At 41.4% G+C, this 57,671-nt stretch carries 53 protein-coding genes and 1 pseudogene (1 of these 54 running past the window's edge); 34 read left to right on the forward strand and 20 right to left on the reverse strand.

Features of this window, described 5'->3' with window-relative positions; all coding sequences use genetic code 11:
* Positions 1–59: 59 nt before the first annotated feature.
* Entirely contained in the window at positions 60–1,088 is a 1,029-nt protein-coding gene (trpS, locus tag DY200_RS09865; RefSeq protein WP_115587845.1) for a tryptophan--tRNA ligase, read from the forward strand.
* Positions 1,089–1,159: 71 nt separating this feature from the next.
* On the opposite strand, the gene matP is transcribed toward trpS, so the two are convergent.
* Positions 1,160–1,606, reverse strand: a complete 447-nt coding sequence (matP, locus tag DY200_RS09870) for a macrodomain Ter protein MatP (protein ID WP_005599586.1) — start codon at positions 1,604–1,606, stop codon at positions 1,160–1,162.
* Between the two features lie 84 nt (positions 1,607–1,690).
* Here matP and DY200_RS09875 point away from each other — a divergent pair, with 84 nt between their 5' ends.
* The 8 genes from DY200_RS09875 (at position 1,691) to ptrA (ending at position 12,604) form a co-directional block, all read left to right on the forward strand.
* Positions 1,691–3,328, forward strand: a complete 1,638-nt coding sequence (locus DY200_RS09875) for an AAA family ATPase (protein ID WP_115587846.1) — start codon at positions 1,691–1,693, stop codon at positions 3,326–3,328.
* Positions 3,329–3,438: 110 nt separating this feature from the next.
* On the forward strand, positions 3,439–3,969 hold the full coding sequence (fabA, locus tag DY200_RS09880; protein WP_115587847.1) for a bifunctional 3-hydroxydecanoyl-ACP dehydratase/trans-2-decenoyl-ACP isomerase: 531 nt from the start codon (positions 3,439–3,441) through the stop codon (positions 3,967–3,969).
* Positions 3,970–4,056: 87 nt separating this feature from the next.
* Positions 4,057–4,587 (forward strand): pilus assembly FimT family protein, encoded by a 531-nt coding sequence (locus DY200_RS09885; protein WP_115587848.1) that lies wholly within the window; start codon positions 4,057–4,059, stop codon positions 4,585–4,587.
* Positions 4,588–4,612: 25 nt separating this feature from the next.
* Entirely contained in the window at positions 4,613–5,245 is a 633-nt protein-coding gene (locus DY200_RS09890) for a hypothetical protein (protein WP_115587849.1), read from the forward strand.
* 9 nt (positions 5,246–5,254) lie between these two features.
* The gene (locus DY200_RS09895; RefSeq protein ID WP_115587850.1) at positions 5,255–5,911 is read left to right on the forward strand and encodes a DUF2572 family protein; all 657 of its coding nucleotides are present in this window, start codon (positions 5,255–5,257) and stop codon (positions 5,909–5,911) included.
* Positions 5,901–6,197 (forward strand): DUF5374 domain-containing protein, encoded by a 297-nt coding sequence (locus DY200_RS09900; protein WP_115587851.1) that lies wholly within the window; start codon positions 5,901–5,903, stop codon positions 6,195–6,197. The genes DY200_RS09895 and DY200_RS09900 overlap by 11 nt, the downstream gene beginning before the upstream one ends.
* 105 nt (positions 6,198–6,302) lie before the next feature.
* Entirely contained in the window at positions 6,303–9,647 is a 3,345-nt protein-coding gene (gene recC / locus DY200_RS09905; RefSeq protein ID WP_115587852.1) for an exodeoxyribonuclease V subunit gamma, read from the forward strand.
* 8 nt (positions 9,648–9,655) lie between these two features.
* Positions 9,656–12,604, forward strand: coding sequence for a pitrilysin (gene ptrA, locus DY200_RS09910; RefSeq protein WP_172539930.1), 2,949 nt, complete (start codon positions 9,656–9,658; stop codon positions 12,602–12,604).
* 90 nt (positions 12,605–12,694) lie between these two features.
* On the opposite strand, the gene dnaJ is transcribed toward ptrA, so the two are convergent.
* The 4 genes from dnaJ to xylA form a co-directional block, all read right to left on the reverse strand.
* Complete coding sequence (dnaJ, locus tag DY200_RS09915; protein WP_115587854.1) at positions 12,695–13,837, reverse strand: molecular chaperone DnaJ; 1,143 nt, start codon at positions 13,835–13,837, stop codon at positions 12,695–12,697.
* 289 nt (positions 13,838–14,126) lie between these two features.
* Positions 14,127–16,028, reverse strand: a complete 1,902-nt coding sequence (dnaK, locus tag DY200_RS09925; RefSeq protein WP_115587855.1) for a molecular chaperone DnaK — start codon at positions 16,026–16,028, stop codon at positions 14,127–14,129.
* A gap of 274 nt (positions 16,029–16,302) precedes the next feature.
* Positions 16,303–17,748: a xylulokinase gene (gene xylB / locus DY200_RS09930; RefSeq protein ID WP_115587856.1), complete on the reverse strand. Its 1,446-nt coding sequence runs from the start codon at positions 17,746–17,748 to the stop codon at positions 16,303–16,305.
* A gap of 173 nt (positions 17,749–17,921) precedes the next feature.
* The gene (gene xylA / locus DY200_RS09935; protein ID WP_115587857.1) at positions 17,922–19,241 is read right to left on the reverse strand and encodes a xylose isomerase; all 1,320 of its coding nucleotides are present in this window, start codon (positions 19,239–19,241) and stop codon (positions 17,922–17,924) included.
* 253 nt (positions 19,242–19,494) lie between these two features.
* On the opposite strand from xylA, the gene xylF reads away from it, so the two are divergent.
* The 6 genes and pseudogenes from xylF (at position 19,495) to DY200_RS09965 (ending at position 26,852) form a co-directional block, all read left to right on the forward strand.
* Positions 19,495–20,493, forward strand: coding sequence for a D-xylose ABC transporter substrate-binding protein (xylF, locus tag DY200_RS09940; protein ID WP_005602797.1), 999 nt, complete (start codon positions 19,495–19,497; stop codon positions 20,491–20,493).
* A gap of 63 nt (positions 20,494–20,556) precedes the next feature.
* Positions 20,557–22,071, forward strand: a complete 1,515-nt coding sequence (gene xylG, locus DY200_RS09945) for a D-xylose ABC transporter ATP-binding protein (RefSeq protein WP_115587858.1) — start codon at positions 20,557–20,559, stop codon at positions 22,069–22,071.
* 3 nt (positions 22,072–22,074) lie between these two features.
* Positions 22,075–23,202: a sugar ABC transporter permease gene (locus DY200_RS09950; RefSeq protein ID WP_005606005.1), complete on the forward strand. Its 1,128-nt coding sequence runs from the start codon at positions 22,075–22,077 to the stop codon at positions 23,200–23,202.
* 124 nt (positions 23,203–23,326) lie between these two features.
* Complete coding sequence (locus DY200_RS09955) at positions 23,327–24,508, forward strand: XylR family transcriptional regulator (protein WP_115587859.1); 1,182 nt, start codon at positions 23,327–23,329, stop codon at positions 24,506–24,508.
* Between the two features lie 4 nt (positions 24,509–24,512).
* Positions 24,513–26,550: pseudogene (locus DY200_RS09960) on the forward strand (M13 family metallopeptidase).
* Positions 26,551–26,624: 74 nt separating this feature from the next.
* Positions 26,625–26,852: a zinc ribbon domain-containing protein gene (locus tag DY200_RS09965; protein WP_005606013.1), complete on the forward strand. Its 228-nt coding sequence runs from the start codon at positions 26,625–26,627 to the stop codon at positions 26,850–26,852.
* A gap of 68 nt (positions 26,853–26,920) precedes the next feature.
* Here DY200_RS09965 and panF read toward each other — a convergent pair whose 3' ends face one another.
* The 3 genes from panF to metJ are packed head-to-tail and all read right to left on the reverse strand — an operon-like array spanning position 26,921 to position 28,948.
* Entirely contained in the window at positions 26,921–28,345 is a 1,425-nt protein-coding gene (gene panF / locus DY200_RS09970; protein WP_115587860.1) for a sodium/pantothenate symporter, read from the reverse strand.
* Entirely contained in the window at positions 28,338–28,577 is a 240-nt protein-coding gene (locus tag DY200_RS09975) for a YhdT family protein (RefSeq protein WP_115587861.1), read from the reverse strand. The genes panF and DY200_RS09975 overlap by 8 nt, the downstream gene beginning before the upstream one ends.
* A gap of 53 nt (positions 28,578–28,630) precedes the next feature.
* Complete coding sequence (metJ, locus tag DY200_RS09980) at positions 28,631–28,948, reverse strand: met regulon transcriptional regulator MetJ (protein ID WP_005599655.1); 318 nt, start codon at positions 28,946–28,948, stop codon at positions 28,631–28,633.
* A gap of 169 nt (positions 28,949–29,117) precedes the next feature.
* Between metJ and DY200_RS09985 the strand changes: the two genes are divergently transcribed.
* The 7 genes from DY200_RS09985 (at position 29,118) to DY200_RS10015 (ending at position 39,416) form a co-directional block, all read left to right on the forward strand.
* Positions 29,118–29,867: an MlaA family lipoprotein gene (locus tag DY200_RS09985; RefSeq protein ID WP_115587862.1), complete on the forward strand. Its 750-nt coding sequence runs from the start codon at positions 29,118–29,120 to the stop codon at positions 29,865–29,867.
* A gap of 74 nt (positions 29,868–29,941) precedes the next feature.
* Positions 29,942–30,751, forward strand: a complete 810-nt coding sequence (locus DY200_RS09990; RefSeq protein WP_115587863.1) for a D-hexose-6-phosphate mutarotase — start codon at positions 29,942–29,944, stop codon at positions 30,749–30,751.
* A 124-nt stretch (positions 30,752–30,875) separates the two neighbouring features.
* Complete coding sequence (locus tag DY200_RS09995) at positions 30,876–32,843, forward strand: site-specific recombinase (RefSeq protein WP_115587864.1); 1,968 nt, start codon at positions 30,876–30,878, stop codon at positions 32,841–32,843.
* 745 nt (positions 32,844–33,588) lie between these two features.
* Entirely contained in the window at positions 33,589–36,099 is a 2,511-nt protein-coding gene (pgaA, locus tag DY200_RS10000; RefSeq protein WP_218565495.1) for a poly-beta-1,6 N-acetyl-D-glucosamine export porin PgaA, read from the forward strand.
* Positions 36,100–36,113: 14 nt separating this feature from the next.
* Positions 36,114–37,886, forward strand: coding sequence for a poly-beta-1,6-N-acetyl-D-glucosamine N-deacetylase PgaB (gene pgaB, locus DY200_RS10005; RefSeq protein WP_115587866.1), 1,773 nt, complete (start codon positions 36,114–36,116; stop codon positions 37,884–37,886).
* An 8-nt stretch (positions 37,887–37,894) separates the two neighbouring features.
* A complete protein-coding gene (gene pgaC, locus DY200_RS10010) occupies positions 37,895–39,130 on the forward strand; it encodes a poly-beta-1,6-N-acetyl-D-glucosamine synthase (RefSeq protein WP_005606020.1) in 1,236 nt (411 codons plus the stop codon).
* Position 39,131: 1 nt separating this feature from the next.
* The gene (locus DY200_RS10015) at positions 39,132–39,416 is read left to right on the forward strand and encodes a peptidylprolyl isomerase (RefSeq protein ID WP_115587867.1); all 285 of its coding nucleotides are present in this window, start codon (positions 39,132–39,134) and stop codon (positions 39,414–39,416) included.
* A 103-nt stretch (positions 39,417–39,519) separates the two neighbouring features.
* On the opposite strand, the gene tpiA is transcribed toward DY200_RS10015, so the two are convergent.
* Entirely contained in the window at positions 39,520–40,290 is a 771-nt protein-coding gene (gene tpiA / locus DY200_RS10020; RefSeq protein ID WP_005599672.1) for a triose-phosphate isomerase, read from the reverse strand.
* Positions 40,291–40,563: 273 nt separating this feature from the next.
* On the opposite strand from tpiA, the gene truD reads away from it, so the two are divergent.
* From truD to DY200_RS10055, 7 genes are all read left to right on the forward strand, one after another.
* A complete protein-coding gene (truD, locus tag DY200_RS10025; protein WP_115587868.1) occupies positions 40,564–41,577 on the forward strand; it encodes a tRNA pseudouridine(13) synthase TruD in 1,014 nt (337 codons plus the stop codon).
* Positions 41,577–42,341, forward strand: coding sequence for a 5'/3'-nucleotidase SurE (gene surE, locus DY200_RS10030; RefSeq protein ID WP_115587869.1), 765 nt, complete (start codon positions 41,577–41,579; stop codon positions 42,339–42,341). The genes truD and surE overlap by 1 nt, the downstream gene beginning before the upstream one ends.
* Positions 42,341–42,925 carry a YqaA family protein gene (locus DY200_RS10035; protein ID WP_115587870.1) on the forward strand — a complete coding sequence of 195 codons (585 nt, stop codon included), beginning with the start codon at positions 42,341–42,343 and terminating at the stop codon, positions 42,923–42,925. Before surE ends, DY200_RS10035 begins: the two co-directional genes overlap by 1 nt.
* A 5-nt stretch (positions 42,926–42,930) precedes the next feature.
* The gene (locus DY200_RS10040; RefSeq protein ID WP_115587871.1) at positions 42,931–43,503 is read left to right on the forward strand and encodes a LysM peptidoglycan-binding domain-containing protein; all 573 of its coding nucleotides are present in this window, start codon (positions 42,931–42,933) and stop codon (positions 43,501–43,503) included.
* Between the two features lie 85 nt (positions 43,504–43,588).
* Positions 43,589–43,786: a hypothetical protein gene (locus tag DY200_RS10045; RefSeq protein ID WP_005602818.1), complete on the forward strand. Its 198-nt coding sequence runs from the start codon at positions 43,589–43,591 to the stop codon at positions 43,784–43,786.
* Between the two features lie 33 nt (positions 43,787–43,819).
* Entirely contained in the window at positions 43,820–45,058 is a 1,239-nt protein-coding gene (gene nlpD, locus DY200_RS10050; protein ID WP_009874873.1) for a murein hydrolase activator NlpD, read from the forward strand.
* An 88-nt stretch (positions 45,059–45,146) separates the two neighbouring features.
* Positions 45,147–45,710, forward strand: a complete 564-nt coding sequence (locus DY200_RS10055; RefSeq protein ID WP_115588000.1) for a DNA-3-methyladenine glycosylase I — start codon at positions 45,147–45,149, stop codon at positions 45,708–45,710.
* Positions 45,711–45,761: 51 nt separating this feature from the next.
* Here the strand turns inward: DY200_RS10055 and DY200_RS10060 are convergent, their stop codons facing one another.
* The 4 genes from DY200_RS10060 to hemH form a co-directional block, all read right to left on the reverse strand.
* Positions 45,762–46,889: a M20/M25/M40 family metallo-hydrolase gene (locus DY200_RS10060; protein ID WP_115587872.1), complete on the reverse strand. Its 1,128-nt coding sequence runs from the start codon at positions 46,887–46,889 to the stop codon at positions 45,762–45,764.
* Positions 46,890–46,902: 13 nt separating this feature from the next.
* On the reverse strand, positions 46,903–47,367 hold the full coding sequence (locus DY200_RS10065; RefSeq protein ID WP_005599688.1) for a YjiG family protein: 465 nt from the start codon (positions 47,365–47,367) through the stop codon (positions 46,903–46,905).
* Entirely contained in the window at positions 47,364–48,002 is a 639-nt protein-coding gene (locus DY200_RS10070; protein WP_005599691.1) for a nucleoside recognition domain-containing protein, read from the reverse strand. The genes DY200_RS10065 and DY200_RS10070 overlap by 4 nt, the downstream gene beginning before the upstream one ends.
* A 177-nt stretch (positions 48,003–48,179) precedes the next feature.
* On the reverse strand, positions 48,180–49,139 hold the full coding sequence (hemH, locus tag DY200_RS10075) for a ferrochelatase (protein WP_115587873.1): 960 nt from the start codon (positions 49,137–49,139) through the stop codon (positions 48,180–48,182).
* Between the two features lie 275 nt (positions 49,140–49,414).
* Between hemH and rpmH the strand changes: the two genes are divergently transcribed.
* From rpmH to yidD, 3 genes are read left to right on the forward strand one after another with little or no spacing between them, the layout of a single operon-like run.
* Complete coding sequence (rpmH, locus tag DY200_RS10080; protein ID WP_005599701.1) at positions 49,415–49,549, forward strand: 50S ribosomal protein L34; 135 nt, start codon at positions 49,415–49,417, stop codon at positions 49,547–49,549.
* Positions 49,550–49,581: 32 nt separating this feature from the next.
* Positions 49,582–49,947: a ribonuclease P protein component gene (gene rnpA / locus DY200_RS10085; RefSeq protein ID WP_080517101.1), complete on the forward strand. Its 366-nt coding sequence runs from the start codon at positions 49,582–49,584 to the stop codon at positions 49,945–49,947.
* A complete protein-coding gene (gene yidD / locus DY200_RS10090; protein WP_115587874.1) occupies positions 49,905–50,210 on the forward strand; it encodes a membrane protein insertion efficiency factor YidD in 306 nt (101 codons plus the stop codon). The genes rnpA and yidD overlap by 43 nt, the downstream gene beginning before the upstream one ends.
* Positions 50,211–50,260: 50 nt before the next feature.
* Here yidD and glnA read toward each other — a convergent pair whose 3' ends face one another.
* From glnA to DY200_RS10120, 6 genes are all read right to left on the reverse strand, one after another.
* The gene (gene glnA / locus DY200_RS10095; RefSeq protein WP_005618393.1) at positions 50,261–51,676 is read right to left on the reverse strand and encodes a type I glutamate--ammonia ligase; all 1,416 of its coding nucleotides are present in this window, start codon (positions 51,674–51,676) and stop codon (positions 50,261–50,263) included.
* 357 nt (positions 51,677–52,033) lie between these two features.
* Positions 52,034–52,861, reverse strand: a complete 828-nt coding sequence (gene cpdA / locus DY200_RS10100; RefSeq protein WP_005616325.1) for a 3',5'-cyclic-AMP phosphodiesterase — start codon at positions 52,859–52,861, stop codon at positions 52,034–52,036.
* Between the two features lie 206 nt (positions 52,862–53,067).
* The gene (gene nudF / locus DY200_RS10105) at positions 53,068–53,691 is read right to left on the reverse strand and encodes an ADP-ribose diphosphatase (protein ID WP_005599710.1); all 624 of its coding nucleotides are present in this window, start codon (positions 53,689–53,691) and stop codon (positions 53,068–53,070) included.
* Between the two features lie 9 nt (positions 53,692–53,700).
* Positions 53,701–54,120, reverse strand: a complete 420-nt coding sequence (gene psiE, locus DY200_RS10110; protein ID WP_005599712.1) for a phosphate-starvation-inducible protein PsiE — start codon at positions 54,118–54,120, stop codon at positions 53,701–53,703.
* On the reverse strand, positions 54,113–54,841 hold the full coding sequence (locus tag DY200_RS10115; RefSeq protein WP_115587875.1) for a 4'-phosphopantetheinyl transferase family protein: 729 nt from the start codon (positions 54,839–54,841) through the stop codon (positions 54,113–54,115). The genes psiE and DY200_RS10115 overlap by 8 nt, the downstream gene beginning before the upstream one ends.
* 59 nt (positions 54,842–54,900) lie before the next feature.
* Positions 54,901–55,329 carry an EamA family transporter gene (locus tag DY200_RS10120; RefSeq protein ID WP_005599716.1) on the reverse strand — a complete coding sequence of 143 codons (429 nt, stop codon included), beginning with the start codon at positions 55,327–55,329 and terminating at the stop codon, positions 54,901–54,903.
* 174 nt (positions 55,330–55,503) lie between these two features.
* On the opposite strand from DY200_RS10120, the gene nhaA reads away from it, so the two are divergent.
* The gene (gene nhaA / locus DY200_RS10125; RefSeq protein WP_115587876.1) at positions 55,504–56,688 is read left to right on the forward strand and encodes a Na+/H+ antiporter NhaA; all 1,185 of its coding nucleotides are present in this window, start codon (positions 55,504–55,506) and stop codon (positions 56,686–56,688) included.
* Between the two features lie 142 nt (positions 56,689–56,830).
* Entirely contained in the window at positions 56,831–57,319 is a 489-nt protein-coding gene (locus DY200_RS10130; RefSeq protein ID WP_115587877.1) for a ricin-type beta-trefoil lectin domain protein, read from the forward strand.
* Positions 57,320–57,354: 35 nt separating this feature from the next.
* Here the strand turns inward: DY200_RS10130 and dtd are convergent, their stop codons facing one another.
* Positions 57,355–57,671, reverse strand: partial view of a D-aminoacyl-tRNA deacylase gene (gene dtd, locus DY200_RS10135; RefSeq protein WP_115587878.1) — the 3' portion only. Its footprint extends 118 nt past the window's final position; only the last 317 of its 435 coding nucleotides appear in the window; its start codon lies off the right edge, out of view; the stop codon is at positions 57,355–57,357.

The following is a 57,671-nucleotide window of genomic DNA, read 5'->3' on the forward strand; positions in this document are numbered from 1 at the left end:
ATGGCAATAAAGGCTAAGATAAGTCCATTCGTTTCTAATTTAACAAGAGATTATAAAAAATGACCAAACCTATTGTATTTAGTGGTGTGCAACCATCGGGCGAATTAACGATCGGGAATTATTTAGGCGCACTGCGTAATTGGGTGAAAATGCAAGACGATTACGATTGCCTTTTCTGTATCGTTGATTTACACGCGATTACCGTGCGTCAAGATCCGGTAGCGTTACGTAAAGCCTCTTTGGATGTGTTAGCACTTTATTTAGCTTGCGGTATCGATCCGAACAAAAGTACTATCTTTATCCAATCACACGTACCTGAACATACTCAATTAGCGTGGGTATTAAATTGCTATACTTACTTCGGCGAAATGAGCCGTATGACCCAATTTAAAGATAAATCTGCACGTTATGAAGAAAACGTGAACGTCGGTTTATTTACTTATCCGGTATTAATGGCGGCGGATATTTTACTTTATCAGGCAAATCATGTGCCGGTAGGCGATGACCAAAAACAACACTTAGAAATCACTCGTGATATTGCCAACCGTTTTAATGCGTTATACGGTAAAAAAGATGCGGAAGGTAATGTACTTGAGCCGGTTTTCCAAGTGCCGGAAGTTTTTATCGGTAAAGCCGGTGCGCGAGTGATGTCCTTACTTGAACCGACCAAAAAAATGTCGAAATCGGATGAGAATCGTAATAACGTCATCGGTTTATTAGAAGACCCGAAAGCGGTTGCGAAGAAAATCAAACGTGCGATGACTGACGGTGACGAGCCGCCTGTAGTACGTTACGACCGTGAAAATAAAGCCGGCGTATCAAACTTATTAGATATTCTTTCTGCAGTCAGCGGTAAAACCATTGCCGAATTAGAAGCCGAATTTGAAGGCAAAATGTACGGTCACTTGAAAACCGAAGTGGCGGAACAAATTTCTTCATTATTAACCGATCTTCAAGAACGTTATAACCACTTCCGTCAAGATGAAGCGTTACTCGAAAGAATCTTCCGCGAAGGTGCGGAAAAAGCGAGAGTTCGAGCAAGAAAAACACTTGATGAAGTGTATAAATTAGTTGGTTTCGTACAATAATTCTTAAAAGAAAATGCCCTTGTAAGTGAGATACAAGGGCATTTTTGTAGATTTTCGCGAAATTTGACCGCTTATTTTAATAAATCTTTCAGACTGGATTTCATTTTTGCCATTTGTTCTTGATAGATTTGCTGATTTTCCAATTCGTCCATTAAGTAATTGACCGCTTCCGACAGCGTCATTTCTTTTTCTTTGGCATATTTGGATAAGCGCAACCAGCTGGCGTATTCCAAATCGATCGACTTTTTCTTGGTGGTAATTTTTTCCGCATTGAAATAACGTTTACGTCTTGCTCGTACCGACTGACGCATTTTCTTACGTTGTTCGGCGGTCATTTCTTGTTTAATCCACTGTTCGATTTCTTCCGGAGAATGTTGAAGCGTGGTTAAAAGCTGAACTTTTAACTCAATTAAACTGGTTTCTTCATATTTGGTAATATTCTCGCCTTCACGATGTTTTTTCAGCAGATATTTCCATTTCCAATTCGCTTCTTGAATCTCTAATTTTTGATATCGCATTTTTATTTCATTCCCCTAGATTAACGCTTATCAGTATAGCGGAATTCTGTATAATAAACCAAATTTCTATTATGAGGCATTTTCGTGAATTTAACCCCATTAGCGTGGCAATCTTTAACGATTCGGCATCAATTTTCCGAAGCGTTTGATGCGGTACGTTTCTTTGATTTTCAACCCAATGCAAAGCAAGCGATTGATCTGTTTAAACGAGGGCGGTTCGGTTCGCTACTTGTGTTAAAAACAGAAACATTCCCCGAATTTATTAATGAAATCGAGCAGTATTTAACCCAAGACGTTCACACTAAAGTGATTACCAAAACCGAATTTAATAAAAATAATTTATTCGGTTACAGTATTTATTTGGAAAAAGAAAATAAAGTCGAAACGATTCAAGGGGCGATTCAAGATGCCGATCAGCATATTTTAATGCTGAATATCAACGCATTATTATTGGATATTACCCAATGGGATAAATTAAAGCAGGCATTATTATTCGGTTATTATGATCAACATTCGCTGAATCACATTCCTTATTTACTACCGAAGATTCAAACGAAATTTAAATTAGTATTAATCGGTAGCCGAGAAGATATTTCTATGTTAGCGGAATATGACGACGGTTTATATCAATTCGGACAATATGCCGAAATTGAATCTTATTTAAGTTTAGACGAAGAAAGTATCGAACTGTGGGGCGATTATGTGCAAAGTACGGCGCAAAGTTTAATCGGCAGAACTTTTTCCGATACGGCGTTAAGTCAGTTTTTACAAGCCTATGTGCGTGAAAGCGAAAGTCAGGAATTGGTTTCCATTTCGCCGACCTTATTAAAAAAACATTTATTAGGGCTGGCAAATTTTTATCCGAATACGACCGCTTTTAATCAAATTCAGCCGTATTTCAATTATTTGGAACAGCAATCTTCCGTGTTAAATAAATATACTACGCAAGATATTTTGACCAATCAGTTATATATTGAAACCGATGATGAAGAAATCGGACAAATAAACGGTTTATCGGTGATTGAATTTGAAGGTGTGCCGCATTCTTTTGGCGAGCCGTTGCGGATTAGCTGCAATGTGCAATACGGTGACGGCGAAATTACCGATATTGAGCGTAAAGTGGAATTAGGCGGTAACATTCATTCCAAAGGAATTATTATTGCGCAATCTTGCTTGGCGAATTTATTGGAATTTCCGACCCAATTACCGTTTTCCGCCTCACTGGCGTTCGAGCAATCTTACGGCGAGGTGGACGGCGACAGCTCTTCGTTGGCGATTTTCTGTGTGTTAATCAGTGCGTTGGCAAAATTACCGCTGCCGCAGTCGATTGCCGTTACCGGTTCTATCGATCAATTCGGCAACGTGTTGAGTGTCGGCGGTGTGAATCAGAAAATTGAAGGCTTCTTCAATATTTGCGAGGCGAGAGAATTAAACGGTAAGCAAGGGGTAATTATTCCGGCGACTTGTCTTTCGCATTTAAGTTTAAAAGCGGAAGTAATCGAAGCGGTTAAAGAAAAACGGTTCAATATTTGGGCGGTTAATAATGTTTTTGAAGCGATTCAAATTTTATTAAAGCAACATTTTTATGATGAAGATAAGCCTGAAAATAGCGATAAGCAATCGATCTTTAGCCTTATTCATCAATTAATCGAACAAGAGCAAAGCCGTGAGGAAAGCGGTTCGTTTTTCAGTAAAATTTTCCAAATTTTGCGTCGTCACTGATCCGACAAGTTCAGCGAACAGTTGTTCGCTAATTTAAAAGCCTGTACTATCGCTTCAAATCGGAAGCCCTGATAGTACGGGCTTTTTTGTTTGTCTATAGGAATAAAAAAATGAACACGTGTACACCTAATATTAAATCCAGCTATACCTATGAAGATTTATTAGCTTCAGGTCGCGGCGAGCTTTTCGGTAAAGAAGGCCCTCAATTACCGGCACCGACCATGCTGATGATGGATCGTATCAACCTAATGACCGAAAAAGGCGGTTTGTTTGATAAAGGTTACATTGAGGCGGAATTGGATATTCATCCGGACTTACCGTTTTTCGGTTGCCACTTTATCGGTGACCCGGTAATGCCGGGTTGTTTAGGTTTGGATGCGATGTGGCAATTAGTCGGTTTCTTCCTCGGCTGGATCGGCAGTAAAGGTAAAGGACGTGCGTTAGGTGTTGGCGAAGTGAAATTTACCGGACAAATTTTGCCGAATGCGAAAAAAGTGACTTACCGTATTCATATGAAACGTGTGATTAATCGTAAATTGGTTATGGGTATGGCGGACGGCGAAGTGGAAGTGGACGGTCGAGTGATTTATACCGCAACGGATTTAAAAGTCGGCTTATTTCAAGACACTTCCGCATTCTAATTTTGCGATCAAGATCGAATAACGAGCGGTAGTCGATTTTATTTATACCGCTTATCCAATAGTATTCTTCTTCGGGAGAATACTATTATGTTTTTTAAAGCCTTTACGCTTATCGAAAGTCTAATCACTTTATCTATTCTCATCATTTCGTTTTATCTTATTTCGCCGGTTATTTTTCAATTGCAAGACAGTCTTGCATTAGAGAATGAAATTGAAAACCTCCAATCTTTTATTTATCAAATTCAGGCTAAAGCCCGTTATCAAAAACAAAGTTATACGCTGACCGCTTCTCAAAACTTACAAACAAATAAGTGGTGCTTGATTGCGGTACGGAAGCAGCAGGATTCAACTCGAGAAATCATTTGTGATTGTTTGCATATCGAACAATGCCGTTTAAATCGGCATTTCTTTCTTTATCGCAATACTTATCCGAATATCATCTTAAAAAATCACAGCTTATATCCGAAATCATTACTGAATATTGACGGAACGGCAGGGCGTTTGGAATCGAAATGTTTAGCGTTAAGCTTAAACCGAGCGAGCAAAATTCTACAATTTGATCAATGGGGGCGAGTGTATGTCGTACAAAAAGACAAGCGCAGTCATTGTAAAGATTAAGTGGAGAGCAATCACGGCGGTTGAAATGTTGGTCGCTTTGTTTCTAGCGGTCGGATTATTAACGGCAATTTCCAATTTATACGCTCAATTCTATCAAACCAAACTAAAACAAAATGAGTTGCTGATGTTACAGAAAGAAAGCCATCAGCTACTGACTTACTTACAACAGCATATTCAGCATTTGGGCTATCAGGGAGCTTCACGGCAGCAAACTAATTTTCACCTGTTTGAGCAAGACAATAAACGTTATGCAATTGATCTTAACGGACAGTGTTTTATCTTTTTCTATGATTTGAATCACGACGGCTGCTTAGGAAAACGGGCGACCAAACATTCTTCGTGTATTAACCGACAGACGAATCAAACGAAAGATCTGGCGAAAGAAGTATTCGGTATTAAGCTGGAACGTAAATCACTCTATATTTACGATAAAAATAACCTTGAGCATTGTTCTCGGCAAGAGTGTCGGCAATTATTAAACGCTTGTCGAGAGAAGTGGCGAAGATTCACTTCCGAAGACGATTATTGGGTTGAGCGGTTACATTTTACTTGGCTGGAAGAACCGAAATTATTACGTATCGCTTTAAAACTCACTTCTAAAAAGCAAAAGCTAGTCAGTTATGAAGCGAGCGGTTTGGTTTATATTTTAAATCATTGAGAAGATAAAATGCGCTACCGTAATTTTAAAGCAACCGTTTTATTGGTCGGTTTAATGTCTCTTTCCGGCGTTTTAACGCTTATCTTTTTGGCGAGAGAGAAGTTTATCGGCTACGAACGGCATTCCAATCATTATTATCAACAATATTTAAGCGACAAAATGGCATTATTCAAGCGTTCCGCAGTTTATGAAGATAATGAATGTCGGCAGACAAAGCGTAATGAAATTAATATCGAATTAACGTATTCCGTTTATCAATTTCATTGCGAGAAATCGTCATTTTTTATCGGCAATCTTCCGAGTAAAAAAACGGTGGTTTTCGAGCAAATTTCCGATTATTTAAGGCTGAATGAAACGATACCGATTACACAAATAAACACTTTAGCCGAGCTTCCCCCGACCAGTCCGACCGAACCGAAAATTGTGGTTGTAACACAAGATATTGATGAAAAATTAACTCGGGATTTTTACGGTATCTTGATTACGCAGCATCATTTTAATTTGAAAAACGGCGCGAAAATGTACGGTGTGCTTTATACCACGCAGGAGAGTGATAAAAGTAACCGATACGTTACTTATAGCCGTGAAGTGGTGAAGTATTTTGACGAACATTATTCAATTTGGCATTTTTTGCCGTATTCAAGGAATTTGTTACATGCAAAATAGGTTATATACGGCGGAAACCTTGCTCGGTGTATTAATCGGGATAACATTGTTTACACTCATTTGGTTTACTTTTTCTCATTGGCAACAACGACAGATCGCGCGCATTAACGCTAATTATCAGCGCCAGCAAGCTCTTCAAATTATCGAGAACCAGATCGCATTACAATTAGCCGGCAAACCTTGTGAAACGCAGACAAGACAAAATGGCATCACTTTTCGGATTGAATGCACAAAAGGTAAGATTCAAGTCAATTTCCCGCTTGGGCAAGCGGTTATTTTTGAGTGAAATTTTGCAAAAAATACGGAAAAAACGACCGCTTATCGGCAAAGGAAAGAGATTGAATCCGTTAGGTTTTTAGTGGACAATCATTCCGTTATACAAGGAGCTACTATGTTCACGGTCTTTTTCTCGCAAAAACTTTCATCTTTAGCCGCATTACTTATCCGTTTACAACAAAACAACCCGAATCCCAATCCGTTCGAGCCGGAAACCGTCTTAGTACAAAGTGTCGGAATGGCGCAATGGCTGCAAATGCAAATTGCCGATCAAACCGGTGTCGCTGCTCATTATCAATTCCCGTTTCCGACCAGTTTTTTATGGCAACAATATCGTGTGCTGTTTCCGGAATTGCCGAAAGAGAATATTTTTGAAAGAGAAAGCGTAACTTGGCGCTTAATGCGTTTAATTCCGAAGTATTTAGAGAAAGCGGAATTTGAATCGCTTAATCTCTATTTAAATAAAGATGCTCGCCAGTACCCGTTAAAGCTATATCAATTAGCCGGCAAAATTGCCGATTTATTCGACCAATATTTAGTTTACCGTCCGCATTGGCTGGTCCATTGGGAAAGCAATCGGATTGAAGCGGTATTAAACGAGATTTTAGCCGCAATTGCGTTTAGAGAAAAAAATGAACGGGATATTTTAGCGAATTTACGCTGGCAATCGATGTTATGGAATGCATTAATTGAAGACATTAAAGCCGATAGCGACGAAGAAGTCTTTATGACCTCTCATCGTGCTTATTTACAACAACAATATTTTGAGAAATTGGATAATTTAACCGAGTCCGAGAAATTGAAATTACCTAAGCGTATCTTTGTCTTCGGTATTTCTTCACTGCCGGCGACACAGCTTGCGGTATTGAAAAAACTAAGTGAACATTGCGAAGTTTATCTGTTCTTTTTAGATCCGAGCCAAGAATATTGGGCGGAGAGTGTGGAAGATAAAACGTTAGAGAAACTGGCGTTAAAACGGCAACTTTCGCAACAGGATCTCGATGCGTTATTGGCGGAACAAGGCAATCAATTGCTGACGATGTGGGGTAAGCAAGGACGTGAATTTCTTGTGCAATTAGTCGAACAAGAACCGGATAACACGATAGAAGTGTTTGATGAATACGAAGGCGATTCCAATCTGATTAAACTAAAAAATGCCATTTTAAATTTTAATAACGAACAGCGATTCGAGCTTGCCGAACAGGATCGGTCGATACAAATTCACGCTTGCCATAGTGTGATGCGAGAGGTTGAGGTACTGCATAATCAATTATTACAAATGTTTGAGCGAAATCCGACGCTTGCGCCTAAAGATATTATTGTGATGTCGGCGGATATTGATAAATACGCGCCTTATATTAATGCGGTATTTGCTCGTTATGAAAAAGGCGATAAGCGTTATATTCCGTTTACCCTTTCCGACCAAAAAGTAACCGCTATCGATCCGATTATTGCCGGCTTTTTAACGCTTTTAAATCTGAAAGAAAGTGATTTTAGTGCGGAATCGTTGTTGGATTTATTAGATGTAAAGGCATTGCGAGAACGTTTTAATTTACAAGAGCAAGATCTGCAAACCTTGCGCCATTGGGTTAATCAAGTCGGGATTCGTTTCGGGCTGCATATTCAACAAGATGACTGGCAGAATCATAATACGTGGGAAAACGGTTTAACCCGTTTATTGCTTGGCACCAGCTTAAAAGCGGAATCCGGCATTTGGCAGGATAGTGTCGCATTTAACGAGAGTTACGGTTTATCGGCGACATTAGTTGGCTTTTTGGCAAAATTTATCGAAAATTTGACCGCTTGGTACGAGTTTATTCAACAAGATCATACGCTTGAGGAATGGAAGGCTCGTATTCAAAAATTAATCGGCGAATTTTACCAAGAATCGAACGAAAGTTTGGATGCGCTCCTGTTATTGAATAGCACGTTGGAGGAAGTGGCGAATAAGGCGGAACAGGCGGAGTTTAGCGAAAGTATCGGGATTGAAATAATACGCTTATTGCTGGAAGACAAACTGAATCAACAGCAAAGCAGCTTGCAGTTTTTAGCCGGTAAAGTGAATTTCTGTACCTTATTACCGATGCGTGCCATCCCGTTTAAAGTGGTTTGTTTACTGGGGATGAATGAGGCGGATTTTCCTCGCCAACATTCGGTCAATAGTTTTGACTTAATGCAATACGCCCCGAAACGAGGCGACCGAGCCAGACGAGATGACGACCGCTATTTATTTTTAGAAGCGTTACTTTCGGCGCAAGAGATTTTTTATCTAAGTTATATCGGACAATCGACCACCGATAATAAGCAGCGATTGCCGTCGGTACTGGTTTCGCAGTTATTGGATTATTTAGCGGAGCATTTAACCGAACAAGCCCGTTTACAAGCGAGTGAGAAAGATCGTTTTTCCGAAGCATTATTTTGGCAAAAAATGGTGGTACAACAACCGCTTACCGTATTTAGTCCGAAGAACTTTACGCCGCAATACGGTTCTTATGATAAAGAGTGGTTATTGGAACAGCAACACGAACCGTTAGCGGATTTTCTAAATAAGTCGTTCGATTTAAAAGCGGAGATACCGACCGAGATTAATCTTGAAGATTTAATTGCCTTTGTAAGTAATCCGATTAAGTACTTCTTTAATCACCAATTAGGTGTTTATTTCCGCAATGATGAAGAAAGTATCGCAGAGAGCGAAAAATTCTCGCTTAGTGATTTGGACGATTATCAATTACGTGATCAGCTGGTGACATTGGAACCGGCGGAACGAGAGGCATTTTTTAAGCAAGAGCAATTAAAAGGTAATTTGCCAATTTCTAATTTTGCTAAGGTTTCTCAACAAGCATTGGAAGATTCGATCAATGAATTACGAGAGCTTATTAAGCCTTATTTAGGTGAAAGCGAAATCGTAGAAATCGAACAATTATTCGAAGTAAATCAGTTGAAAATTCATTTATTCGGTAATATCCAAAATAAATTTGCCAATGAAATTGTGTTTTGGAAAGTCGGCTCGTTGAAAGATAAAGATTATATTCGTTTGTGGATTTATTACCTGTTAATTCAAGCTCAAGGTTTAAATCTCGAGTTGAAAGCAATTGCCCGTAGTAAAGAGAAGGCGGAGATATTCCGATTCAATCAAGTTAGTGCGGAACAAGCCTTTTCTCAATTACAAACTTATATTTCCGCTTATGTAACGTCTTTTAGACAATTAACGTGGGGGATTTGGACGGATTTAGACAACTATTTTGAGAAGCTGTCCGATGAACAAAATGTGGCGGAATATTGCCAGCAACAATTATCCGCATTAATGGATAAGCAGTATTTTGAGAAAAGTTACTTACAACGAGTGTTACAACAAAGTTCACAATTGGATTACGCCCAAATTCATACCGTGACCTTGGAATGGTTCGAATTAATGCAACAAAGTAAACCGACAAAAACCAAAATTAAGGAGAAGAAATGAGAAAGAATATGATTTCTCGTGCCATCAGCTACGCATTATCCGCCACTTTTGCGTTGGGGATAGCGTTGCCGACCTTTGCAAATAATCCGCAAAATCAGACCGCTTCCGGTGAACAAAAAATGCTGCCGATAAAAGCAGCCGGTTTTGAAGTTTTAGCGCAAACTATTAATAAAAGTCCTAACGATAAGGCGATTTATCAAGCGATTCGTTTGCAAAACGGTATGACGGTGTTACTGATTTCCGATGAAAAAGCGAATAAATCGTTGATGTCGTTAGCTATACCTATCGGCTCGATGGAAGATCCGCAACAGCAACAGGGTTTAGCACACTATTTGGAACATATGATCTTAATGGGATCAAAACAGTTCCCTGAAACCAACAGTTTAGATCAGTTCTTGACGAAAAACGGCGGCTACAATAATGCTTCGACCACTTCGGATCGAACCGCTTATTATTTGGAGGTAAATAATAATGCGTTTGACGAAGCGGTCGCTCGTTTGGCGGATGCGTTTGCTCAACCGTTGTTATCGGAAAGCAATGCGAAGAAAGAAGTGAATGCAGTAAATGCCGAAATGGTACGAGCTAAATCGAGTGACGGGCATCTATTGCATAGCGTGAATTTAGCTACCGCTAATCCGGCTCACCCGATTACCAAGTTTGCGGTCGGCAATAATCAAACTTTATCGGATAAAGAGAACAGTAAATTACAAGCGGAATTGGAACAATTTTATCAGCGTTATTATTCCGCCAACCTAGTTAAAGCGGTGTTGTATTCCAATCAATCCGTCGAGCAATTAGCCGCTTTAGCCGAACGTACTTTAGGTAAAATGCAGAATAAAAATCTGAACGTACCGATGGTGGATATGCCGTTCTTCCGTGCGGAAGATAAAGGCGTGTTGATCGAGTATAAACCGGTTCAACCGACTAAATTACTGTCCGTTTCATTTGATATGCCGAATGACGAGGACAAATTCGCCCATAAAACCGGCGAATATTTAGCTTATGTCTTTAGCAATAATACCGAAGGAACGCTTTCCGATTATTTGATAAAACAAGGCTTATCCGATAGCGGTATTGCAGCCGTGCCGAGTGCGAACGTCAGTCGAAATCGAGGCGATTTTACCTTTTATGTCGCATTAACCGATAAAGGGCTGTCGGAACAAGATAAAGTGATTTCGTTGATTTTTCAGCAAATCGAACAAGTGAAAAAAGACGGCATCCAAGAAAGCTATTTCAATGAAGTGCGTGAGAGCTTAAAGCAGGATTTCCAACATCTGCAAGTAGAGAAAAACGGCAATTATATTGAAGCGTTGGCAGAGCAAATGTTGCACTATCCGGTCGAGCATATTTTAGACTCGGCTTATGTGGTCGGTGCGATGGACAGTGAGGCAATTAAAGCCAAATTGGCGGCAATGACATTAGATAACGCACGCATTTTAGTTGTGTCCGAGCAAGCGAAAACCGATAAAAAAACACCGTATTTTGAAGCCGGTTATAGCGTTAGAAAATTTAGCGATGCCGAGAAAACACAATGGTTGGATTTTAGTCACAATCCGTCGCTTAAATTACCGGAGTTGAATCCTTACTTTGCGACCGATTTTTCACTGATTAAACCGAGTGACGAACGTAAAGTGCCGAAAGCCTTGGTAAGTAATGAGGGCAAAGCGATTTATGCGATGCCGAGCCAGTATTTTGCTCAAGATCCGAAAGTTATCGTTTCCGTCAGCTTATCCATTATGCCGAAAAGTGACGATTTAACAGAGGCGGTCAGTGCGACTTTGTTAGGTTATATGAATAATCTGGCGCAAACGAAATTAGCTTTCCAAACGGCGGTAGCAGGGATGCAAGCGGGGGTAAGTCCTTATCCGAACGGGATTTCGATTGAAGCGGCGGGTTATACCCAACATTTAGCGAAATTAATCGGCGATACGCTAACACAATTTAAAACCTTTGAATTAAGTGAAGCGGTTTTAACTCAAGCAAAACAGAGAGCATTTGAAGCGTTAGACGGTTTAAGTAAAGCAAGCAGTCTTACTCAAGCAAATGCGGCGATTAGCAATTTTGCCGCTTATCCGTATTTTGAAGAAGACAAACAGCGTAAAGCGTTAAACGAGATGACGCTGAGCGATGTAAAATCGATTCGAGATAAACTTTTAGAAAAATCGACCGGAGTGAGTATTTTATCGGTCGGTAATCTTACGGATAAACAAGTGGAAAACTTGGCAAGCGAGATTAACGCTATTGTTAAAAACAGCGAAACGGAACGGGGCAGAGGGCGTTATTTAGATTTAAATGACAGCACCCGCAAATTAAATTACATCAAAAACGTGCCGCATGAAGATAATGCGTTAAGTATTACTTACCTTGCTAAAGGTTATGATGAATTAGCCGGTTCTGCTAGAGCGAATTTATTACGAGATATTATCGGGCGTTGGTATTTTGACGATTTACGTACTGAGAAACAGCTCGGTTATGTGGTGTCGGCAACTAATACCAAATTGGGTAAAACCGCCGGTATGCGCTTTATGGTGCAAAGCCCGAATAAGACACCTGCGGGCATTATGCAGCATAACCAACGCTTTTTTGCAGAAAGTTTAACAAAATTGACCGCTTTATCGGAGCAGGAATTTGTGAAATATAGAGACAGTTTAATCGAGAAATTACAGCGTAAGCCGGAATCGTTAAACCAAGAGTTTTCACAGTTCACGTTTGACTTTAATCGCCGCAATGACCTGTTCAACCAACGTGCGAAAATGATCGAAGCGGTAAGACAGCTCACTCGACAAGATATTGTGGATTTTTATAAACACACCGTGATTGAGCAGCAAGGCTTTGCATTTATAAGCCAAGCGTTAGGTACGAAAACGAAAGCTGAAGATGCAGTTAAACCGGCGGGCTATGAAAAAGTGGAAAGTATCGAACAAATACAAAAACAATTCCCGGTTAAATACTATTAAATCGCCCTCTACAAGTGGTTAAAAAAGACCTAAATTTTACCATTGTAGAAAAACAAAAGGCTTAGCAAATTCGCTAAGCCTTTTTAATCTTTAGTGTTTACCTAAGTTAGAGAAGAAGTTTTTCACGCTATCTAAAAAACCTTCTTGCTGCGGACGATGTTTACTTTTACCGGCTAAACTTTCTTCCAGCTTACGTAATAAGTCTTTTTGCTCGTCATTTAACGCAACCGGTGTTTCCACCACTACTTTGCAAATTAAATCGCCTGCATAACCGCCGCGTGGACTTGTCACGCCTTTGCCTCTCACTCGGAATAATTTGCCGGTTTGGGTTTCCGCCGGAATTTTCAGTTTTAATTTGCCGTCGAGCGTCGGTACTTCAATCTCACCGCCTAATGCCGCCATCGTAAAGCTGATTGGCACTTCGCAGTAAAGATTTGAGCCGTCACGCTCAAAGATCTCGTGTTCACGTACATGAATTACTACGTATAAATCACCTGCCGGCGCACCGTTCTCGCCTGCCGCACCTTCGCCGGATAAACGAAGTTGGTTACCGGTGTCCACACCCGCCGGAATGGTTACCGATAGGTTTTTCGCTTTCTGAACACGTCCGTCACCGTGGCAAGATTTGCAAGGTTTTTCAATTTTCTTACCGCTTCCGTGACAGCTCGGACAAACCGCTTCCGTCACAAAGAAACCTTGCTGACGGCGGATTCTGCCCGAACCGTGACAGTGCGAACAGGTTTCCACTTTCGAACCTTTTTCCGCGCCCGAACCGTGGCAGGTATCACATTCTGCTAATGTTGAAATGCGAATATCTTTTTTACAGCCTTTAACCGCTTCTTCCAGAGAGATTTCAATGTCGTAACGTAAATCATCGCCACGTACGACACGATTACGGCGACCACCGCCGCCAAATCCGCCGCCGAACATTTCGCTAAAGATGTCTTCAAAGCCACCGAAACCGCCTCCGCCGAAGCCACCGCCAAATCCGCCGGCACCACCGCCTTGTTCAAAAGCAGCATGACCGTATTGATCGTATGCAGCACGTTTTTCAGCATCGCCTAACACTTCATAGGCTTCGTTGATTTCTTTAAATTTTTCTTCTGCGTCTTTACTGCCTTGGTTTTTATCCGGGTGATGTTTTGATGCTAAACGTTTATACGCACGTTTAATATCATTCTCACTCGCCCCTTTCTGTAAACCAAGGACTTCGTAGTAATCTTTTTTTGCCATAGTGTTTCGTTTGTAATCGTACAAAATTGTAACTGTGATTGATTACCCTCGCCCCTTGTGGGAGAGGGAAAGATTTTCTTCGTTTAGAAGAAAATCAGGGAGAGGGGGAAGCGGATGTATTTTGTAAAAAATTTGCGAAATATAACCGCCTGTTTCCCCTCTCTCTGCAAGAAATTGTCGTTCACAATTTCTTGCTGTCTCTCTCCCTCAGGAGGAGAGAGTGAGTTTTTATATACACCAAAAGGGCGTGTTGCCACGCCCTTTGATTTTACGATTTGAGCGTAAAAGATTATTTATTATCTTTCACTTCTTCAAACTCAGCATCCACTACGCCGTCATCTTTTTTCGCTTGTGGTTGTTCGCCGCCCGCTTGCTGTGCTTTAGCTTGAACCGCTTGCATTAAAGGTTCGGACGCTTTGATTAACGCTTCGGTTTTCGCATTGATTTCCGCTTTGTCATCGCCTTTCGCTGCTTTTTCTAAGTCTGCGATAGCCGCTTCGATTTTCGCTTTATCGTCTGCATTTAACGCATCGCCAGCCTCTTCGATTTGTTTACGAGTTGCGTGTGCAATACCGTCCGCTTGGTTACGTGCTTGAACTAACTCTTCGAATTTTTTATCCGCTTCTGCGTTAGCTTCCGCATCACGAACCATTTGTTCGATTTCTTCGTCAGATAAACCTGAAGATGCTTGGATACGAATTTGTTGTTCTTTACCTGTGTTTTTATCTTTCGCAGATACGTTGATTACACCGTTCGCATCGATATCGAAAGTTACTTCGATTTGCGGCATACCACGTGGTGCCGGGTTAATACCTTCAAGGTTGAATTGACCTAAAGATTTGTTCGCAGACGCTTGTTTACGCTCACCTTGTAATACGTGGATTGTTACTGCCGATTGGTTGTCTTCCGCAGTTGAGAACACTTGTGATTTCTTCGTTGGAATCGTAGTGTTTTTCTCGATTAACACCGTCATCACGCCGCCCATGGTTTCGATACCTAAAGATAATGGCGTAACGTCTAATAAAAGAACGTCTTTTACATCACCTTTTAATACACCGCCTTGAACCGCAGCACCGATTGCTACCGCTTCATCCGGGTTCACGTCTTTACGTGCTTCTTTACCGAAGAATTCAGCCACTTTTTGTTGTACTAAAGGCATACGTGTTTGACCACCAACGAGGATAATGTCGTTGATTTCATTCACTGATTTACCTGCGTCTTTTAATACGGTTTTAAGTGACTCGATTGAGCTTGCAACTAAATCTTCTACTAATGCTTCTAATTTCGCACGGGTTACGTTGATCGCTAAGTGTTTAGGACCTGTCGCATCCGCTGTGATATACGGAAGATTTACTTCGGTAGATTGTGCTGAAGAAAGTTCGATTTTCGCTTTTTCCGCCGCTTCTTTCACACGTTGTAATGCCATTGGGTCGTTGCGTAAATCAACGCCTTGTTCTTTTTTGAACTCGTCAATGATGTAGTCGATTACACGGTTATCGAAGTCTTCACCACCTAGGTGAGTGTTACCACCGGTTGCTAATACTTCAAATGTTTGTTCGCCGTCGAAGTTATCGATTTCGATGATTGAGATATCGAATGTACCACCACCCAAGTCGTAAACTGCGATCACTTGGTTTTCTTTAGTTGAACCTAAACCGAACGCTAACGCTGCTGCTGTCGGTTCGTTGATGATACGTTTAACATCTAAACCTGCGATACGACCTGCATCAATTGTTGCTTGACGTTGCGCATCGTTAAAGTATGCCGGTACAGTGATAACCGCTTCAGTTACCGCTTCACCAAGGAAATCTTCCGCTGTTTTTTTCATTTTTTTCAACACTTCTGCTGAAATTTGCGGTGGTGCTAATTTGTCACCTTTTACGTTTACCCATGCATCGCCGTTGTCGGCACGTGTGATTTCGAAAGGCATAATTTTAATATCGCGTTGTACTTCTTCACTTTCAAAACGACGACCGATTAAACGTTTGATTGCAAATAATGTATTTTTCGGGTTTGTAATCGCCTGACGTTTTGCCGGTTGACCAACTAACGTTTCGTTATCCGTATAAGCAATGATTGACGGAGTTGTACGTGCACCTTCCGCATTCTCGATTACACGTGCTTTGTCACCGTCCATTACCGCTACACAAGAGTTTGTTGTACCTAAGTCAATACCAATGATTTTACCCATTTTAAAATTCCTCTGAATATAAATTTGTTTGATTACGTTTTCGTAACGTTACCCACAAGATGGTGTTCTTTCACAACTTTTCAAGGCTACATTTGAAATTTTCTTGCAAGTATTTTTGAAAAAAGAAACGGGACGTTCCACGTTCCCGTTCAGACGAAACAATAAATAGGGATGAAAATGAAATGATCAAGGGCGTAAAATAAATTTTTGTAAGATTTTTGAATAAAACGGACAAAAAAGCCCGTTCGTGATGAACGGGCTTGCTTTCCGAGCATTAAAGGCCTTTTAATCTTTGATAAATTTCAGCAAATTTTGACCGCTTGTCTTGGTATTCGGCAAACTTACTGCAATTCGGCTGGTAAACCGCTTCAAGCGGTAACGGCTGACAGAAATTAGCAATATCTTCATTCGGATTTAAGGCAATCTGCGCCAGTTTCGCTGCTCCTAAAGCCGGACCGACATCACCGCCGGTACGATATTCAAAGGTTCTGCCGGTAATATCCGCTAATAATTGGCGCCAATAAGCACTTTTCGCTCCGCCACCGATCAGGGCGATATTATCCGCTTTCACACCGGTTTCATGTAACACGTCTATACCGTCCGCTAATGCAAAACTGACCCCTTCTACTGCGGCTCTTGCCATGGTAATCGGGTTATCGTTATGGGTTAAGCCCCAGAATACACCTTTTGCATAAGGGTCATTATGCGGTGTACGTTCGCCGGATAAATAAGGAAGGAAAATCGCATCGCTCGCTTGGTTGCAGTTTTCGACTTGTTGGAATAAGGTTTTAATATCGCTAATACCGGTGACTTTTTGGGCAAAATCGACCGCTGATGCGGCACTGAGCATGACCGACATCAAGTGCCAACGATCCGGTAACGCATGGCAGAAACTGTGTACCGCTTTTTGCGGATTGGCACTGAATTTATCGGTTACCACAAAATACACACCCGACGTACCGAGTGATAACATCGCTTGTCCGGATTGGTAAAGCCCGATACCGATGGCTCCGGCGGCATTATCACCGCCACCGGCAATTACCGGAACGGTATTTAATTTCCAGCTTTTTGCCAATTCAGGACGTAAGTAACCGGTAATTTGATTACCTTCAAACAGTTTAGGCATATTGCTAACGTCAAGTCCGCACGCATTCAGTAACGCCTGATTCCAATCTCTTTTACCGACATCCAACCACATTGTGCCGGAGGCATCCGACATATCGGAGGCATATTCGCCGGTCATACGTAAACGTAAATAATCTTTCGGCAGTAAGACTTTATCCACTTGTTCGGCGATTTGCGGCTGATGCTTATCCACCCATTTTAATTTCGGTGCGGTAAAGCCCGGCATCATCAGATTACCGGTAATCTCACGGCTATTCGGTACTAATGATTCCAATTCGGCACACTCCGCAAAGCTACGACCGTCATTCCACAAAATTGCCGGACTCAATACTTGGTCATGCTTATCCAATAAAGTCGCACCGTGCATTTGACCGGTTAAGCCGATCGCTTTAACGGCGGTTAAATCCTGTTGCTGTGCTAAAGCGAGCATAGCTAAATTGGTTGCGTGCCACCAGTCTTCCGGATTTTGTTCCGACCAAAGCGGATGAGGGCGAGAAATAGGTAAAGATTGATGTGTGGTTGCGATGATTTCTTGAGATTCATTGAGTAAAACGACTTTAACGCCTGATGTGCCTAAATCAATTCCGATATACATAAAGCCTCCTGATACCTTCTTACTCTCTCCCGCTTGCGGGAGAGAGACAGTCGAAGGATTCGTTCAGAATCCGCAGACAGAGAGAGGGAAAAGATGTTAATTTCCCCTCTCCCTCCAAAAATCCTACGGATTTTCTCCTCCCTCTCCCGTAAAGGGAGAGGGTAAGCTCTGAATTAACGATAAATATAATTATTCACTAAATTTTCTAAGTATTCTTGCTGACCTGAAACCGGTTTCGGATCAAGCGCTTTGCTTTCAACGATTTTCGCTAAATCTTCAAGGCTTGCTTTACCGGCAAGAATTTGCTGACCTAAATCGCCGTTCCAGCCTGCGTAACGTTGATCAACGATACCTTGTAAGGTTTGGTCTTCAATCATTTTCGCCGCACGTTTTAATGAAAGCGCAAGTACGTCAATCGCACCGATATGGCCGTGGAATAAATCATACGGGTCGGTACTTTGGCGACGGATTTTCGCATCGAAGTTGAAGCCACCGGTAGTAAAGCCGCCTGCTTTTAAGATTTCATACATCACGAGCGTATTTTCTTCTACGCTGTTCGGGAATTGGTCGGTATCCCAACCTAATTGCGGATCACCGCGGTTGGCATCAATCGAACCGAAGATATCCAATGCCGCAGCGGTTGCGATTTCGTGTTGGAAAGTATGACCGGCTAAGGTTGCGTGGTTTGCTTCAATGTTCACTTTGATTTCTTTTTCTAAGCCGAATTGTTTTAAGAAGCCGTAAACGGTTGCTACGTCATAGTCATATTGGTGTTTAGTCGGTTCTTGCGGTTTCGGTTCGATTAATAACGTACCGTTAAAGCCGATTTTATGTTTATGTTCCACCACCATTTGCATAAAGCGACCGATTTGTTCACGTTCACGTTTTAAATCGGTATTTAATAAGGTTTCATAACCTTCACGACCGCCCCATAACACATAGTTTTCGCCGCCTAAGCGTTTGGTTGCATTCATTGCGTTAAATACTTGCGATGCCGCCCAAGAGAATACTTCCGGATTCGGATTGGTCGATGCGCCGGACATATAACGAGGGTTGGTAAAGCAGTTTGCCGTACCCCATAATAATTTTACACCGGTTTCCGCTTGTTTTTTCTCAAGAATATCCACCATAGAGTGGAAATTATGTACGTATTCTTTATATGAATTGCCTTCCGGCGCAATATCCACATCGTGGAAGCAATAGTAAGGAATCCCTAATTTTTGGAAGAATTCAAAGGCGATTTCCGCTTTTTGTTTTGCGCCTTCAAGCAAATCGCCCGTTTTTTGCCAACTACGATCTAAAGAACCTACGCCGAACATATCATTCCCCGTCCAGCAGAAAGTATGCCAATAACATACCGCTAAACGTAAATGCTCCGCCATGGTTTTGCCTAAAATCACTTCGTTCGGATTGTAATGTTTAAAAGCAAAAGGATTGGTTGAGTCAGCACCTTCATATTTTACTTTTTCAATTTTATCGAAATAGTTAGACATAATTAATTCTCCTGTGAATCAATGGATTTTGAAAACGAGAGCATAATGATGAAAATTAAAACACGGTTCAATTATGTTATTTAGTTTTTCGGTTTTGATTATTAGTTATTGTGGCAGGGATCACAAAAGCGAAAAAACGTAATAGCGTTAAAATATTTTGTAATTGCCGTGAAAAATTATCCACCGCAAACTATCGCCAGAGCAATCGTACTTATGCTCAAACTTTGTTAAACCAACCCTATGAGGTGTCATTATGAAAATGAAAAGTCTGATTTTATCTATCGCTGCGGCATTAACCGTAATGTCAGGTTCAGCGTTAGCTAAAGATTTAACCATCGGTATGTCCATTGATGATTTACGTTTAGAAAGATGGCAAAAAGACCGTGATATTTTTGTGAAAAAAGCGGAGGCTTTAGGGGCGAAAGTATTAGTTCAATCAGCGAATGGCGATGATGCGGCACAAGTTTCACAAATTGAAAATATGTTGAATAAAAACGTAGACGTATTAGTGATTATTCCGCATAACGGTGATGTATTAAGTAACGTAATTTCCGAAGCGAAAAAAGAAGGCGTAAAAGTGTTAGCTTACGACCGTTTAATCAACAATGCGGATTTGGATTTCTACGTATCGTTTGATAATGAAAAAGTCGGTGAGTTACAAGCGCAAAGTATCGTTGAGAAAAAACCAGAAGGTAATTATTTCTTAATGGGCGGTTCGCCGGTGGATAACAATGCGAAACTATTCCGTAAAGGTCAAATGAAAGTATTACAACCGCATATTGACAGCGGCAAAATCAAAGTGGTGGGCGACCAATGGGTTGATTCTTGGTTAGCTGAAAAAGCACTACAAATTATGGAAAACGCCTTAACTGCGAATAAAAATAATATTGATGCGGTTGTCGCTTCAAACGATGCGACCGCAGGCGGTGCAATTCAAGCGTTAAGCGCACAAGGTTTAGCGGGTAAAGTGGCGATTTCCGGTCAAGATGCGGACATTTCTGCAATTAAACGTATCGTAGAAGGTACGCAAACCATGACGGTATATAAACCGATTACCAATTTAGCGGACAAAGCCGCTTCGATTGCGGTTAGCTTAGGTAAAGGCGAAACTTTAGAATCTAACGCAAAATTGAACAACGGCGTAAAAGAAGTTGATGCTTACTTATTAGATCCGATTATTGTAACCAAAGACAATATTGACAGTACCGTGATTAAAGATGGATTCCACACGAAAGAAGCGGTTTATAAATAATCTATCTTAATCTTTAAAGTGCGGTTTATCACGACCGCACTTTATCTAACGGAGGTTTTCATTATGGCTCAATTGTTAGAAATGAAAAATATTACTAAGAAATTCGGCGATGTTACGGCATTAAATAACATTTCGATTTCTTTGGAAACCGGTGAAATATTGTCTTTGTGCGGTGAGAACGGCTCGGGAAAATCCACTTTGATGAAAGTCTTATGCGGTATTTATCCTTACGGCGATTATTCCGGTGAGATCTACTTTGCCGGTGAAAAACTCACGGCGAAAAATATTAAAGAAACGGAAGAAAAAGGCATTTCGATTATTCACCAAGAATTAACCTTAGTGAAAAATATGTCGGTACTCGAGAATATGTTTCTCGGTAATGAGATGACAAACTCAGGTATCACGAACGATAACGAAATGTACCTGCGTTGTAAAACCATTCTGCAACAAGTGCAGTTAGATATTGATCCGAATACTAAAGTAGGTGAACTCGGCTTAGGACAACAACAATTAGTTGAGATTGCAAAAGCGTTAAATAAACAAGTTCGTTTACTAATTTTAGATGAACCGAGTGCTTCTTTAACCGAAAAAGAAACGGCGATTCTTTTAAACTTAGTGAAAGATCTCAAAGCGCATAACATCGCTTGTGTTTATATTTCGCATAAATTAAATGAAGTAAAAGAAATTTCAGACAAAATTTGTGTCATTCGAGACGGCGAACATATCGGGACTCGTTCCGCTCAAGGAATGAGTGAGGATGACATTATCACTATGATGGTAGGGCGTGAAATTACTTCGCTTTATCCGCATGAACCTCATGATATCGGTGAAGAAATTCTTCGAGTGGAAAATATTTCCGCTTGGCATCCGGTCAATACGCATATTAAAAGAGTAAATAACGCCAGCTTTAAATTACACAAAGGCGAAATCCTCGGCGTAGCCGGTTTGGTCGGTTCCGGACGTACTGAAATGGCGCAATGTATCTTCGGTTCGTATCAAGGAAAATATGAAGGAAATATTTTTATTGAGAATCAACAGGTACGTATTAAAAATTGTGCGCAGGCGATTGAAAATAATATCGTAATGGTACCGGAAGATCGTAAAAAACACGGCATTATTCCGATTATGGGTGTGGGAAAAAATATTACTTTATCTTCGCTTCCTCAATTCTGTTTCGGCAAAAACGTAATTAACGAAGCACTTGAAGAAACCGTCATTAATCAATCAATTCAAAAATTAAAAGTAAAAACCTCTTCACCCGAATTAGCCATCGGTCGATTAAGCGGCGGTAACCAACAGAAAGCGATTCTTGCAAAATGCTTATTATTGAAGCCTAGAATTTTGATTTTGGACGAACCTACTCGTGGTATCGACGTAGGGGCTAAATACGAAATTTATAAACTGATCAATCAGTTAGCGCAAGAAGGAATGGCGGTCATCGTGATTTCTTCCGAATTGCCCGAAGTATTAGGCATTAGCGATAGAGTTCTGGTCATGCACCAAGGACAAATTAAAGCAGACTTAATTAACGATAATTTGACGCAAGAGCAAGTTATGGAAGCCGCACTCAAGGAGTAACCTATGTTGAAGCTAAAATCTGTCAATTTACAAGTTTATATTATGCTCATTGCTATTGTTGTGATTATGAGCTTTTTCTCGGTAGCAACCGACGGTGCCTATTTAAGCGCACGTAATATTTCAAACTTATTACGCCAAACCTCCATTACGGGGATTTTAGCGATTGGGATGGTGTTTGTGATTATCTCGGCGGAAATTGACCTATCGGTCGGTTCATTAATGGGGTTATTAGGCGGATTCGCCGCTATCGCCGACGTTTGGTGGGGCTGGCCTTTACCGCTTACTATTGCGGTAACACTTGTGCTAGGTACATTATTAGGTGCTTGGAACGGTTGGTGGGTCTCTTATCGTAAAGTACCGTCCTTTATCGTCACTTTAGCGGGGATGTTAGCCTTCCGCGGTATTTTAATCGGCTTAACCAACGGTACGACCGTTTCACCGATTAGTAATGATATGACCGCTATCGGTCAAGGCTATATTCCGGATGTTACCGGTATGATTCTCGGTTTAGTGGCGGTATTCTGTTTCGTTACTTGGGGGACTTATCAACGTAAAGCGCGTAAAAACTTAAACTTGAATGTGCCTGATGCGACAAAAGACATTATGAAATATGGCTTATTTGCTATCTGTGTCTTAGGTGCGATTTACTTATTGAACGATTATCGCGGTATCCCGTTCCCTGTACTGGTATTAGCGATTTTAACCGTGGTCGGTATGTTTATCGCACGTAAAACCGCATTTGGTCGCCATATTTATGCCATCGGCGGTAATATTGAGGCGGCAAGACTTTCAGGGATTAACGTTGAAAAAGTAAAATTAACCATTTTCGCAATCAACGGTTTTATGGTAGCGATTGCCGGTTTAATCCTTAGTGCGCGTTTAGGTGCGGGGGCGCCGTCTGCAGGTCAAAATGCGGAGCTGGATGCGATTGCGGCTTGTGTCATCGGCGGGGTAAGTTTAGCCGGCGGTATCGGTAGCGTATATGGCGTTATTATCGGTGCCTTTATTATCGCTTTACTTGATAACGGTATGAGTATGTTAGACGTGCCGACTTTCTGGCAATATATCGTAAAAGGTGCGATTCTATTATTAGCGGTTTGGGTCGATACCATGAGTAAGAAAAAAATGTAATCCTCATTCCGACGATTAATTCTTTAGCAAGCACTCAATATTCTTAGGAAATATTGAGTGCTTTTTTCATAACTACGCAAAATGTGGTATGTTAGCACGACCGTCTAACTACGTAATGATATTTATGGAAAAAAAATCTTTTCGTATCGCTTTATGTTTTAATGCGAATAAAGTTTACGACCGCCAAGTGATTGAGGGAATCGGGCAATATATCCAAGCCTCTCAATGTATTTGGAATATTTTTATGCAGGACGATTTCACCTATCGTAAACAAGATCTGGAAGGTCTGTTAATTGATGGCATTATTGCCGATTTTGACGATCCCGAAACCGCGGCATTGCTAAGTGATATGAATATTCCGGTGATTGCAGTCGGCGGTTCCTATCAAAATCCGGATTATTATCCGCACATTCCGTATGTTGCCACCGATAATTACGCTTTGGTGGAAACGGCGTTGTTACATCTCAAACAAAAAGGCATTAATCGGTTTGCGTTTTACGGTATCCCGAGCGATGAACAGAAACATTGGTCGGTGGAACGTAAAAATGCGTTCATCGATTTGATGGAAAAGTACGAACATCAAACCAATATCTATTTAGGGCATCAAGTCAATGCGCAAAATTGGTTGGAAGCGCAATCCGCATTAAGCGAATGGTTAGCCTCGTTACCGGCGCAAACCGGTATTATTGCGGTAACCGACGCCAGAGCCAGACATTTACTACAAGCCTGTGAATATCTGAATATCGCCGTGCCGGAACAAATTTCCGTGATTGGTATTGATAACGAAGAGCTGATTCAACATTTATCGCGCGTTTCGCTTTCGTCTGTGATGCAAGGTACAAAGCAAATCGGTTACCAAGCGGCAAAAATGTTGCACCATTTATTCGAAGGCAAAAAATTGAGTCATTCTCCCGTATTGATTCCGCCGTTACGCGTGGAGCAACGCCGTTCCACCGATTTCCAAGCGTTCCAAGATCCGTTTGTGATTCAAGCGATGCACTATATTCATCATAATGCCTGTAAAGGAATTAAAACCGAACAAGTTCTCGATCATTTAAGGATTTCGCGTTCCAATTTAGAACAACGTTTTAAGCACGAATTGAATAAGACGATTCATCAGGTAATTCATGAGGAAAAACTGAATCGTGCAAAATATATGCTACAATTTACTGATATTTCGATCCAAGAAATTTCGGAAATTTGCGGTTACCCTTCTTTACCCTATTTCTATTCGGTATTTAAAAAAGAATATGAGGATACCCCGAAAGCATTTAGACAATCCCATCACAAAATTTTAGTTGAGTAAGGTTATGGCAAAAAAATTTTTATTGAGTCTGGCAACCCTTTCGCTCGGGTTAGCCGGCTGTAGTACTACCGGTTATCAATCTACTTTAACGGAAGGTGTCGATAACACCGTTGCGCCGCAACAAGATTTTTATCGTTTTGTAAACGGAAAATGGCTTGCAAAAGCACAAATTCCGGCGGACAGAACTTCTTGGGGAACGTTAGCGGAATTAAACGAATTGAATGAACAACGTTCGATTAAATTCTTACAAGTTCTTACAAGCGGTCATTTCCGAGCCGAAATTTGCAAATGATGCGAAAGCTCAACGTTTAAAAGCGGTATATGAAACCTATACGGACTTAAATGCACGTGAGCAAGCAGGACTTACCCCGATTGCAAAAGATATTGAGAAAATCAAACGGCTCAATACCTTTGCCGATTTAACACGCTATTTGATTGAAGAAACCAAAGCGGGTAACGAAGTGTTATTCGGTTGGTCGGTATTCGCTCACTTAAAAAATTCCCGTCAAAATGCGGTTTATTTGAGTAACGTCGATCTAGGATTAAGTAACGATTATTTCCAAAAAGATACGGCGGAAAATCGTGCCATCTTGAAACTCTATCAAGATTATATCGCACAGATTTTAGGTTATGCCAAAGTCAGCAATCCGGCGGCAAAAGCGAAAGCGATTGTCGCTTATGAAAAAGCGATTGCAAAAACGCTGTTTACCAATGAAGAAGATCGTGATGTCCAAAAACGTTATAATCCGACCAATATGGCACAGCTTAATAAGCTGAGTAAAAACATTGAGTTAGCTCAGTATTTAAAAGCGGTTGGCGTGGAAACCGATGAGGTAATTTTATATGAACCTCGTTATTTCCAAGCATTGGATCAGCTTATCAATCCGCAAAACTTAGCGGTAATTAAAGACTACTTATTATTCCGTACCTTATCGGATAACGCCCCTTACTTAAACAAAGAAATGGATGATGTTCGTTTTGAGTTTTACGGCAAAAAATTAGTAGGTCAGAAACAACAACGTCCGTTAGAAAAACGTGCGTTAGCCACGATAAATAGCTGGCTCGGACAAGAATTTGCACAGTTTTATGTGGCGGAATTCTTCCCGCAATCGGCAAAAAACGATGTGCTGGAAATGGCGCAATATTTAGTTAAAGCCTATCATCATCGTATTGATAACTTAGCCTGGATGTCGGCGGAAACCAAACAAAAAGCAAAAGCCAAATTAGATAAGTTTATTGTCGAAGTCGGTTATCCGAACAAATGGCGAGATTACAGTAATCTAACCCTTAAAACCGTAGCGCAAGGCGGTACGCTCTACGCCAATATGCAACAAATTGCCAAATGGAGCTACGACTACAATCTTGCCAAAGTCGGCAAACCGGTCGATTTAAATGAATGGGGAATGCTGCCGCAAGTGGTAAACGCTTCCTACAGCCCGTTAATGAACCGTATTGTGTTCCCGGCTGGTATTTTACAAGCACCGCTTTATAGCCAACAGGCGGATCCGGCGGTCAATTTCGGGGCGATCGGGGCGATTATCGGCCACGAAATCACCCACGGTTTTGACGATAGCGGTTCAAAATTTGATGGAGAAGGTAATCTCAAAGATTGGTGGACGGCGGACGACCGCAAAAAATTTGAAGCCTTAGCAGATAAATTGGTCGCTCAATTCGATAAATTTGAAGTCGCACCGAAAGTCTTTGTAAACGGGCGTTTCACCTTGGGTGAAAACATTGCTGATTTAGGCGGTTTAAGTATCGCTTATGATGCGCTGAAACTGTACGAGCAAGATCACGGTATCAGCCCGACGATTAAAAATTTCACCGGCGATCAACGTTTCTTTATGAGCTGGACACGTTCGTGGCGCCATAAAGCGACCGTGCAAGCGCTTACTCACCAAGTGAAAAGCGATCCGCACGCACCGGGTCAATTTCGTGCTTATGCGCCGGTACTGAATATCAGCGGCTTCCACCGTGCGTTCGGCACTAAAGCCGGCGATAAAATGTATCGTAATGAAGCGGAACGCATTCGTATTTGGTAATTGCAAGCGGTCGGATTTCAGCAAAATTTTGCAAAAAATCGGTGAAATTCGACCGCTTAATTTAAGGGAATTTTATGGCTTTACAACGTTGCCCCGAATGTCGGCGTAGAATCAGCGAGAGTGTTATCGCTTGTCCGCATTGCGGCTTTTCATTTAAAGAAGCGGACTTAGCCGTTTATCGTGAGAAACTGGAACAGCGCCGCTTACATAATCAGGCATTGAATCGTCAGAATGTCAAAGTACAACTTTTCTGGCTGGGTGTATTTACGTTAGTCATTGTAGTCGCTTCTTTGCTTAACTAAAAAGAAAGGCATAGGTTGGAAACCTATACCTTTTTACGATTCGGTTGGTTAAGAATCACTGTTACTGATTACGATTTTTTACCGAAACGATTGCCGATTAAGAAAGCGATTAAACCGATCACTAACGACGGTACAATTGCATGGAAACTAAAGATACTGATTTTAAAGCTAGTGAAAATCACATAACTTGTTAAGCCTGCCAACATCGAGCTAATCGCACCGGCTGCATTCGCATTTTTCCAGTAAAGCCCTAATACGATGACCCATAAGAATGTCGCTTCTAAGCCGCCGAGCGAAAGTAAGTTAAGCCAAATTAACATATCCGGCGGATTTAACGCCGCAAACACTAATAACACCGCAAAAGTAAGCGTGGTCATGGTTGAGAAGCGTTTTAACTTAGCTTCGTTATTGATTGCTTCCGGCTTCACTGCTAAATATAAATCTTTGATTAGGGTGGAAGACGATTGAATTAATAACGAGTCAATCGACGACATAATCGCCGCCATCGGTGCCGCCAAGAAAATACCGGCAACCAGCGGCGGTAGTACCTGAATCATTAGGGTCGGGATGACCTGATCCGGAATTTTTAAATCGGGAATGACCGCACGTCCAAGCACACCGGCAAGGTGCATACCGAACATCAGCAACGATACCACTAACGTACCGATAACGAGCGCTTTATGTAAAGAAGCGCTGTCTTTATACGCCATACTGCGTACCGCAAGTTGCGGTAAACCGATTAAACCGAAGCAGACCAATACCCAGAACGAAGTCATAAAGGTAAAATCCAGCGGACGTTCGTCAATGCCGTACGGCTCGATTAATTGCGGATTAATGCTTTCCAACGTATTTACCGCATTCTCTACACCGCCGGCGGCATAAATTACGCCGCCCAACAATAACGATGTACCGACTAGCATCACTAACCCTTGAATCGTATCGGTCAGCACTACCGCACGGAAACCGCCGATAAAAGTATAAATTCCGACCGTGACCGCAAAAATAATTACTGCAGTTTGATACGGTACGCCTAAGGTGGTTTCCAGTAAGCGACCGGCACCGATAAACTGTACCGTCATCATCGCAAAGAATGAAAGCAACAAGGCAAAGCCGGAAATCCACACCACGAATTTATTTTGATAACGAGCCAATAATAAATCGTTGATGGTTACCGCATTATATTGGCGGGCGAGTAAGGCGAATTTTTTACCCAACGCCCCTAACGCCAGCAATACCGCCGGTACTTGAATCATCGCGAGTAACACCCAGCCTAATCCGTATTTATAAGCCGCGCCCGGACCGCCGATAAACGAACTCGCCCCGACATAAGTCGCGGCGGTGGTCATCGCCAACACAAAACCGGACATTGAGCGACTGCCTACGTAATATTCGGATAAAAAGCTACCGCCTTGGCGTTTACGATAAGCATAAAAAGCGACACCGAACACAAAGCATAAATAAGCGATTAACGGCAATAACATCTCTTTATTCATTGCTATGTTCCTTATTTAAATCAATGTCTTGATAAACTTTTTTGACCGTCCAATACACGACGGCGGTAAAACCGAGCGGCAGAGTGATGCAAGCAAGTTCAAACCAAATCGGAAAGCCGAAAATGCCTCGTCCTGCCGGTGAGAAATAGGCGAAAGCTATCCAACCGAATAAATAAACTAAAGCAAGCCAGAGCGCCCAACGAGCTTCTTTCGCGAGTTGTTGATAATTCATAAGACTCCTTTTCCATTGTAAGAAAGCCTCAAAAAAATGAGGCTCTTTAATTATCAATATTGCCAGTTATCAGGGTCGATACCCAATTCGCGCATTTTCGCTTTAGCCTCTTCCGGAATCTCATCGCTGCGTTCTTTCATCAGATCGTCATCCGTCGGCAACGGCTGTCCGGTAAAGGCATGCAAAAAGGCTTCGCATAGTAATTCGCTATTGGTCGCATGACGCAGGTTTTTGATCTGACGTCGAGTGCGTTCGTTGGTTAAAATTTCTAATACTTTAATCGGGATCGAAACCGTGATCTTTTTTACCTGCTCACTTTTTTTGCCGTGTTCGGCATACGGGCTAATATATTCCCCACTCCAATCTGCCATCGTTAAAATCCTGCGTTATATAAAAAATTGTAGGTATTGTAATCAAAACGATAGACTCTCGCAATCTAGACGTCTAGATTTCTATCTGCAATTTTAGTGAGGTTTTCTTTGTGTTTTAGTCTGAGTTGGTTAAAATGTGACAATGATTTCTTTAAAAAGGCAAGATAGCATGAAATTAAAACAATTCAGTTTAGTAGCGGGCGTCCTGCTATTAACCGCGTGTTCGTCGTCAATCGATCCGGCTTCTGGCGAACGTAAGGATCCGTTGGAAGGTTTTAACCGAGCAATGTGGAAAGTTAATTACGATTATATTGATACTTACGCGCTTAAACCGGTGGCAAAAGGCTGGCGCGATTATGTACCGAGCCCGATTAAAACCGGTTTAACCAATGTGGCGAATAACCTTGACGAACCGGCAAGTTTTGTAAACCGCTTGTTGGAAGGCGAAGGTAAAAAGGCAATGATCCATTTTAACCGTTTCTGGATTAACTCGATTTTCGGTCTAGGCGGTTTAATTGACTGGGCAAGCCAAACGAAAGATTTAAAATTAGATAACGGTAATCGTGAATTCGGTCATACGCTGGGCAGTTATAGTGTGCCGACCGGCGCTTATATTATGCTGCCGGGTTACGGTGCGACCACACCTCGACAAGCGGTCGGAAAAGCGGCGGATTCCGCCTATCCCGTTCTATCAATGCTAACTATGCCGTGGACGGTGGCGAAATTTGCGGTACAAGGTGTGGACAGTCGAGCGAAACTGCTTGATCAAGACCCGTTATTACAACAGTCCGCCGATCCGTATGTGACTTTCCGCGAGGCGTATTTCCAAAACCTCGAATTTAAAGTGAGTGACGGTAAAGCGGCGGAAGAAAGCGGTCAAGAACAGCTTTCCGAAGAAGAATTAAAAGATATTGATTAATATCAAGCGGTCAAATTTGCAAAAAAAGTTGTAAATTTGACCGCTTGCTTTTGGATAGGGTAAAGGAGCAGAACATGAAAACCGAATTTATTCGTCAAATCAGCCAAGGTATCAGCCTCGAGAAATGTCATGAATTATATGTGATTCGTGTTGATCACAAATTAGGATCAGCAGTGGTTGCCTTACAAGGCGCACAATTATTAAGTTGGCAACCGGCGGCAGCAAAGCAAGACGTATTATGGCTTTCGGAGATTGAGCCGTTCCAAAAAGGCAATGCGATTCGCGGCGGCGTGCCGATTTGCTATCCGTGGTTCGGTTCGGTAAAAAGTCCGTCACACGGCACGGCTCGCATTCGTGAGTGGTCACTCAGCCATTATGAAACGGATGAGGAATATGCTTATTTAGAATTTTCGCTCTATAACGAACAAAATATTATCGAAGCGAAAATTGAAATGGCGTTTAGCCAAGAATGTCATTTGATTTTCACTCACTATGCCGAGCAAGAAGCGCAGGCGGCATTGCATAGCTATTTCAATGTGGCGGATATTGAGCAAACCGAAGTGAAAGGCTTACCGCACGAATGCTTTGATTCATTAACCAAACAATTTGTACAAGTGCCTTCGCCGCGTAAAATTAACGAAAATGTCGATTGTATTTATAGTGCGGAGCAGGCTATTAATCGCATTGAAGATATAGCGAATCAACGCACGATTCAAATTGAGCACATTGATGCGAGCGACGTCGTGTTATGGAATCCGTGGCACAAAGCGACAAGTGCGATGAGTGAAACCGGCTATAAAACGATGTTATGTGTAGAAACCGCCCGTATCAATCGAACATTGCAGCAGGGCGATAGTTTTGAAGTGATCTTTAAATTAGTTTAGTATCTATAGACTATAATTTAACTGGCGGTAAGGGAAACCTTACCGTTTTGTTTTGAACTTTTTTCCGTAAAACCAGCTCGGAATGATTAAAATTAATGAAAAATAGGAATAAATAGAATCAAATATGCCAAAAATAAACTTGAATGAAACGACCCTTTTACCCTTTGTCAGCCGGCAAATCGAACAAAACGACGCTTTTACTCTGTTAAACGGATTATGTCAGTGGCTTAGAGCCGACAAGCCGGAACAAGCGGTCGAAAAATTAGAATTTTTTACCGATTTACTTAAACAACAACCGGAACTCGCTCAAGCGGTTGCTACGCTAATTTGCCGCTGGCTTTGTCAGCTACGTTTATATCCGATTCTCGTCAGTAGCGGCATTTTAGGTCGCCAAGGTTTCGGGCGAGAAATGCGTAATCGCTTATATGAGAAACTCAACCCGTCTTTTAAAGATGTGAATGATTTACGCGATGTGTTTATTCTCTTGTTTTGCGATCGGCATGATGTGGAATGGATTAATGCCATTCCGACTAAGAGCTGGTTAAATTTTCTCAATACGTTAGATCACAGTGTAAGCGAGCAGGATAGAGCTTGGCTGTATGAGCATATTCGTCACGAAGGGTTATTTGCGATCAAAATGCTTTCGATTTGGATTGCGGCGGAGGATTTGGAACCGGAGTTAATTCGTTTGGATCGAACGCTGTTAGATGCCGATTCACCGTTTGTTGCATTGCAAAAAGAAGTGTTTTTATGGTTAGCGGCTCGTCGTCAAAATCAATATTATGACGATAGCCACTTACAGGTGATGTTTAACCAATCGCGCGAATTGGTGGAGCGCTTACAGAAAAAAGGATCGATAGCCGGTTCGTCACTTGGCGTGGCGCACTTACTTGAGCGTTTAAGCCAAACCTTAGACCGTTTATCCATGTTGATGGAATTATTTTCCACCAACCGAGTCGCTCGTTTGCGCGTGTTGCAAATTACCAAAATGTTGGCGGAAGCTTCGGCAAAGCAGCATAGTATTTCCGATTTATGGAAACAAAGTGTCAAAATGCTTTCTCGCAGTATTACTCAACACACCAGTGATCACGGCGAACACTATATTACCCGTGATAAAAAAGAATATTTCAGTATGTTTTATTCCGCTGCCGGCGGTGGCGTGCTGATTGCGCTGATGGCGCTCTTTAAAGTGTATCTGGGTGGAATAATTGACGATAAGGTCTGGAAAGGTATTGCGGAAGGTTTGAACTACGGCATCGGTTTTACCATTATCTTTATGTTGCATTTTACCGTAGCAACCAAGCAGCCGGCGATGACTGCCGCACGTTTTGCCGAGGCGGTCGAGCGAAACCCGCAGGGCAGTGCGGTGAATATGAAACTGGCGCAATTGTTGGTGGACGTATTGCGTTCACAAAGCATTGCGGTACTGGGGAATGTGATTGTGTCGATGAGTGTAGCGGCATTAATTGCTTACGGCTATGCCGAACACACCGGAAAAGCGTTATTAGACAGTGAAATGGTGCAATATCAGCTAAGCTCGATTGACCCGACCAAAGGAACCTTATGGTTTGCGGCAATTGCCGGTTTGTGGTTGTTCTGCTCGGGGATTATTTCCGGCTACTTTGACAACCGCAGCAACTATTTAAATACCCGTATGCGGTTAAGACAGCACCCGTGGTTAAAGGCGATTTTTCCGTTATCCGTACGAGAGAAATTTGCCGATTACGTGCATGATAATATCGGTTCGATTATCGGTAACTTAGGCTTCGGTATGTTGCTTGGCATTACCGGCGTGATCGGTTATTGGTTAGGGCTGCCGTTAGATATTCGCCACGTTGCTTTTTCTTCGGCGAATGTCGGTTATGCGGTGGTGAGCGAATCGTTAGGCTGGCAAGTGTTATTGCAAAGCATCTGCTTTGTGTTGATGATCGGTGCGGTCAATTTGATAGTCAGCTTCTCTCTAACGCTGTGGATTGCACTGCGTTCACGCAATACCGAAATTGATAGCTGGCGGGAAATTTTAAAATGCTTATGGGAAATAATACGTAAACGCCCGTTAAGTTTATTTTTGCCGGTTCAGTTGAATAAATAGAAAAACGATACAAGCGGTCTAATTTGCAAAGATTTTTACAAATGAGACCGCTTTTTTTATCTCTTTTTAATATGTTTAAAACTTTAGTAATAAATTTCAGTTTATATCAAGTAAAACTTATGATTGAGAAATAAATAATTTTTCGTATTTGTGTTAAATAAACCGTTCTATTATATCTTTTCTATAATTATCAGTTGAGTATAGTCTAATTTAAATCAGGTTTAATTAAGACGTCCGACTTGTTTTATTTAAAATTTTTGGAACTTTTAAATAGTAATTCATTCAAAGGAAGTGATGAATAGGGATTTTTATATCTGAATAAAGATGTGTAAATTTATATTTATCAAGTGTGAAGGCTATTATAACTACGTTATATGTTAATGTGGCGGTATGTTGTTTGACGATATTTATAGTGTAATTCGATTATATAACAGTATGGATTTGTTATAGGTTTTAGCTTTTTTACTTAGGTAAAAGATACGATGCTAAAAATCGATTATATCTTCCCTTCTTTAATGCTATCAGCAATTCATAATACTAAGACAATATTTATTGAAATTAAGTTCAATACAAAATGGCGGAACCTCGATAATTTCTATTGTTAGTTCTGATGCTTAGTTTTTTGCTTATGGCTCAAGGTGAAATATAAAAAGGATGTCTAACAGCCTCTCCATGCTCTTTATCCGTTAATTTAAGCTGTTACGTTTGTATGCTTCTGTAATGTATATAAGAGAAAGTAGTCTTTATGCGATTAAGAATGCTTATGAGAATAAGCGGAATAATCAATACTATTATAAATTTAACTAAATTATGGATGTATTTTATGGAGATAAAATTTAATTCTTTAGCGCTTTGTCTATTATCTACAACGTTCCTCAATACTGCTTTGGCCAATGCATCGCCGATAGATATAAAGCGGGAAGAAATTGTGATTTTTTCTCGTCAAGGAGACAGCCAATTAACACAAGCGATTTCTCAACTATCTGATTTATATAAAAAAACAGGTGATAGAAAAGTTAGAGACGATTTAATCGCATTAATGATGCGAAAAGGCGAGTTTAAGCATGCGATTAATGTTTGTGCAGATTGTAATATTAATCATTTTTCCGAAAGTGAATTGGAAAATTTAGCCAAGGCTTATCGTAATAGTAAAGACTTCCCTAAAGCACTTCAGTTATATAGAAAATTAAGTCAAAAATATCCTAATAATCCGAACGGTTTATTAGGAAGCGGCTTGGTTGAAGTTGAACTAAGTAAATATGCGGATGCGAAAAAACATCTTACGCAATATAAAAGTAAATTCGGTGCAGATAATAGTTATCGAGAGGCATCTAATTATTTACTGGATCATACCGAACCGAATCTTTCAAAATTAGGTCGTTGGCATCAACAATTACAAGCAGAACCTAATCCTGAACTTGCCTTAAAACTTTATCGTCTGGCAACGAAATTAAATGTACTTCCCATTCAATCCGAATTAGTTAAACGTTATCCGAATTTATTTTCTCAAAAAGATTTAAATTGGTTGGAACATGGTCAAGTAATATCTTCAATTAAAGGAGATGATAATTTAAAAATGTCCGGGTTAAAGTCCGGATATATGCGTCTGACAAATATCATCGATTCGCTGGAACAAGATAATCCTTTATATCGCCAAGCGGTTCAAGATCGCATGATATTAGCGAATAAAATGAATAATAAGGCGCTCGTAATAAAAGATTACGAGATTCTGAAATCCTTGAATCAGGAAATGCCGAATTATGTGCAAGAGGCTTATGCCGATATGCTGTTAAAAGACGGTTCGCCGTTTAAAGCATTGGAAATTTATCAAAAATTAGCCGAATCGGAGCAAGCGAATAATAAGCATATAAGTACGGCCTTATTATTTAAATTAATCAATGCGTCAAGTGATGCGGGTTATTTTGAACAGGCTCAAATATATCAAGATCAAATTAAAGAGAGTAAACAAATTTGGGATTTTACCAGAAGAACTCGCCTATTAAATCCTAATTATGAGCAAGCATTCTATAGCCAAGTCAATTTGCATAATTGGAGAGGCAATAAATCAAAAGCGGTTGCCGTGTTAGAAGATCGTTTAACTAATTTGACTCCGGGTGATCCTTGGACAATGTTGGCATTAAGCGATTTGGAATCGTCCAGAAATAACCATGACCGAGCAAACGCTTTGGCGGATAAAGCAAGCCAGTTCTTAGGTAAGGATCAAGCGCTCTATAAACATCAAAGTGCGAATATCGCCTTAAATCAAGGAAATTTCGCTAAGGCTTATCAAATTATCGAAAGTTATACGGCGGAAGAAAAAGAATCGGCGGAAGAAAAAGAATCGGCGGAAGCGGTCTTGAAGCGATACGATGAAGTCAGAAGAGGCGGTTTTACCGCATCATTCGGTATTTCTCATCAAACGGCGCCTAGTAATAAGCAGAGTAATGAACTTAGTCAGGAATATTATTTAAATTCGGCAAAAACCCCCGAAGGGCATTACGCTTATGTGCATTATTCGGAAGATAAAGTACCGACCGAAGGTGAACTGCTTAAGCAACGTAGAATCGGTGCCGGTAGTTATCTGAATTTCTTTCCGCTTAACCTTACGCTTGAAGCGGGTAAGGGGATTAAATTAAATGAAAAAGGATATGTTTCGGTAAATTCTGGTTACGTATTGAATGAAAACTGGAAGTTTGAACTGTCCGGTAATATTAACGGCAGCTCGACCCCGATTAAAGCGATAAATCAAAAAGTTTATACCAAAGATATCGGATTCGGCACCACTTATACCTATCGAGATCTTGTGCAAGTAGGAACCGGTGTGAATGCAATGAAGTTTGATGACGATAATGTACGTAAGTCATTCTATTTATGGGTGTCTTCACAAACGTTCCAATACGATCGTTGGGCGTTGAACAACGGTATTCGTTTTGATTATCAGCGTAATAAAAATATTGCGTCCGCTTGGTATTATAACCCGGATAAAAGTCGAAATATCGAATTCAGTACGGATTTAAGTTATCGCCAACCGATGAATCACGGGCTGGTTTTAACCCACCATTTAAAAGGTTTGGTCGGGAAATATAAGCAACAAAATCATAAAGCCGAACATTCATGGGCGGTTAGTTACGGACATGACTGGCGTATTACCAAAAAAATCAATTTATCTTATGAAATCGGTCGTAAGAAAAATATTTATGACGGTGCGGCCGAATTTAATAACTACGGTAACGTGAATCTTTCGTATTCTTTTTAATTTAGGTAATAACAATGATATTTAAAAAATTTAGTCGAATAATTATCGCTTGTTTGTCTTTTTTATCAATAAACGTATTGGCGAATAATACTTATAGCGTATTGGCTTACCATTCCGTTGTCGATGAAAGTGCGCCCAAAGATAAAAGATTATATGTCTCGCAGACGATTTCTTCCGATCAATTAATCGCGCATTTTAATTGGTTTAAAAGTCAAGGATATAACATTGTAAGCTGGCAACAAATTGTTGATGCTGAAAAGGGGAAAAACAAACTTCCGAATAAAGCGGTATTACTGTCTTTCGATGACGGTTATGAAACGATGTATAGCGTTATTTATCCGCTATTAAAGGCTTATAACTATCCGGCGGTCTTTGCGCCCGTTTCAAGTTGGATTAGCACGCCGATGGGACAAAAAATCCAATACGGTAATGAAAAACTGGATCGCGAGAAATTCTTTGCGACTTGGCAACAAATCGATGAAATGCAAAACAGCGGTTTAGTTGAAATTGCCTCGCACACTCATGATTTACACCACGGTATAAAAGCAAATCCTGGCGGTAGCCAGCTGGCGGCGATGATTGCACCGGAATACAAAAACGGTAAATACGAAACGGAAGAACAATATAAATCCCGTATTCTGAATGATATGAAAATATCTTCCGGCCTTATTAAGAAACACACGGGCAAAGCGCCGCAAATTATGGTTTGGCCTTATGGCGCTTTTACCGAAACAACAATTAAATTGGCAAAAGAAGCCGGAATGCCGTATCACTTTACTTTGAAAGAAAAGGTGAATCGTGTCGGCGATGCGCATGTAGGACGTTTTCTCGTTGATGCGGAATCTAATTTCTCCGTAATGGCACGTTATTTGAATCGAGTGGCGGATACGGATAACGAATCCTTTGCACAGAGAAAATTACATATTAATTTAGACTTCGTATATAGCCCGGATCCGATTAAGTTTAAGGCGAATTACGATGCCTTGATTAGTAATGTCGCTAAATACGGCGTAACGGCGGTGTACTTAAAAGCGTATTCGGATAGCAATAAAGACGGCATCATTGATGCGGTCTATTTCCCTAATAAATATCTTCCGGTAAGAGCGGATATTTTTAGTCAGGTGGCTTGGCAATTACGTACGCGTGCCGGGGTGAAAGTTTATACGTGGATGCCGGCTTCGCTCGAGAGCTTACCTGAGAATTTACGTCAAGTGAATGTGATGCAATCGCTTTACCGAGATTTATCGCTTTATTCAAAAACGGACGGATTATTCTTTGACAGCAAAATCGGCAAACATAAATGGATCGATAATTCGAAAGAAACGATGGCGCTGACGAAATTGTGGACGGAAGCGGCGGAACCTTACTTCTTCTTTAATCGATATACGCAAAGAATTTCCAGAAATATTCACCCGTTAGATACGAATTTTACTCAAAATTTAGTCGAGTTTAGTAAGAATTACGACGGTATTTTAATTGAGGTGCGCCCTTATTCGTTAGGCGGTGTGACGACTAAGCGGGAAGCTAAAAATTGGTTACTCGATATCGTTCAGCGAGTGAAAGATTCTAATGTTGAGAAGAAACAGATTTTATTCGATTTCTCGGTAGTGAATCCCAAAACATCGGAAAATCTCTCGTCGGAAGAGTTGATCAGCTGGATTAAATTATTAGAAAAACATCAAATAATAAGTTTCGGTTATTACCCGAATAGATATTTATTTGATGAAAAAATGCTGCAAAAAATGAAACCTTATGTTTCAAGTAATAGAGATATCACAAGGAAGTAGGCGGATATATGATTCTAGAAATATTCAGTTTATTTGTATTTGCTTATCCGGCGGTAATGGCATTTTATTGGGCTTTTGCAGGGCTTACATATTTTTTATTTAAAGAAAAGTTAAAAGTACCGCCGAATTTTGATCAAATGAAGCATGAAGAAGTACCGTTAGTCAGCTTAATGGTGCCTTGCTATAACGAATCGGATAACTTAGACGAAGCGATTCCGCATTTGCTCAATCTAAAATATCCGAATTACGAACTGATTTTTATTAATGACGGCAGTAAAGATCATACCGGAGAGATTATCGATAAGTGGGCGAAAAGAGATAAGCGCGTCGTTGCGTTACACCAAGCGAACTCCGGTAAAGCCAGCGCGTTAAATAACGGTCTGCGAATCGCAAGAGGTAAGTATGTCGGTTGCATAGACGGTGATGCGGTATTGGATTACAAGGCGTTGGATTATATGGTGCAGGCGTTGGAATCTAATCCTCGATACGGTGCGGTGACCGGTAATCCGCGAGTACGTAATCGAAGCACGATTTTAGGACGCTTACAAGTGTCCGAATTCAGCTCGATTATCGGTTTAATTAAACGTGCGCAATGTTTAATGGGAACCATCTTTACCGTGTCGGGCGTGTGTTGTTTATTCAGAAAAGACATAATGTTCGAGATCGGCGGTTGGAGTACGAACATGATTACGGAAGATATTGACGTCAGTTGGAAAATCCAAACGTCGGGTTATGACATTTTCTACGAACCGAGAGCGCTATGCTGGGTATTGATGCCGGAAACCATAAACGGTCTGTTTAAACAACGTCTTCGTTGGGCGCAAGGCGGTGCGGAAACCATGATGAAATATTTTCCGCAAATTTGGCGTTTGAAAAATCGCCGTTTATGGCCGATGTTTATCGAATATATTGTGACCGCAATTTGGGCGTCGTTACTTTTAGTTTCAATTTTACTGAGTATATATAACCTGATCTTTGATAACCAAATCGGTTTGTTGGATTGGGCCGAGTTAAAACCGAGCATTGCGATACTGTTTATCGCTTTTTTCACTCAATTAAGTATCAGTCTTTATATCGATAATCGCTATGAAAAAGGCGTAGTGAAATATGCATTTTCTTGTATTTGGTATCCTTGGCTGTATTGGAGCCTAAATACGATTACTTTACTGTGCGGTATCCCGAAAGCGATTTTCCGAAATAAAACCAAATTAGCGGTATGGACCAGTCCTGATAGAGGAGTTTAATATGTCGGCGCAACAATTACAGAAATTAATGATTATTAACAAAACTAAACAACTCGGTTGGTGGATTCGTTTAAAAAGCTTGTTTATCACTTTGCTGACTTGGGGCATTTGGTTAGTGATGGCATTTATGATTTGGCAATATCGAAACAGCCTTTTAGATTCACCGGTCATTGATATTTATTATATCGGAGAGGTTATTCTGTTTATCTTTGCCGTGGTGTTTACTTTGATCTTTTTGACGGTGTGTTGGTCGTATCTGGCTAAAAGTCGCCATAAAAAACCTTAAGACGACATACGAACCGATCAAATAGAAAAGCGGTTGAATTTGCAAAAAATCTTGTAAATTCAACCGCTTGTTTATTATTAGTGATGACAGATTATATCACAAATTACGCTTTCGCTTTTTCCGCCGCTTTGACGATAACCGCAAATGCAGGCGCTTTTAATGACGCACCGCCGACTAACGCACCGTCGATATCCGGCTGAGTGAATAATTCCGCCGCATTCGCATCGTTTACCGAACCGCCGTATTGGATAATCACTTGATCCGCAACCGCTTGTGATTTCGCTGCAATGTGACCGCGGATGAATGCGTGAACCGCTTGCGCTTGCGCAGGAGTTGCGGATTTACCGGTACCGATAGCCCAAATCGGTTCGTAGGCGATTACCGCACCGTTAAACGCTTCAACGCCTAACGCATCGATTACCGCATCAATTTGTTTTGCGCATACCGCTTCGGTTTGACCCGCTTCGTTTTCCGCTTCGGTTTCACCGATACATAATACCGGTACTAAACCCGCCGCTTTTAACGCAGCGAATTTTTTCGCAATGAACGTATCGCATTCTTTGTGATAAGTACGACGCTCGGAGTGACCGATAATAATATATTTTGCACCGAAGTCTTTTAACATTTCGGTTGAAATATCACCGGTAAATGCACCTTGTACGTTTACGTCTACGTTTTGTGCGCCTAATGCGATGACTGATTGACCCGCTAATGCCGCTTCCGCTTCCGCTAAGTACATTACCGGCGGCGCGATTGCAACGTCACAGCCTTTAACATCCGCCAATTCCGCTTTTAAGCCGGCGATTAACTCTTTTGTAAATGCTTTGCTACCGTTTAATTTCCAGTTACCCATTACAAGTGGACGACGTGCCATGTGATTTCTCCTATTGAGTTTGAATATAAAAATAAGTAATACGAACTATACCAAATTTTATGAAAATTTTTGATTCTTTTCGCAAAGAATTGCGACCTATATCAATTAACAATCAGAATAACGAAAAATCATCACGCTTTAACGTAACTAAATTCAGTGAAAATAAAAGATGTCGCTTTTAAAGTGAGCGATAACTGTTAAAATAGCAAGATAAGATTCAATAGGCAGGAAAGTACTTTAGTGTACTTTTTTATGCCTGAACAAGGACATTCAATGCAATTAAATTATCTCTTAGGGCAACCGCAACAAGCGGGCAGATTGAAGGCGGAATTTGCAGATTTTATCGTACGTGAAGAATTGGGTTATCCGCTTAGCGGCGAAGGCGAATTTGTGGCGGTAAAAATCCGTAAAACCAATGCGAACACATTGTTTGTCGGCGAACGACTGGCAAAATTTGCCGGTATTTCCGAACGAAATATGAGCTACGCCGGTCTTAAAGATCGTCATGCGGTAACCGAACAATGGTTTTGTTTGCACTTAGCCGGCAAAGAAACGCCTGATTTTACGCAATTTGAATATGAGGGCGTAGAGGTGTTGGAAGTTACTCGCCATAATCGTAAGATCCGTGTCGGAAGCCTTGCCGGAAATCATTTTGAATTGTTATTGCGCGATGTGAATGAATCGGAAGAATTGAACCAACGTTTAAACCGTTTACAAGCGGTCGGATTTCCGAATTATTTTACCGAGCAGCGTTTTGGCAGAGACGGTCACAATTTAACGCAAGCATTGCGTTGGGCAAATGGCGAAATAGCGGTTAAAGATCGTAAAAAACGTAGTTTTTATTTATCGGCGGCACGTAGCGAAGTGTTTAACTTAGTGGTTTCGCAACGTATTGCCGATCATTTAACTCAAACCGTATTAGCCGGCGATTATGTGCAGTTAGCCGGTTCAAACAGTTTTTTTATGGTGGAAGAAAAGGAAGTTGCCGAAACGCAACAGCGTTTAGCATCGGGCGACGTGTTATTAACCGCTCCGTTAATCGGAGAAAAATCGTTAGAATTAACCGCTTGCGAGCAAGAAAAAGCGATAATTGCGCAACATTCGACGTTAGTCGAATTGATGAAAAAAGAACGTATGGCAAACGTACGCCGTGCGATGTTGTGTAAACCGCAAAATTTTTCGTGGCGATTTGAAGCCGAGGGCTTACGACTTCGTTTCTTTTTAGATTCGGGAAGCTATGCTACCGCATTAGTGCGAGAATTAATTCAATTAACGGAACAAGAATAATGAATATCTTAATCAGTAATGATGACGGCTATCACGCACAGGGCATTCAAACACTTGCCGAAACGTTGCGCGATGCAGGACATTCGGTGACGGTAATTGCGCCGGATCGCAATCGCAGTGCCGCATCAAGTTGTTTAACTTTGATGGAACCGATTCGTGTACATCAACTTGACGAATTTAATTATGCTGTGATTGCCGGTACGCCGGCGGATTGTGTACACTTAGCCCTTAACGGCTTTTTTGAGCAATCGTTCGATTTAGTTATTTCGGGGATTAACCACGGTGCAAATTTAGGTGATGATGTGGTTTATTCGGGAACGGTCGCCGCTGCGCTTGAAGGTCGTCATTTACCTTATCCGAGTTTAGCGATTTCGTTAGTGGGCAGAAAATCCGAAGGGCATTTATTCGGTAATAATCATTTTGAAACGGCAGCTAAAGTCGTATTGGATTTATTACCGAAAGTCCAACAAGGGATTTTACCCGCACGTCAAATTTTAAATATTAATGTACCGGATTTACCTTACGAACAAGTTAAAGGCGTGATGATTACCCGTTTAGGGCATCGTTCGCCGGCGGCGGAAATCGTGAAACGAGAAGATCCTCGCGGCGCAACGATTTATTGGCTGGGGGCGAACGGCGTGCCGGTAGATGCGAGTGAAGGTACCGATTTTTATGCGTTGGCACATGATTATGTCTCCGTTACGCCGATTCAGGCGGATATGACGGCGCACTATTCCATTCAAGCTCTTAAGGATACTTTTTAATGAAATTATTTGGTCCGATTTATGATAAAACGATGGAATGGTCTAAACACCGTTTTGCCGATTTCTGGTTGAGTTTCGTGAGTTTTATCGAGGCGATTTTCTTTCCGATTCCACCGGACGTGATGTTGATTCCGATGTCGATGGGCAAACCGCAAAAGGCGATGCGTTATGCGATTTATACCACGATTGCTTCGGTACTCGGCGGTATTATCGGCTATTTTATCGGTTTGTATGCGTTTGAATGGGTACAAGGATTAATTGCCGATTGGGGAATGCAAGCGAATTTCGATAAAGCGAGATCTTGGTTTGAAACTTGGGGTGTCGCAGTCGTTTTTTTAGCCGGCTTCTCGCCAATTCCTTATAAAGTGTTTACAATCTGTGCAGGCGTAATGCAGATGGCATTTTTCCCGTTCGTCATTACTGCGGCGATTTCTCGCTTTGCCCGTTTTGCGTTGGTAGCAAAACTGTCGGCGTGGGGCGGAGAAAAATATGCGGAAAAAATTCGTCGTTCTATCGAATTAATCGGTTGGGGAACGATTGTTGCGGCAGCCTTAGCTTATATCGCTTATCAATTATTTAAATAAAGGATATGACAATGAAGAAATCATTTATTTTATTCCCATTAGCGGTTTCAGTTTCTTTAGCCTTATCGGGCTGTTCGTCTTCTTCGTCTGATGGGGCGGAAGTGGCGGATGTGAATTCAAACGGTATTTCATCGACAACCGCATTGCCGAGCTGGCAAGCGACGGATTCGATTCAATCGGTAGAAATGCCGGCGTCTATGGCATCGGCTCCGTCACGGACAATCGAGCAAAATACCGCTTATAATAATCAAACCGCTTATACGCAACCGGTTAATAGCGTACCGCAACAGCCTGTGGTTCAAACTCCGGTACAATCCGCACCGAGCTATACAAGCGAAAGCGGTGCCGGTAGCAATATGATTGGTAATTGCCGAGTGGTAAGAGATGCGTTAGGCGCACCGGTTTATGCGGAAATTACCAAAGGTTGTTATACCGATAGTAGTTATACGGTCGGAAAAAGCGATACAATGTATTTAATTTCGTATCTTACCGGTCAAACGCCGGCACAAATTGCGGCATTAAATAATCTCAGTGTAGAGAGTAAATTACACGTAGGTCAAATACTACGTGTAAGATAACGGTAGGTTTATTTTGTTAGTATTAACGACAGTTGTGCTTTGCCGCTGTCGTTTTATTCGTTTTTAGATTTTAAAGGAAAGTAATATGAAAAAGGCATTCTTATTATTGCCGTTTATGATAAGCCTGACCGCTTGCGGAGCAAGTGAGAACGCACCGAAAGACGATGCGGAATTGGCGCCGGGGATTATGCAACCCGTTTCCGGATCAGGCGCATCGACAGGAAGCTACGGTTGGTCGTCAGACGTTGAGTCCGCACCGATGCCGGCTTCAATGACTAAATAATCATTTTAGCATACGAAAGGATAAATTGAACAGATGAAGAAATCATTTTTTTTATTGCCGTTAGCCGCGGTAATTTTGACCGCTTGTAGTTCCAATCAACCCGCTCCCGTCGTAAGTGCGGCGGATAGTACGGAATTAACGCCGGGCGTAATGCAGCCGGTAGCCGGCAGCGCGCCGACAACTTACGGCTGGCAATCCGATATTCAGCCGGCATCTATGCCGACTACAATGGGATCGACATCGATTCCGACTCCGACCATTCCTCAACCGGTTATAAAAAATCCGGTCATTACCGAACAGCCGGCTCAGCCGCAAACGGCGACGAAAATCGTTAAAAAAACCAAAACGGTTGAGAAAAAAGTAAATCAGAATTTTGAGATCCCTCGCGATGCGAACAATGCGCCGGTATATAGCCAAATTCAAAAAGGTTTCTACGACGGTTCGACTTATACGGTGCGTAAAGGCGATACCATGTTCTTGATCGCTTATATTATCGGTAAAGACGTAAAAGAAATTGCCGCATTGAATAATATGAGCGAGCCGTATCAATTAACCGTAGGACAGAAACTGAAAACCGGTAAATCCGCAACGGAAACGGTAACGGTAGAAGAAAAAGTTACCGTACCTGTCGAACCGCAAATAACTTATCAACAGGGAGCGAACGGTACGACTTACGCTTCGGACGGTAATATTACCGGACCGGTAAAAGCAAGCACCGGTTCGGCTTCCGTACCTGCAACCAACAATGGTATTCGCGCTTCGGTAGGTAATCCTGCAACGGCTTCATCTACTGCGACCACCGCAGTGGTTGCAAGTGCGGCGACAACACCGGCGGTACGAGCTACGACAGCAACCGCACCTAATTATTCTTCTTCAAATAACGTGAGTGCGCCGGCTTCTAACTTTAAATGGCAATGGCCGACGGCAGGTCGCGTAGTATCCGGTTTCTCTGCGGCGGAAGGCGGCAATAAAGGTATCGATATTGCCGGTAGCAAAGGACAAGACGTAAAAGCGGCGGCGGCAGGTAAAGTGGTCTATGCCGGTAATGCTTTAGAAGGCTACGGTAACTTGATTATCATTAAACACAATGATGACTTCCTCAGTGCTTATGCGCATAATGACAGTATCAAAGTCGATGAACAGGACACGGTAAATGCCGGCGATACGATTGCGCGTATGGGAAGTACCGGTACGAACAGTAACAAACTTCACTTTGAAATTCGTTACAAAGGTAAATCGGTTGATCCGACTCGCTATTTACCAAGAAAATAGTTGTAACGTTTAGTTAAAAGCTGACCGCTTGTGAGTATGATTTTTATCACAAGCGGTCTTTTTTCATTAGTTTTTGGAGAATATGGCTATGGTAAAGCGTTGTAGTTGGGCGGGAGAGAGTGAAATTTATATCAATTATCACGATCAAGAATGGGGTAAACCTGAATTTGACAGTCGCAAGCTGTTTGAAAAAATTTGTTTGGAAGGGCAGCAAGCAGGGCTTTCTTGGATTACCGTATTGAAAAAGCGCGAGGCTTATCGCCAAGCCTTTTATCAATTTGAACCGGAACGTATCGCACAAATGACGGAATCGGATATTGATCAACTTATGCAAAATACCGGTTTGATTCGCCATCGAGCCAAATTGGAAGCGATTGTGAAAAATGCTAAGGCATATCTTGCCATGCAAGCAAACGGAGAAGATTTTAGCCAATTTATTTGGGCATTTGTCGGCGGTAAGCCGCAAATTAACGACGTGCCGGATTTGTCCGTCGTACCGGCAAAAACTGCCGTTTCGACCGCAATGTCAAAGGCATTGAAAAAGAAAGGTTTTGTGTTTGTCGGCGAAACTACTTGTTATGCGTTTATGCAATCAATGGGGCTTGTTGATGATCATCTGAATGATTGTTGTTGCAAGCGTGCGAAAAAATGATAAAAGGATCAGCCTACAAAAAGAGGAATTGGTAGGCTGATTTTTTATTGATTAATGATCATTAAATAAATGTTTAATGACGGCAACCACCAAATTACATTTAGGAACAATCGAATCGACTTCTAAATATTCGGTTTTCGCATGCATATTACCGCCGGTCGGCCCTAAACCGTCAATCGTCAAGCAACCTGACGAAGCGGCGATATTACCGTCACTTAAACCGCCCGCATCCACCCATTTGATTGGGTATTGAAGCTGCTGTCCTACTTCGTCAAAGATTTGTTTCACTTTCGGTAAATTCACTTCATCAATCATCGGCGCTTCATTGTTTACTAATACTTTAGTAGAGGTGACTCCTGCAACGAACGGATTATCCAGTATGCGTTTTAAGTGTTGTTCGAAAAATTCGACGGAAGACGGCAAGCGGTAACGCATTTCAATCGTTAGTGAAGCGAAATCCGCAATGACATTATGCGCGTTGCCGCCGTGATTAATCACACAGTTAAAGGTATGACCGATTTCAAAGTCGTTTAATTTGGAAAATTCGACAATAAAATTAGCCGCTTCGACTAATGCGGAACGTCCCCTTTCCGGATTATTACCCGCATGGGCGGCGACACCGTGAAAATCAATTTTATAGGTGATGACTCCTTTTCTGGTTGCTACCATCGAACCGTCTTCTCGCGCAGGTTCCATCACAAAACAATATTTGGCTTTGCGAGCATATTCGCGAATACTGTCTTTGGCATACATAGAGCCGATTTCTTCGTGGGAATTTAAGTACACCGCAACGTTATATTTAGTTAAATCCAGCTCTTGTAAAACATAGAAACTGAGTAAGGCGCCGGATTTATCGTCAATAACGCCTAATGCGTTAATTCTTTCGCCGTCGTTGCTAAAAGGTACATCGTTTGCGGTGCCGACCGGGAAAACCGTATCCATATGCGCAACAAACAGAATATCGAATTGTTCCGCATCGGGATGATTGCTAATGAGTAAACAATCGGCAACTTTATCACTATTCATTGGGATTTTTTTATGGGAAAGTCCAAGTTTTTCGGCTTTTTGAATAAACCAGTCGGCAACTTGATTTACACCGCTAATATGAGATGCGGGGCTTTCAATATCGGTAATCGTTTTTAACTCATGAAGAAAATCATTTAATTGACTGCTTTGCATAATTTACTCCTGATTAGACGATAAATCGCATTAATAACATAGCAAGATAAGCATTGATAATGCAGATACCGAATAAAACGAGATAGTGTTTACCGGGAACACCTAATACGCCCAATACGCGCCCCATATACTGAACGGTTGAACCGACCAACGCCATACCCGGTAATAAGATTGCGATATGTTGTGCATTTAACGTACCTTCTTGTACTAAGGCGACTAACACACCGGCAGCACCGCCCCAGCTTAGAAACGCCGCTAAAAATACCGCGATGGATTCACCGGGTAAGCCGAGCGGTGCCATAATAAATCCGATATATTCGCCGAGTAGTTTTAATAGCCCCGAAGCATTCAATACATAAATAATCACAAATGCCATTAATACGTTCGGAATCGTACTGGTAATCGCAATATTCCAGCCTTTTCGCGCGCCTTCGATAAATACGTCGGTCACTAATTTGTTATCGTTGGTATTACTCATACACCCACCTCATCTTCTTTTACGAACTTTTTAACATAAAGACGCATTAAATTTGCACCGAATATCTTGAAGAGGAAAATAATGCCTAAGCACATTGCAATCGAAAGCGGTGCGACGCTGCCGGCTTTATCGGTAATTAATAACAGCGGTGCGAAAGAGGAAAGGAAATTGGTTAAAAATGCGCCGGCACTAAATTGGAAGGCGGCAAAAATAAGCAGTTCTTTATGGCTGATTTGGTTTTCATTGCGTAAGAAACGGGTAGTAGAACTACCGGCATCGGTACTTTGCGTACTGGCAATTAAAGAAATGGAACAAACGCCCGGAATACCCATCAGCGGTTTTAAAATCGGGCTAAGCCATTTAGAAGCCGCCAATAACGCCCCGAAATGTTCAAAAACCGCAACAAAACCGAGTGCTAACATTACGCTAGGCACTAAGGTTAAAGCGAAAATAAAACCGCCTTTGGCACTTGTTCCCCCGGATGTTTTTAACCATTCGGGAAATTGTCCGGTCAGTTTACTGTAATCAAAGATTCCACCCCATAAATCTTTGGCAAAACCGCCAAAGAAAATAACGGCACATAGCAATGAAATTGTTCCAACGATCAATTTCTTCGTACTGACTTCATTACTCATACTCTCTCCTTAATCTAGTTATGATAGGCGGAAAGAATATAGTATAGATAATAAAAGATTACTGTGATTGGTTTCACAAAAACGAAATGTTATTGAGGAAAAGGATAGGCGGTCATCTTTTCGTGTCTTTTTACGTTTTAAAAATGTAAAAAAATCGGAAAATATGACCGCTTGTTGTTAGATTTTCGCTTCGATTAACTTAGCTAATGCGTTGATGTGATCGGTATTGGCGTTTAACGCAGGAATATAGCGATAGGATTGTCCGCCTGCATTAAGGAAGTTTTCTTTGTTTTCCTCAGCGATTTCTTCCAACGTTTCCAAGCAATCAGCTGAAAAGCCGGCACAAATGACAGCAATTTTCTTCACCCCTTGGCTCGGTAATTTTTCTAAGGTTTCATCGGTATAAGGTTGTAGCCACTCTTCATCACCGAAACGAGATTGATAAGTCACTAACCATTGCTCATTGGAGAGCGATAGTTTATCTGCGACTGACTGTGCGGTTTGTTGGCAGTGTTCCGGATAAAAATCGCCCTCGGTTTGGTAACGTTTCGGAATACCGTGGAACGAGAACAATAATTTTTCATCTTCGGCTAACTGAATCGTATTAGCTAACGCTTGAATATAAAGCGGATCGTTGTGATAGCTATGGATAAACTCGAACGGAACGATATTACGCTGTTGCGTTAAGCCGCGGGCAAACGCATCTAATACCGAGGCGGTTGTCGTACTGCTGTATTGCGGATAAAGCGGTAATACGATAATTTTACTTACGCCGGCTTTAATCAAGCGATCGGTTGCACTTTCGATACTCGGATTACCGTAACTCATACCAAGCTCCACCAAAACGTTTTGATTTTGGCGGTTAAAGTAATCCTGTAAAGCTTGTTGTTGTTGGCGAGAGATCGCCAATAAAGGCGAACCCTGTTCCGTCCAGATATCACGGTAAAGTTTAGCGACTTTAGGTGATCTTTTCGGTAGGATCATATAATTTAAGATAAATTGCCATTTGAATTTAGGTAAATCGATCACGCGAGGATCGCTTAAAAATTGCTTAAGGTAACGTTTTACCGCAGGAGTTGTCGGTTCGTCAGGCGTACCGAGATTGGCAAGTAATACGCCGATTTTATTTGTATTCATAAATAAGACTCATTAAATATGGATCGAAATAAATGAATTTTGCGTTAATTTAGGTCTGAAAACAAATAGAATTTTTGTGTTGATTACAGAGATAGGCAATAATCTATATTAAGCGGTCTTTTTTCGGAAAAACTTTGCAAATAATCGAAGGGTATTTTGCTTTCGTCCTTGATTTTCGTTTCGTTTATCGGTAAAATCGCAACTCTTTTTTATAGTCCTCGTTTGGCAAAGATTTAATTCCAGCCAACATATTTTAAATATTTAGGTAGATAACAATGAAACGTACATTTCAACCTTCTGTATTAAAACGTGCTCGTACTCACGGTTTCCGTGCTCGTATGGCTACGAAAAACGGTCGTCAAGTTTTAGCGCGTCGTCGTGCTAAAGGTCGTAAATCTTTATCTGCATAATTTGCAGTTAAAGTAACAGCCTTATCACTTTAGTGAAAAAGCTAACTTTCTCTCGGGAGCTACGTTTGTTAGCTCCCACTCAATTTAAAGCTGTGTTCGAACAACCGCTTCGAGCCAGTACTCCTGAACTTACTATTCTAGCCCGTCATAATAATCTTGATATTCCTCGTCTCGGTTTAACCGTTGCTAAAAAGCATTTGAAACGCGCTCACGATCGTAATCGTATTAAACGTATTGTACGTGAAAGTTTTCGTTTAAAGCAGCATGAATTACCGAGTGCGGATTTTGTTTTCGTAGCAAAAGGCGGTATCGGTAAGCTCGACAATGCCACTCTTTTTGCGATGCTGGAGAAGCTATGGGCTCGTCACATCCGTCTGGCGAAAAAGCCGCAGGCGTAACGGTAAAGCCTTCGATAGGGGCTCGTTTGCTGTTATTGCCGATCTATTTTTATCGCTATTGTATTAGTCCGTTAATTGGGCCTCGTTGTCGTTTTTATCCGACGTGTTCGACTTATGCGGTTGAAGCGATTAAAACGCACGGAGCGATAAAAGGCGGCTGGCTGGCGGCTAAACGCATTGCTCGTTGCCATCCTTGGAATGAAGGCGGCGAAGATCCCGTCCCGCCTTGTTGCCGCCATAAAGAAAACAATAAAGAGAAGTAAGAGGCAAACAAAAGGCGACCAAGCGGTCGCCTTTTTTGATCTTTTTGCAATTATGCGTAGTACATTTCAAATTCTACCGGGTGCGGTGTCATATTTAAACGTTCTACTTCTTTACGACGAATGTTGATATAAGCTTCAACAAATTCTTTGGTAAATACGCCGCCTTGGGTTAAGAACTCATAGTCCGCCGCAAGTGAATCCAACGCTTCCTCTAATGAAGTCGCTACTGCCGGAATTTCTTTAAGCTCTTCCGGCGGTAAGTCATAGAGGTTTTTATCCATTGCATCGCCCGGGTGAATTTTATTAATTACACCGTCTAAGCCCGCCATTAATAATGCGGCGAAGCAGAGGTACGGGTTTGCTAACGGATCCGGGAAGCGCGCTTCAACACGGGTTGCTTTCGGGCTGGTCACCGCCGGGATACGGATTGATGCCGAACGGTTACTTGCCGAATAAGCTAATAACACCGGCGCTTCAAAGCCCGGTACTAAACGTTTATACGAGTTTGTACTTGGGTTGGTAAACGCATTTAATGCTTTAGCGTGTTTAATGATACCGCCGATATAATAAAGCGCGGTTTCGGATAATCCTGCATATTTGTCGCCCATAAATACGTTTTTGCCGTCTTTGCTTAATGACATATTACAGTGCATTCCCGAACCGTTGTCGCCTGCAAACGGTTTCGGCATAAAGCAAGCGGTTTTACCGTGTTCTAACGCAACGTTTTGCACCACATATTTATAGATCTGCGTTTCGTCCGCTTTAAGCGTTAAGCTGTTAAATTTCGTCGCAATTTCATTTTGACCTGCCGTCGCCACTTCGTGGTGGTGCGCTTCAACCACTAAGCCCATTTCTTCTAAAATTAGGCACATTTCCGAACGAATATCGTGTGCCGAATCAATCGGAGCAACCGCACAGTAACCGCCTTTTTTAAGCGGGCGATAGCCTGTATTGCCGTCTTCATATTTACGATTCGTGTTCCAAGCCGCTTCAATATCATCAATTTTATACGATACGTTGTTCATACCAATGTTGTAACGCACATCGTCAAATAAGAAGAATTCAGGCTCGGGACCAAACATTACGCTATCGGCGATACCGGTTGATTTCAGGTAGTTTTCCGCACGGATTGCGATTGAACGCGGGTCGCGGTCGTAAGATTGCATTGTGTTTGGATCGTAGATGCTACAGCGGAGAGTAAGAGTAGGGATTCGAGCGAAAGGATCAACAACAGCGGTTTCGGCGATTGGCATTAAAAGCATATCGGCTTTATTGATTGCTTTCCAACCTTCAACAGACGAACCGTCGAACATTTTACCTTCTTCAAATAAGTCTTCTAAATCGTCGCCGATTAAACTTACCGGGAGTGAAACACCGTGTTCTTTACCTTTGATATCGGTAAATTTTAACATTACGAATTTGATATCGTTATCTTTGATTAAATCAAATACTCTTTTTACAGACATTGTGGGACTTCCTTCAAGCGGGTTGATTTTCACAGGAATTTGCGAAAGAAGAAAGATACAAGAATTTGAGGAAATTTTAAATAGACAAATGTAATAATTTGCAAAAATTTTCGATTCGAAAGAAAGTTGTTTTAAAAAGATTGGTAATCGAAAGTTAAACGTTTGCGTCGAAACAAATTAACTTATGACAATAAATCGGCGAAATAAATCAAATAATAAGGAAAATTATTCTTATGAACTATCCTAATACGTATCAGTCTATATTTAGGTGTTTTCGGACACACTTTAAAAATTTATTCATTACGTTTTAAAATGCGCTAGGTTTTTACCTAGCCATTTTCATTAATCACGTTAGAATCAGTAACCTTTCGATTTAAAGTCCGGTAAAAATTCGTTGGAATTCAACCGCTTCACTTGCGTTTCGATATGTCCGTCATCAAATAAATTCAGCTCTCGCCAACCTTGCGGAAGCAAGTCTAAGGTAAAGTCATCACAATTCGGTTTGAATTGGATACAGGTCGAAGGGGTAGCGAAAATTCGGTAATTCTGCCAAATATCATCCACTTCTTGATGAATATGTCCGTGTAAAATCGCTCTTACGTTCGGATAATGCCGTAAAACCTCAGCCAATTGCTCGCTGTTATTCAGACAATGTTGATCAAGCCATGCGGAACGGGTCGATAAAATATTATGATGTAGGACGACCAATGAATAACGATCCGGATATTCGGCGAGTTTTTTGTCCAACCATGATAATTGTCCGAATGAAAGATGTCCGCTTGCCGCACCGGCAATCTGACTGTTAAGCAAAATAATTTGCCATTTTTCGCCGGCCAGAATATGTTTTGCCGGAGAAATATGCGGATACTTTGCCAGATATAATCCCATATGCGGTTGCAAGTCATGATTTCCTTCCAACCAGAAAATCGGCTTTGCCAACGGTTTGACCATTTGGGCGAAACGATGATAAGCCTCCGGATTATGATCTTGAATCAGATCACCGGTGGCTAAGACTAAGTCGTACTCAAATTCGCTTTGCCGAATTTGATCCAGTACGGCTTGAAAACTGTCGGTTGTGTTTACCCCGAGTAACGTTTCACTTTCCGAGGTAAAAAGATGCGGATCGGTGATTTGCAATAATCGAACGACCGGTTCTTTTTTTCCAAGCGAATAAAAGCTGCTCATGATTCCTCCTTGTTTATGCGGGCACTTTATATTCCTTTTAGTTGAGCACTTTACTACTTTATTTATAAGTTTATCAGCTACTTAACGTTAAAAATGCGCGTTATGCCTCATTTTTCACAGAAATTTACGTTTTTTTGTCGGATACTTCAAAAAATTTGCCCTCATTAAAGAGGGCAAAAGTATTCGTCGTTATCGGAAAACGCTCATTACACTCGATATTTTTGATAATTAAGTTGTAACCATTGTAAACCGACCACTGCGATAACATTATCGATTTTGCCTTCACACACCCATTGATAGGCTTGTTCTCGGCTGACGACGTGTACCAGAATATCTTCGCCTTCCTCTTCTAAGCCGTGCGTTGCACCGGATTGAACGGTCGAACTGTCGATTAAGCCGAGGAACAAATGTAGGCGTTCCAATTGTCCGCCCGGGCTGTCCCAAATACTTAACGCATGCTCGACCTGATTGACGACTAATCCCGCTTCTTCTTGCGCTTCTCGAATCGCCACTTCGGCAGGATCTTCATTACCTTTATCCACCATACCGGCAACCAGTTCGAGTAACCAAGGAGAAGCATCCGATTTCGGATCATAAGCACCGATACGAACTTGTTCGACTAAAACAACACTATCACGAACGGGATCGTAAGCGATTAATGCCGCCGCCGCCCCTTTAATCAGTAATTCACGCACGATTTCACCGCTCATTTCACCGGAGAATAGCTTATGTCGGAAATACATTTTCTTTAATTCAAAATGCCCTTTATAAACGGTTTCTTCTTTAATCAGATGAAGATCCTGTTGTGAAAATTGACGAAGTTTGGTCATATTATTTCCTTAGCTCTTACGTAAGCGGTCTGAATGAACAAGATAGAGAGCGATGATCATCACTAAAATGGATAATGCGAACAATAATGTGTGCATTGCATTGGAGTGATCGACAATGATTAGCCGTACCATAGCGGTAATCCCGATATACAGGAAGTAACGCAACGGAAAGTGGTAATTATATTTGAAATACTGCACGATAAGTGCCAAAAATTCAAAATAGAGGAAAAAAATCACAATTTTCTCGACGATTTGGAATTTTTCACTATGACTTACCAATAATTCGTATAGAGAATAGGCTTCGGAAAATAACGAATAAGATAGTAATAATCCCGCCACTAATAGCGAGATATTGAGCGTCCATTGAAAAAATTCGGAAACGAATTTTCCAAAGCGGGAATGTTTTTCTTCTAATGTAAGTTTAGGCATTGAAATTCCTCGGATTAACTTGATAAACAAGCGGTTGAAAATTTGAAATTTTTTGCAATGTTCCGGCTTTCCATTCGCTGAGAACGGCAAGCGACTTGGATGACTCTTGATAAAAATAACATAAGTAAAACGGCAGTTGATGGTAAAAATGTAATGTACCTGTCGGACAATATGCCGAACGGATTAATCGCTGTTTGGGAAAATGTTGCACTTCGGATAATTTCACAATCCCCACACCTTGCGATTTCAATACCGCTTCATGTAAACACCAACTTAAATAAAAGCGATCGGCTAATTCGGTAAACGGCGTATGATTTTGCTCAAGTAAGCCGCTAATCTCTTCCGGATTGGCGTAATGACATAATAGATCGGCATAGCGTCTGGCTTTTTGTGGATGTTCAATATCAATACCGACTTGTAATTTGTGTCTATGGTAACAAAAAATCACCGCCACCCATTCGCCGGAATGGCTGATATTAAAATCAATTTGCTCGTGTTGTACGAAAGGTCTGTCGCTTTCCGTGCGTTGAATATTGTCTAATAAATTCATCGGCAATTGATATTTTTCAAACAGTTGCGCCAATAAAAAACGAGCCGTTCTGCGGCTTTTCCAACGTTGTAATTGGCGTTCGGAAAGATCCTTTGGCGGTAAGAAAGGAAGCGGTATCGGTTCGTCATAATGAGCAAACACCACTTCGATAATCGGGAATGAGTTAGGCATAAATCGTGTGTTACAAGCGGTTAAATTTAATCGGAATTTTGTAAAAAATCGGCATTATTTTACCGCTTTATCGCAAGGGTTAAAACACCCGCCGCCACCAGCGCAATTCCAATCCAATCTTGACCGCTTGGTCTTTCGCCTAAAAAAATGACCGCAAACAGTGTAACCAGCACGATACTGAATTTATCAATCGGTGCGACTTGTGAAGCGTTACCCATTTGTAACGCTTTAAAATAAGCTAACCATGAAACGCCGGTCGCAATTCCCGAAAGAATTAAAAACGTCCAGTTTTTGCCGGTAAGCGAGCCGAGCGGTTGCCATTTGTTACTGTAAGTGAGGAAGGCGATGAGTGCGATAATAATGACGATAGTACGGATAAAGGTCGCAAAATCCGAATCGATACCTTGTAAACCGACTTTGGCAAAGATTGCGGTAAAGGCGGCAAATAAGGCGGAAATCAATGCCCAATAGAGCCATTCATTTGACATAATTACTCCGAAATGGTTATAAAAGAGACAAACAGACCGGATATAGGTCTAAAAACTGCTAAATTATAGCGGATTTTGCTTTTGTATTCGGTTAAAAAAATGTTAAGGTCGATATTAAGTTTATTGGCTATACGATCGAAGGTTTTCGGTCGTACTATAGAGGAGATTTTTTGCATGTTAAAACAAATTCAGAAATTTCTGAAATTAGAAGCGGCGAGTGGTATCTTGCTATTGGTATCGGCACTACTTGCGATGATTTTTGCCAATACTGATTTGAATCAGTTATATTTTAGTTTTCTACAAACGGAAGTAGCGATTAAATTCGGTGCTTTTAGTATTGATAAGCCGTTATTAATGTGGGTAAACGACGGCTTTATGGCGGTCTTTTTTATCTTAGTCGGTATGGAAGTAAAAAGAGAGCTGTTTGAGGGCTCGCTTTCAAGCTATCAAAAAGCGATCTTCCCTGCCGTTGCCGCGCTAGGGGGGATGGTTGTCCCTGCTTTGGTTTATTGGTTTATTAACCAAAATCATCCGGAATATCAATCAGGTTGGGCGATTCCGATGGCAACCGACATTGCCTTTGCATTAGGAATTGTCGCCTTACTCAGTAAACAGGTGCCGCCGGCACTCAAAGTATTTTTACTTGCATTGGCGATTATTGACGACTTAGGGGCGATTATCGTGATTGCCTTATTCTTCTCGCATGAGATGAGTATGCAAGCTTTAACTATTGCAAGTATCGCGATTGTTATTTTAGTGGCAATGAATCGTTATAAAGTAACCGGATTAATCAACTACGCCATTATCGGTACTATTCTTTGGGCTTCGGTTTTAAAATCCGGAGTACACGCAACCTTAGCGGGTGTGATTATCGGTTTCTGTATTCCGTTGCGCGGTAAAAACGGCGAAGCGCCGTTACATCATTTGGAACATGCGCTTGCCCCGTGGTGTTCGTTTGCGATTTTACCGTTATTCGCTTTCTCGAATGCCGGCGTATCGCTGGAAGGTATGAGCTTGGATAAATTAGCTTCTCCGTTACCATTAGGGGTGGCATTAGGTTTAATTATCGGTAAACCGGTCGGTGTTTTCTTATTTAGCTATGTAGCCGTATTGTTAGGTATAGCGAAATTGCCGGAGGGTATCAATTTAAAACAAATTTTTGCGATTGCGGTACTGTGCGGTATCGGGTTTACTATGTCGATGTTTATTGCCGGACTTGCGTTCGGAGAGGAAGATGCGAGTGAAAGCGTGCTTGCCTTAGCTCGTTTAGGTATTTTAATGGGGACTTTCGTTGCTGCGATAATCGGTTATTTCTTATTGAAAATCACGACGAAGCCAAGCCTAATGAAAGCGGTGTAAGCGGTCTGATTTCAGTCGTTTTTCACAAACTAAATGCCTCAGTGAATCGGTTGGGGCATTTTCATTTCAACTGTTCGGGAACTTTCAGGTGTAACATCATTCTTATAACGTTAAAAAAGTAAAAATAATAAAGGAGATTTTAATGTTAAGAGTATTGCCCATAACTTTGTTTTTATCGGCTTGCGTTTATGTCGTTCCGTCGCCTCATCAAGGGGATTATCCTACTCATCAGCCGAATGTCATTCTTATACCGAATCAACATGATTATCCTCATTCAACGCATCGTAGGCTAATTAGAACAGCATCCGGTCAATGTTTAGACCAAAGCGGTTCGAATTATCATGGCGTGATTGCATATCGTTGTCACGGCAAAGCGAACCAGCGTTTTGAATTCGTCAATTCGCAGATTAAAGTGAATGGGCAGTGTTTGGATGTCGGCGGAGAAAGACAAAATGACGGTGCGAAAGTGATTACTTATCGCTGTCATGGCGGAGAGAATCAGCAATGGTTTAGAGACGGGCAACAAATCCGTAGCAGTATGAGCGGTAAATGTTTGGATATTGGTAAACAAGGTAACAAACTGGCGATTTACCAATGTGACGGCAGCCGAGGACAACAATTTTTCTATTAAGTAAAAAGGTGCAATTCATTGCACCTTTTTTCGTTTTAGATCTGTAGCCAAAAAGTCACCGGCCCGTCATTTTGCAAACTGACTTGCATATCCGCTGCGAATTGTCCGGTTTGAGTATGGATTTTCCGAGCGGCTTGCTGATGAAAATATTCGTATAACGCATTCGCTTCCTGTGGGGCTGCACCACGCGAAAAACTTGGGCGTAAACCTTTATTGGTATCAGCGGCTAAAGTAAATTGCGATACCACTAATAAACTGCCGCCGGCTTGCTGTACGTTTAAGTTCATTTTGCCTTGTTCATCGGAAAACACTCGATAGTTAAGCACTTTTTCCAGTAATTTATCCGCTTTGG

Origin of the sequence: Actinobacillus lignieresii (assembly GCF_900444945.1) — a bacterium.
Classification (GTDB): Bacteria; Pseudomonadota; Gammaproteobacteria; order Enterobacterales; family Pasteurellaceae; genus Actinobacillus; species Actinobacillus lignieresii.

Bases quoted from the DNA above. Each gene is read 5' to 3' on its own strand.
- DY200_RS10035 (WP_115587870.1), top strand. From the start codon at position 42,341: ATGAAATTATTTGGTCCGATTTATGATAAAACGATGGAATGGTCTAAA.
- DY200_RS09900 (WP_115587851.1), top strand. From the start codon at position 5,901: ATGCAAAATAGGTTATATACGGCGGAAACCTTGCTCGGTGTATTAATC.
- metJ (WP_005599655.1), bottom strand. From the start codon at position 28,948: ATGGCAGATTGGAGTGGGGAATATATTAGCCCGTATGCCGAACACGGC.
- psiE (WP_005599712.1), bottom strand. From the start codon at position 54,120: ATGCCTAAACTTACATTAGAAGAAAAACATTCCCGCTTTGGAAAATTC.
- DY200_RS09990 (WP_115587863.1), top strand. From the start codon at position 29,942: ATGAAAACCGAATTTATTCGTCAAATCAGCCAAGGTATCAGCCTCGAG.
- xylF (WP_005602797.1), top strand. From the start codon at position 19,495: ATGAAAATGAAAAGTCTGATTTTATCTATCGCTGCGGCATTAACCGTA.
- DY200_RS10130 (WP_115587877.1), top strand. From the start codon at position 56,831: ATGTTAAGAGTATTGCCCATAACTTTGTTTTTATCGGCTTGCGTTTAT.
- DY200_RS09985 (WP_115587862.1), top strand. From the start codon at position 29,118: ATGAAATTAAAACAATTCAGTTTAGTAGCGGGCGTCCTGCTATTAACC.
- DY200_RS09955 (WP_115587859.1), top strand. From the start codon at position 23,327: ATGGAAAAAAAATCTTTTCGTATCGCTTTATGTTTTAATGCGAATAAA.
- DY200_RS10115 (WP_115587875.1), bottom strand. From the start codon at position 54,841: ATGCCTAACTCATTCCCGATTATCGAAGTGGTGTTTGCTCATTATGAC.
- panF (WP_115587860.1), bottom strand. From the start codon at position 28,345: ATGAATAAAGAGATGTTATTGCCGTTAATCGCTTATTTATGCTTTGTG.
- glnA (WP_005618393.1), bottom strand. From the start codon at position 51,676: ATGTCTGTAAAAAGAGTATTTGATTTAATCAAAGATAACGATATCAAA.
- dnaK (WP_115587855.1), bottom strand. From the start codon at position 16,028: ATGGGTAAAATCATTGGTATTGACTTAGGTACAACAAACTCTTGTGTA.
- recC (WP_115587852.1), top strand. From the start codon at position 6,303: ATGTTCACGGTCTTTTTCTCGCAAAAACTTTCATCTTTAGCCGCATTA.
- DY200_RS10015 (WP_115587867.1), top strand. From the start codon at position 39,132: ATGTCGGCGCAACAATTACAGAAATTAATGATTATTAACAAAACTAAA.
- DY200_RS10040 (WP_115587871.1), top strand. From the start codon at position 42,931: ATGACAATGAAGAAATCATTTATTTTATTCCCATTAGCGGTTTCAGTT.
- pgaA (WP_218565495.1), top strand. From the start codon at position 33,589: ATGCGATTAAGAATGCTTATGAGAATAAGCGGAATAATCAATACTATT.
- DY200_RS10120 (WP_005599716.1), bottom strand. From the start codon at position 55,329: ATGTCAAATGAATGGCTCTATTGGGCATTGATTTCCGCCTTATTTGCC.
- hemH (WP_115587873.1), bottom strand. From the start codon at position 49,139: ATGAATACAAATAAAATCGGCGTATTACTTGCCAATCTCGGTACGCCT.
- DY200_RS10055 (WP_115588000.1), top strand. From the start codon at position 45,147: ATGGTAAAGCGTTGTAGTTGGGCGGGAGAGAGTGAAATTTATATCAAT.
- DY200_RS09885 (WP_115587848.1), top strand. From the start codon at position 4,057: ATGTTTTTTAAAGCCTTTACGCTTATCGAAAGTCTAATCACTTTATCT.
- ptrA (WP_172539930.1), top strand. From the start codon at position 9,656: ATGATTTCTCGTGCCATCAGCTACGCATTATCCGCCACTTTTGCGTTG.
- surE (WP_115587869.1), top strand. From the start codon at position 41,577: ATGAATATCTTAATCAGTAATGATGACGGCTATCACGCACAGGGCATT.
- fabA (WP_115587847.1), top strand. From the start codon at position 3,439: ATGAACACGTGTACACCTAATATTAAATCCAGCTATACCTATGAAGAT.
- DY200_RS09950 (WP_005606005.1), top strand. From the start codon at position 22,075: ATGTTGAAGCTAAAATCTGTCAATTTACAAGTTTATATTATGCTCATT.
- xylG (WP_115587858.1), top strand. From the start codon at position 20,557: ATGGCTCAATTGTTAGAAATGAAAAATATTACTAAGAAATTCGGCGAT.
- DY200_RS10070 (WP_005599691.1), bottom strand. From the start codon at position 48,002: ATGAGTAATGAAGTCAGTACGAAGAAATTGATCGTTGGAACAATTTCA.
- nhaA (WP_115587876.1), top strand. From the start codon at position 55,504: ATGTTAAAACAAATTCAGAAATTTCTGAAATTAGAAGCGGCGAGTGGT.
- tpiA (WP_005599672.1), bottom strand. From the start codon at position 40,290: ATGGCACGTCGTCCACTTGTAATGGGTAACTGGAAATTAAACGGTAGC.
- xylB (WP_115587856.1), bottom strand. From the start codon at position 17,748: ATGTATATCGGAATTGATTTAGGCACATCAGGCGTTAAAGTCGTTTTA.
- truD (WP_115587868.1), top strand. From the start codon at position 40,564: ATGCAATTAAATTATCTCTTAGGGCAACCGCAACAAGCGGGCAGATTG.
- cpdA (WP_005616325.1), bottom strand. From the start codon at position 52,861: ATGAGCAGCTTTTATTCGCTTGGAAAAAAAGAACCGGTCGTTCGATTA.
- DY200_RS10065 (WP_005599688.1), bottom strand. From the start codon at position 47,367: ATGAGTAATACCAACGATAACAAATTAGTGACCGACGTATTTATCGAA.
- yidD (WP_115587874.1), top strand. From the start codon at position 49,905: ATGGGCTCGTCACATCCGTCTGGCGAAAAAGCCGCAGGCGTAACGGTA.
- nudF (WP_005599710.1), bottom strand. From the start codon at position 53,691: ATGACCAAACTTCGTCAATTTTCACAACAGGATCTTCATCTGATTAAA.
- rpmH (WP_005599701.1), top strand. From the start codon at position 49,415: ATGAAACGTACATTTCAACCTTCTGTATTAAAACGTGCTCGTACTCAC.
- DY200_RS10045 (WP_005602818.1), top strand. From the start codon at position 43,589: ATGAAAAAGGCATTCTTATTATTGCCGTTTATGATAAGCCTGACCGCT.
- nlpD (WP_009874873.1), top strand. From the start codon at position 43,820: ATGAAGAAATCATTTTTTTTATTGCCGTTAGCCGCGGTAATTTTGACC.
- DY200_RS09965 (WP_005606013.1), top strand. From the start codon at position 26,625: ATGGCTTTACAACGTTGCCCCGAATGTCGGCGTAGAATCAGCGAGAGT.
- DY200_RS09890 (WP_115587849.1), top strand. From the start codon at position 4,613: ATGTTGGTCGCTTTGTTTCTAGCGGTCGGATTATTAACGGCAATTTCC.
- trpS (WP_115587845.1), top strand. From the start codon at position 60: ATGACCAAACCTATTGTATTTAGTGGTGTGCAACCATCGGGCGAATTA.
- dnaJ (WP_115587854.1), bottom strand. From the start codon at position 13,837: ATGGCAAAAAAAGATTACTACGAAGTCCTTGGTTTACAGAAAGGGGCG.
- DY200_RS09995 (WP_115587864.1), top strand. From the start codon at position 30,876: ATGCCAAAAATAAACTTGAATGAAACGACCCTTTTACCCTTTGTCAGC.
- xylA (WP_115587857.1), bottom strand. From the start codon at position 19,241: ATGTCTAACTATTTCGATAAAATTGAAAAAGTAAAATATGAAGGTGCT.
- matP (WP_005599586.1), bottom strand. From the start codon at position 1,606: ATGCGATATCAAAAATTAGAGATTCAAGAAGCGAATTGGAAATGGAAA.
- pgaC (WP_005606020.1), top strand. From the start codon at position 37,895: ATGATTCTAGAAATATTCAGTTTATTTGTATTTGCTTATCCGGCGGTA.
- DY200_RS09895 (WP_115587850.1), top strand. From the start codon at position 5,255: ATGCGCTACCGTAATTTTAAAGCAACCGTTTTATTGGTCGGTTTAATG.
- pgaB (WP_115587866.1), top strand. From the start codon at position 36,114: ATGATATTTAAAAAATTTAGTCGAATAATTATCGCTTGTTTGTCTTTT.
- DY200_RS09975 (WP_115587861.1), bottom strand. From the start codon at position 28,577: ATGAATTATCAACAACTCGCGAAAGAAGCTCGTTGGGCGCTCTGGCTT.
- DY200_RS10060 (WP_115587872.1), bottom strand. From the start codon at position 46,889: ATGCAAAGCAGTCAATTAAATGATTTTCTTCATGAGTTAAAAACGATT.